General features: G+C 63.0%; 59 protein-coding genes and 4 pseudogenes (2 of these 63 cut by a window edge). 44 read left to right on the plus strand and 19 right to left on the minus strand.

Features of this window, described 5'->3' with window-relative positions; all coding sequences use genetic code 11:
* On the minus strand, positions 1-104 hold the 5' end (the start) of the coding sequence (locus tag NKK50_RS20335) for a lytic transglycosylase domain-containing protein (RefSeq protein WP_023743757.1). The gene continues 1,930 nt to the left of window position 1, outside the view; only the first 104 of its 2,034 coding nucleotides appear in the window; the start codon lies at positions 102-104; the stop codon falls past the left edge of the window.
* A gap of 278 nt (positions 105-382) precedes the next feature.
* Here NKK50_RS20335 and dapA point away from each other — a divergent pair, with 278 nt between their 5' ends.
* From dapA to NKK50_RS20350, 3 genes are all read left to right on the plus strand, one after another.
* Positions 383-1,264, plus strand: a complete 882-nt coding sequence (dapA, locus tag NKK50_RS20340) for a 4-hydroxy-tetrahydrodipicolinate synthase (RefSeq protein WP_023727558.1) — start codon at positions 383-385, stop codon at positions 1,262-1,264.
* 25 nt (positions 1,265-1,289) lie between these two features.
* The gene (gene smpB, locus NKK50_RS20345; RefSeq protein ID WP_023687280.1) at positions 1,290-1,769 is read left to right on the plus strand and encodes an SsrA-binding protein SmpB; all 480 of its coding nucleotides are present in this window, start codon (positions 1,290-1,292) and stop codon (positions 1,767-1,769) included.
* A gap of 72 nt (positions 1,770-1,841) precedes the next feature.
* On the plus strand, positions 1,842-2,582 hold the full coding sequence (locus NKK50_RS20350) for a glycoside hydrolase family 25 protein (protein ID WP_023743758.1): 741 nt from the start codon (positions 1,842-1,844) through the stop codon (positions 2,580-2,582).
* Between the two features lie 36 nt (positions 2,583-2,618).
* On the opposite strand, the gene NKK50_RS20355 is transcribed toward NKK50_RS20350, so the two are convergent.
* On the minus strand, positions 2,619-3,518 hold the full coding sequence (locus tag NKK50_RS20355; protein WP_245274224.1) for a DMT family transporter: 900 nt from the start codon (positions 3,516-3,518) through the stop codon (positions 2,619-2,621).
* A 146-nt stretch (positions 3,519-3,664) separates the two neighbouring features.
* Here NKK50_RS20355 and NKK50_RS20360 point away from each other — a divergent pair, with 146 nt between their 5' ends.
* The gene (locus NKK50_RS20360; RefSeq protein WP_023835282.1) at positions 3,665-4,144 is read left to right on the plus strand and encodes an Lrp/AsnC family transcriptional regulator; all 480 of its coding nucleotides are present in this window, start codon (positions 3,665-3,667) and stop codon (positions 4,142-4,144) included.
* Positions 4,145-4,183: 39 nt separating this feature from the next.
* On the opposite strand, the pseudogene NKK50_RS20365 reads toward NKK50_RS20360, so the two are convergent.
* Positions 4,184-4,339 (minus strand): annotated as a pseudogene (locus NKK50_RS20365) (winged helix-turn-helix transcriptional regulator); the annotation flags it as partial.
* Positions 4,340-4,347: 8 nt separating this feature from the next.
* Here NKK50_RS20365 and NKK50_RS20370 point away from each other — a divergent pair.
* A pseudogene (locus tag NKK50_RS20370) lies at positions 4,348-4,808 on the plus strand (zinc-binding dehydrogenase); the annotation flags it as partial.
* A gap of 12 nt (positions 4,809-4,820) precedes the next feature.
* On the opposite strand, the gene NKK50_RS20375 reads toward NKK50_RS20370, so the two are convergent.
* A complete protein-coding gene (locus tag NKK50_RS20375) occupies positions 4,821-5,486 on the minus strand; it encodes a uracil-DNA glycosylase (protein WP_023743762.1) in 666 nt (221 codons plus the stop codon).
* Entirely contained in the window at positions 5,483-6,064 is a 582-nt protein-coding gene (locus NKK50_RS20380) for a LabA-like NYN domain-containing protein (RefSeq protein WP_023670234.1), read from the minus strand. The genes NKK50_RS20375 and NKK50_RS20380 overlap by 4 nt, the downstream gene beginning before the upstream one ends.
* A 330-nt stretch (positions 6,065-6,394) precedes the next feature.
* Here NKK50_RS20380 and rpoZ point away from each other — a divergent pair, with 330 nt between their 5' ends.
* From rpoZ to recO, 11 genes are all read left to right on the plus strand, one after another.
* The gene (gene rpoZ / locus NKK50_RS20385; RefSeq protein WP_023670235.1) at positions 6,395-6,796 is read left to right on the plus strand and encodes a DNA-directed RNA polymerase subunit omega; all 402 of its coding nucleotides are present in this window, start codon (positions 6,395-6,397) and stop codon (positions 6,794-6,796) included.
* Positions 6,797-6,923: 127 nt separating this feature from the next.
* The gene (locus NKK50_RS20390) at positions 6,924-9,155 is read left to right on the plus strand and encodes a RelA/SpoT family protein (protein ID WP_023670236.1); all 2,232 of its coding nucleotides are present in this window, start codon (positions 6,924-6,926) and stop codon (positions 9,153-9,155) included.
* A gap of 101 nt (positions 9,156-9,256) precedes the next feature.
* Positions 9,257-9,835 (plus strand): orotate phosphoribosyltransferase, encoded by a 579-nt coding sequence (gene pyrE, locus NKK50_RS20395; RefSeq protein ID WP_023835279.1) that lies wholly within the window; start codon positions 9,257-9,259, stop codon positions 9,833-9,835.
* Between the two features lie 11 nt (positions 9,836-9,846).
* Entirely contained in the window at positions 9,847-10,227 is a 381-nt protein-coding gene (locus NKK50_RS20400; RefSeq protein ID WP_023835278.1) for a VOC family protein, read from the plus strand.
* A 274-nt stretch (positions 10,228-10,501) separates the two neighbouring features.
* Positions 10,502-11,086, plus strand: coding sequence for a DUF2062 domain-containing protein (locus tag NKK50_RS20405; protein ID WP_023709783.1), 585 nt, complete (start codon positions 10,502-10,504; stop codon positions 11,084-11,086).
* The gene (gene acpS / locus NKK50_RS20410; RefSeq protein WP_023670240.1) at positions 11,083-11,496 is read left to right on the plus strand and encodes a holo-ACP synthase; all 414 of its coding nucleotides are present in this window, start codon (positions 11,083-11,085) and stop codon (positions 11,494-11,496) included. The genes NKK50_RS20405 and acpS overlap by 4 nt, the downstream gene beginning before the upstream one ends.
* Before the next feature lie 90 nt (positions 11,497-11,586).
* A complete protein-coding gene (gene lepB, locus NKK50_RS20415; protein WP_023670241.1) occupies positions 11,587-12,336 on the plus strand; it encodes a signal peptidase I in 750 nt (249 codons plus the stop codon).
* The gene (gene rnc / locus NKK50_RS20420) at positions 12,336-13,052 is read left to right on the plus strand and encodes a ribonuclease III (protein ID WP_023670242.1); all 717 of its coding nucleotides are present in this window, start codon (positions 12,336-12,338) and stop codon (positions 13,050-13,052) included. Before lepB ends, rnc begins: the two co-directional genes overlap by 1 nt.
* Positions 13,049-13,975: a GTPase Era gene (gene era, locus NKK50_RS20425; RefSeq protein WP_023747463.1), complete on the plus strand. Its 927-nt coding sequence runs from the start codon at positions 13,049-13,051 to the stop codon at positions 13,973-13,975. The genes rnc and era overlap by 4 nt, the downstream gene beginning before the upstream one ends.
* A 44-nt stretch (positions 13,976-14,019) precedes the next feature.
* A complete protein-coding gene (locus tag NKK50_RS20430; protein ID WP_023835277.1) occupies positions 14,020-14,913 on the plus strand; it encodes an aminoglycoside phosphotransferase family protein in 894 nt (297 codons plus the stop codon).
* 102 nt (positions 14,914-15,015) lie between these two features.
* The gene (gene recO / locus NKK50_RS20435; protein ID WP_023692858.1) at positions 15,016-15,807 is read left to right on the plus strand and encodes a DNA repair protein RecO; all 792 of its coding nucleotides are present in this window, start codon (positions 15,016-15,018) and stop codon (positions 15,805-15,807) included.
* A gap of 99 nt (positions 15,808-15,906) precedes the next feature.
* On the opposite strand, the gene NKK50_RS20440 is transcribed toward recO, so the two are convergent.
* Complete coding sequence (locus tag NKK50_RS20440) at positions 15,907-16,371, minus strand: NUDIX hydrolase (RefSeq protein WP_023687287.1); 465 nt, start codon at positions 16,369-16,371, stop codon at positions 15,907-15,909.
* 247 nt (positions 16,372-16,618) lie between these two features.
* Between NKK50_RS20440 and NKK50_RS20445 the strand changes: the two genes are divergently transcribed.
* The 8 genes from NKK50_RS20445 to NKK50_RS20480 all read left to right on the plus strand — a co-directional run bounded on the left by NKK50_RS20445 (position 16,619) and on the right by NKK50_RS20480 (position 24,605).
* Positions 16,619-19,393 carry a DUF2339 domain-containing protein gene (locus NKK50_RS20445; protein WP_023835276.1) on the plus strand — a complete coding sequence of 925 codons (2,775 nt, stop codon included), beginning with the start codon at positions 16,619-16,621 and terminating at the stop codon, positions 19,391-19,393.
* A 47-nt stretch (positions 19,394-19,440) separates the two neighbouring features.
* Positions 19,441-19,683, plus strand: a complete 243-nt coding sequence (locus tag NKK50_RS20450; RefSeq protein WP_023670248.1) for a type II toxin-antitoxin system VapB family antitoxin — start codon at positions 19,441-19,443, stop codon at positions 19,681-19,683.
* The gene (locus NKK50_RS20455) at positions 19,683-20,099 is read left to right on the plus strand and encodes a type II toxin-antitoxin system VapC family toxin (protein ID WP_023692861.1); all 417 of its coding nucleotides are present in this window, start codon (positions 19,683-19,685) and stop codon (positions 20,097-20,099) included. The genes NKK50_RS20450 and NKK50_RS20455 overlap by 1 nt, the downstream gene beginning before the upstream one ends.
* Before the next feature lie 162 nt (positions 20,100-20,261).
* On the plus strand, positions 20,262-20,780 hold the full coding sequence (locus NKK50_RS20460; RefSeq protein WP_023743769.1) for a sigma-70 family RNA polymerase sigma factor: 519 nt from the start codon (positions 20,262-20,264) through the stop codon (positions 20,778-20,780).
* Positions 20,777-21,568 carry an anti-sigma factor family protein gene (locus NKK50_RS20465; RefSeq protein ID WP_023687291.1) on the plus strand — a complete coding sequence of 264 codons (792 nt, stop codon included), beginning with the start codon at positions 20,777-20,779 and terminating at the stop codon, positions 21,566-21,568. The genes NKK50_RS20460 and NKK50_RS20465 overlap by 4 nt, the downstream gene beginning before the upstream one ends.
* Positions 21,569-21,727: 159 nt before the next feature.
* Complete coding sequence (locus NKK50_RS20470; RefSeq protein WP_023692865.1) at positions 21,728-22,825, plus strand: peptidase C39 family protein; 1,098 nt, start codon at positions 21,728-21,730, stop codon at positions 22,823-22,825.
* Between the two features lie 5 nt (positions 22,826-22,830).
* A complete protein-coding gene (locus NKK50_RS20475; protein WP_023692866.1) occupies positions 22,831-24,294 on the plus strand; it encodes a RimK family ATP-grasp domain-containing protein in 1,464 nt (487 codons plus the stop codon).
* Positions 24,295-24,332: 38 nt separating this feature from the next.
* Positions 24,333-24,605, plus strand: a complete 273-nt coding sequence (locus NKK50_RS20480; RefSeq protein WP_023670254.1) for a DUF3303 domain-containing protein — start codon at positions 24,333-24,335, stop codon at positions 24,603-24,605.
* Positions 24,606-24,618: 13 nt separating this feature from the next.
* Here NKK50_RS20480 and NKK50_RS20485 read toward each other — a convergent pair whose 3' ends face one another.
* The gene (locus NKK50_RS20485) at positions 24,619-25,518 is read right to left on the minus strand and encodes a LysR substrate-binding domain-containing protein (RefSeq protein WP_352543809.1); all 900 of its coding nucleotides are present in this window, start codon (positions 25,516-25,518) and stop codon (positions 24,619-24,621) included.
* An 87-nt stretch (positions 25,519-25,605) separates the two neighbouring features.
* Here NKK50_RS20485 and NKK50_RS20490 point away from each other — a divergent pair, with 87 nt between their 5' ends.
* Positions 25,606-26,523, plus strand: a complete 918-nt coding sequence (locus NKK50_RS20490) for a fatty acid desaturase family protein (protein ID WP_023743772.1) — start codon at positions 25,606-25,608, stop codon at positions 26,521-26,523.
* Between the two features lie 12 nt (positions 26,524-26,535).
* Here NKK50_RS20490 and NKK50_RS20495 read toward each other — a convergent pair whose 3' ends face one another.
* The gene (locus NKK50_RS20495; RefSeq protein WP_023743773.1) at positions 26,536-27,702 is read right to left on the minus strand and encodes an amidohydrolase; all 1,167 of its coding nucleotides are present in this window, start codon (positions 27,700-27,702) and stop codon (positions 26,536-26,538) included.
* Positions 27,703-27,793: 91 nt separating this feature from the next.
* Between NKK50_RS20495 and NKK50_RS20500 the strand changes: the two genes are divergently transcribed.
* Positions 27,794-28,642 carry an AraC family transcriptional regulator gene (locus NKK50_RS20500; protein ID WP_031194164.1) on the plus strand — a complete coding sequence of 283 codons (849 nt, stop codon included), beginning with the start codon at positions 27,794-27,796 and terminating at the stop codon, positions 28,640-28,642.
* On the opposite strand, the gene NKK50_RS20505 is transcribed toward NKK50_RS20500, so the two are convergent.
* From NKK50_RS20505 to ygfZ, 3 genes are all read right to left on the minus strand, one after another.
* Complete coding sequence (locus tag NKK50_RS20505) at positions 28,611-30,743, minus strand: putative bifunctional diguanylate cyclase/phosphodiesterase (RefSeq protein WP_023743774.1); 2,133 nt, start codon at positions 30,741-30,743, stop codon at positions 28,611-28,613. The genes NKK50_RS20500 and NKK50_RS20505 overlap by 32 nt on opposite strands.
* Before the next feature lie 67 nt (positions 30,744-30,810).
* Entirely contained in the window at positions 30,811-31,449 is a 639-nt protein-coding gene (locus NKK50_RS20510; protein ID WP_023670260.1) for an HD domain-containing protein, read from the minus strand.
* Positions 31,449-32,309 carry a CAF17-like 4Fe-4S cluster assembly/insertion protein YgfZ gene (gene ygfZ, locus NKK50_RS20515; RefSeq protein WP_023743775.1) on the minus strand — a complete coding sequence of 287 codons (861 nt, stop codon included), beginning with the start codon at positions 32,307-32,309 and terminating at the stop codon, positions 31,449-31,451. Before ygfZ ends, NKK50_RS20510 begins: the two co-directional genes overlap by 1 nt.
* Positions 32,310-32,391: 82 nt before the next feature.
* On the opposite strand from ygfZ, the gene NKK50_RS20520 reads away from it, so the two are divergent.
* The 3 genes and pseudogenes from NKK50_RS20520 to NKK50_RS20530 all read left to right on the plus strand — a co-directional run bounded on the left by NKK50_RS20520 (position 32,392) and on the right by NKK50_RS20530 (position 34,795).
* Positions 32,392-33,723 carry a dihydroorotase gene (locus tag NKK50_RS20520; RefSeq protein ID WP_023743776.1) on the plus strand — a complete coding sequence of 444 codons (1,332 nt, stop codon included), beginning with the start codon at positions 32,392-32,394 and terminating at the stop codon, positions 33,721-33,723.
* Between the two features lie 54 nt (positions 33,724-33,777).
* Entirely contained in the window at positions 33,778-34,005 is a 228-nt protein-coding gene (locus NKK50_RS20525; protein ID WP_352499557.1) for a hypothetical protein, read from the plus strand.
* A gap of 62 nt (positions 34,006-34,067) precedes the next feature.
* A pseudogene (locus NKK50_RS20530) lies at positions 34,068-34,795 on the plus strand (nucleotidyl transferase AbiEii/AbiGii toxin family protein).
* Between the two features lie 21 nt (positions 34,796-34,816).
* Here the strand turns inward: NKK50_RS20530 and NKK50_RS20535 are convergent.
* From NKK50_RS20535 to NKK50_RS20550, 4 genes are all read right to left on the minus strand, one after another.
* Entirely contained in the window at positions 34,817-35,620 is an 804-nt protein-coding gene (locus NKK50_RS20535; protein ID WP_023743778.1) for a hypothetical protein, read from the minus strand.
* A gap of 106 nt (positions 35,621-35,726) precedes the next feature.
* A complete protein-coding gene (locus NKK50_RS20540; protein WP_023673564.1) occupies positions 35,727-35,984 on the minus strand; it encodes a hypothetical protein in 258 nt (85 codons plus the stop codon).
* A gap of 328 nt (positions 35,985-36,312) precedes the next feature.
* The gene (locus NKK50_RS20545; RefSeq protein WP_023698666.1) at positions 36,313-36,690 is read right to left on the minus strand and encodes a TIGR02301 family protein; all 378 of its coding nucleotides are present in this window, start codon (positions 36,688-36,690) and stop codon (positions 36,313-36,315) included.
* A gap of 67 nt (positions 36,691-36,757) precedes the next feature.
* Positions 36,758-37,165, minus strand: coding sequence for an NUDIX hydrolase (locus NKK50_RS20550; protein WP_031246861.1), 408 nt, complete (start codon positions 37,163-37,165; stop codon positions 36,758-36,760).
* 123 nt (positions 37,166-37,288) lie between these two features.
* Here NKK50_RS20550 and NKK50_RS20555 point away from each other — a divergent pair.
* Positions 37,289-38,048, plus strand: a pseudogene (locus NKK50_RS20555) (SOS response-associated peptidase).
* Positions 38,049-38,186: 138 nt separating this feature from the next.
* Here NKK50_RS20555 and NKK50_RS20560 read toward each other — a convergent pair.
* Entirely contained in the window at positions 38,187-38,342 is a 156-nt protein-coding gene (locus NKK50_RS20560; protein WP_023673568.1) for a hypothetical protein, read from the minus strand.
* A gap of 390 nt (positions 38,343-38,732) precedes the next feature.
* Between NKK50_RS20560 and cysS the strand changes: the two genes are divergently transcribed.
* From cysS to NKK50_RS20605, 9 genes are all read left to right on the plus strand, one after another.
* On the plus strand, positions 38,733-40,166 hold the full coding sequence (cysS, locus tag NKK50_RS20565) for a cysteine--tRNA ligase (RefSeq protein ID WP_352543810.1): 1,434 nt from the start codon (positions 38,733-38,735) through the stop codon (positions 40,164-40,166).
* Positions 40,167-40,344: 178 nt separating this feature from the next.
* The gene (locus NKK50_RS20570) at positions 40,345-40,749 is read left to right on the plus strand and encodes an endonuclease domain-containing protein (RefSeq protein WP_023709770.1); all 405 of its coding nucleotides are present in this window, start codon (positions 40,345-40,347) and stop codon (positions 40,747-40,749) included.
* Entirely contained in the window at positions 40,746-41,132 is a 387-nt protein-coding gene (locus NKK50_RS20575) for a VOC family protein (protein ID WP_023673572.1), read from the plus strand. The genes NKK50_RS20570 and NKK50_RS20575 overlap by 4 nt, the downstream gene beginning before the upstream one ends.
* Before the next feature lie 22 nt (positions 41,133-41,154).
* Positions 41,155-41,661, plus strand: coding sequence for a GFA family protein (locus NKK50_RS20580; RefSeq protein ID WP_023687308.1), 507 nt, complete (start codon positions 41,155-41,157; stop codon positions 41,659-41,661).
* Positions 41,658-42,134, plus strand: coding sequence for a GFA family protein (locus NKK50_RS20585; protein ID WP_023687309.1), 477 nt, complete (start codon positions 41,658-41,660; stop codon positions 42,132-42,134). Before NKK50_RS20580 ends, NKK50_RS20585 begins: the two co-directional genes overlap by 4 nt.
* 8 nt (positions 42,135-42,142) lie before the next feature.
* Positions 42,143-43,099, plus strand: a complete 957-nt coding sequence (gene pip, locus NKK50_RS20590) for a prolyl aminopeptidase (RefSeq protein WP_023735501.1) — start codon at positions 42,143-42,145, stop codon at positions 43,097-43,099.
* Positions 43,100-43,286: 187 nt separating this feature from the next.
* A complete protein-coding gene (cimA, locus tag NKK50_RS20595; RefSeq protein ID WP_023684468.1) occupies positions 43,287-44,903 on the plus strand; it encodes a citramalate synthase in 1,617 nt (538 codons plus the stop codon).
* Positions 44,904-45,041: 138 nt separating this feature from the next.
* The gene (rarD, locus tag NKK50_RS20600; RefSeq protein ID WP_023673577.1) at positions 45,042-45,971 is read left to right on the plus strand and encodes an EamA family transporter RarD; all 930 of its coding nucleotides are present in this window, start codon (positions 45,042-45,044) and stop codon (positions 45,969-45,971) included.
* A gap of 11 nt (positions 45,972-45,982) precedes the next feature.
* Complete coding sequence (locus tag NKK50_RS20605; RefSeq protein WP_023816820.1) at positions 45,983-46,669, plus strand: glutathione S-transferase family protein; 687 nt, start codon at positions 45,983-45,985, stop codon at positions 46,667-46,669.
* Positions 46,670-46,700: 31 nt separating this feature from the next.
* On the opposite strand, the gene NKK50_RS20610 is transcribed toward NKK50_RS20605, so the two are convergent.
* Entirely contained in the window at positions 46,701-47,312 is a 612-nt protein-coding gene (locus NKK50_RS20610) for an LOG family protein (protein ID WP_023673582.1), read from the minus strand.
* Positions 47,313-47,436: 124 nt separating this feature from the next.
* Between NKK50_RS20610 and NKK50_RS20615 the strand changes: the two genes are divergently transcribed.
* From NKK50_RS20615 to NKK50_RS20630, 4 genes are all read left to right on the plus strand, one after another.
* Positions 47,437-49,122: a LysM peptidoglycan-binding domain-containing protein gene (locus NKK50_RS20615; protein ID WP_352521089.1), complete on the plus strand. Its 1,686-nt coding sequence runs from the start codon at positions 47,437-47,439 to the stop codon at positions 49,120-49,122.
* A 229-nt stretch (positions 49,123-49,351) separates the two neighbouring features.
* Complete coding sequence (locus tag NKK50_RS20620; RefSeq protein WP_023672695.1) at positions 49,352-49,687, plus strand: ArsR/SmtB family transcription factor; 336 nt, start codon at positions 49,352-49,354, stop codon at positions 49,685-49,687.
* Positions 49,688-49,711: 24 nt separating this feature from the next.
* Positions 49,712-51,592, plus strand: coding sequence for an ABCB family ABC transporter ATP-binding protein/permease (locus tag NKK50_RS20625; protein WP_023743787.1), 1,881 nt, complete (start codon positions 49,712-49,714; stop codon positions 51,590-51,592).
* Between the two features lie 278 nt (positions 51,593-51,870).
* Positions 51,871-52,206 (plus strand): antibiotic biosynthesis monooxygenase, encoded by a 336-nt coding sequence (locus NKK50_RS20630; protein ID WP_023685667.1) that lies wholly within the window; start codon positions 51,871-51,873, stop codon positions 52,204-52,206.
* Here NKK50_RS20630 and NKK50_RS20635 read toward each other — a convergent pair.
* Positions 52,185-53,075: an SMP-30/gluconolactonase/LRE family protein gene (locus NKK50_RS20635; protein WP_031204535.1), complete on the minus strand. Its 891-nt coding sequence runs from the start codon at positions 53,073-53,075 to the stop codon at positions 52,185-52,187. The genes NKK50_RS20630 and NKK50_RS20635 overlap by 22 nt on opposite strands.
* A gap of 226 nt (positions 53,076-53,301) precedes the next feature.
* On the opposite strand from NKK50_RS20635, the gene NKK50_RS20640 reads away from it, so the two are divergent.
* On the plus strand, positions 53,302-54,063 hold the full coding sequence (locus NKK50_RS20640; RefSeq protein ID WP_023743789.1) for a DMP19 family protein: 762 nt from the start codon (positions 53,302-53,304) through the stop codon (positions 54,061-54,063).
* A gap of 504 nt (positions 54,064-54,567) precedes the next feature.
* On the opposite strand, the gene NKK50_RS20645 is transcribed toward NKK50_RS20640, so the two are convergent.
* Positions 54,568-54,694 carry the final stretch of a lysozyme inhibitor LprI family protein gene (locus NKK50_RS20645; protein WP_196815013.1) on the minus strand. It continues 548 nt past the right edge of the window, so the window shows 127 of its 675 coding nt (coding positions 549-675); its start codon lies beyond the right edge, outside the window — the gene reads right to left on this strand; the stop codon is at positions 54,568-54,570.

The raw sequence follows: 54,694 nt of genomic DNA on the forward strand, positions 1-54,694 counted from the left end.
GATGAGGTCGTCTGCTCGTCGACGCTCTCGTTTGCCGCCGTTCCCACTATCAGCAGGGCAACGGCGCCAAGCAATATGAAGCGGAGTGGCCGACTGGCCGGCATGATCCTGATCTTTCCCTGTTGCGGCACTTTAGATGGCAAGCCCAGGTGCCCGAGAGCCTAGACTTAGGTCGTGAAGAGCTCGTAAACAAAGGGTTATCGAGGCCGTTCGAATTGCGCTTGCTGGCACCATCGGCATGCTTGCCGCGCAACAGTGTCGAGACTATGGTGCGCGGCTTCGCTTTCGGCTAGAAGGCGCCCGATGCATGTCGCCCAAAAGCGGGAACCGGTTTTGGGACGATGACACGCATAAACAAACAAGTTCCAAGGAGTTGGACGACATGCTGAGAGGCTCGCTTACTGCGCTCGTGACGCCGTTCGAAAAGAGCGGACGTTTCGACGAGAAAGCCTTTCGCGCTTTCGTCGAATGGCAACTTGGCGAGGGCACGACGGGCCTCGTCCCGGTCGGCACCACCGGTGAGTCGCCGACGCTGTCGCATGACGAGCATCGCCATGTCGTCAAGGTCTGCATCGATGTGGCCAAGGGCCGCGCTCCGGTCGTCGCCGGCGCCGGCTCCAACAACACCGCTGAAGCGGTCGGTCTGGTGCAGTATGCCGAGCAGGCGGGCGCCGACGCCGCTCTGGTCGTCACGCCTTATTACAACAAGCCAACACAGCGCGGCTTGTACGAGCATTTCGCTGCCGTCGCCAGGGCGACCAAGCTGCCGATCATCATTTACAACATCCCGCCGCGCTCGGTGATCGACATGATGCCGGAGACGATGGGCAGGCTGGCGCACGACTTCAAGAACATCGTCGGCGTCAAGGATGCCACCGGCAAGGTCGAGCGCGTGTCCGAACAGCGCGCCACCTGCGGCAAGGAGTTCATCCAGCTTTCAGGTGAGGATGCCTCTGCCCTCGGCTTCAACGCTCATGGCGGTGTCGGCTGCATCTCGGTGACGTCGAATGTCGCGCCGCGGCTGTGCGCCGAATTCCAGGAAGCCACACTGTCCGGTGACAGCGCCAAGGCGCTGGAATTGCAGGACCGTCTGCTGCCGCTGCACAAGGCCATCTTCCTTGAGCCCGGCCTGTGCGGCGTCAAATACGCGCTGTCGAAGATTGGCAAGGTCGAGAACGTGGTGCGCTCGCCGCTGGTGACCATCGAGGCGTCGACCGCCGAGAAGATCGATGCGGCGATGAAGCACGCCGGCTTGATAAATTGAGGATGAGGCGCCACCTCTCCGCATCATGAACCAGGTCAGAAAAGCCGATCCAAACAACAAAACCGTTGCGGAAAACCGCAAGGCGCGGTTTTCCTATGAGGTGCTCGACACCGTCGAGGCCGGCCTGGTGCTGACCGGCACCGAGGTCAAGTCGCTGCGCCAGGGCCAGGCCAACATCCAGGACAGCTACGCCTCGGTCGAGGGTGGCGAGATCTGGCTGATCAATTCCTATCTGCCGGAATACCTGCAGGCCAACCGCTTCAACCACGAGCCCAGGCGGCGTCGCAAGCTGCTGCTCAACAAGCGCGAGATGGCAAAACTGGCGCAGAGCATCGACCGCGAAGGCATGACGCTGGTGCCGCTGAAAATCTACTTCAACGACCAGGGCCGTGCCAAGCTGCTGCTCGCCGTCGGCCGCGGCAAGAAACTGCACGACAAGCGCGAGAGCGAAAAGCAGCGCGACTGGTCGCGCGAAAAGGGCCGGCTCATGAAGGAACGGGGCTAAGAACCTCGAGCCACAGCCCCAGAAAAGCCACATCGGCTTTCAAGTTTCCAGCGACATACGATGGGGAAAGGCTTGAAGAACCGGATCATTCTCTGGGGTGCGGCCAGTCTGGTCTTCGCCGGCATCGTCGCCGCAGGTGGCATCTTCTATTTCCGGACGTTCTCGCCGGATCGTGACAGCTATCCGGTCAGGGGTATCGACGTTTCGCATCATCAGGGTGAGATCGACTGGCGGCGCGTTGCCGCCGACGATGTCGCCTTCGCGGTCATCAAGGCGACCGAGGGCGGCGACCATGTCGACGATGCCTTCGCCAAAAACCTGCGCGAGGCGCGCGCGGCCGGGCTTGCGGTCGGCGCCTATCACTTCTTCACCTTCTGCCGGCCGGGCGCCGACCAGGCGAAAAATTTCATCGCGGTGGTGCCGCACGACCAGCCGCTGCTGCCACCGGTCGTCGACATCGAATTCGGCGGCAGCTGCCCGCAACGCCCGTCGCCGGAGCAGCTGAGCGCGGAACTCCAGGCCTTCCTCGGACCGGTTGAAGCTGCGTTCGGCAAGCCGGCGATCATCTACCTGACCGACGAGGCCGAGGACGCCTATGCCGGGAAAATCGACGTTCGCCCGCTCTGGCGTCGCTCGTTGCTCCTGGAGCCAGGTCGCAACGACTGGATCTACTGGCAGTACCACAATATGGGCCGCGTCGACGGGATCGAGGGCGATGTCGATCTCAACGTCCTGCAGGGTGGGCAGCAAACGCTGGCCGAGCTATTTGCTGCACCCGCATCGCTCTCTTCGCAAAAGCCTCCATCGCCTTGAACGAATCAGCTGGCCTTGAGTTTGGCATCCGCAGTCTTACGCAGGCTTGGGAACAGGCCTGGAAAGAGCCGAAAAAGCCATCCCCGCGGCCATGATCAGTACGGCGGCGAACTGGGCGCCGGTCGGCGTCTCGCCGAGCACCGTCATCGCGATCAGCACGGTTGCGATCGGCACGCATGGCATGAACAGCGATGCCGCCTGCGACCCCAGCTGCCGGACGATATAGGTGTACAGGAACATGGCGGCCGCACCCGCCAAAAACCCTTGAATGACGATCTGGCTGGCAATCTCGGCCACTGATGCCGCGCGGAGGCCGCTTGGGGCAAAGAAATAGAGCAACGGCAGCGGCACGCATGACAGCAGCACCACCGTTGCGGTCGCCGCAACCGGATCGACGCGCCAGCGCCGCACGAGAACGGCATAGGCGGCAAACATCGCGCCGGATCCGACGAACAGAAGATCGCCGAAGAGGACATCCTTCATGCCGCCGCCAGTGCGCACGGGTGCAATGAACAGGATCAGCCCGGCGATGATGGCTGCGACGCCGATGGTTCGCTGGTGCGAGGTTTTCTCCCTCGTGGCGATGCGCGACAGCACGAATGAGAAGAACACGATCGAGGCAGGGCAAAGTGCGGCACCATGCGCTGCCGGCGCATAGGTCAGTCCCCAATTGATGATGATAGGGTAGGGCAGTCCGGCCAGTGCCGCCAGCGTCAAGGCACGCCGCCAGCCCAACGCTTTGCTGGCTGACAGGCCGCCGCGCCAGACAACCGGCAGCATGACCAGTCCGGCACCGACAAAGCGCAAGGTCGCGACATCCGTCGCCGTAAGATGCTCCCGCAGGCTAAAGCGGGCTGCGACGAACTGCACGGCGTAAATGCCGATCATGGCGAGGCCCGCAAGAATTGCCGGCTTTGTGTTTCGGTCCTCTGTCACGCGCATTCTTGTCCCGCTCGATTCTGCCAGCGGAGGATTCTTCCTCCAGACGGCTCTCGTTGAAAGCGCAGCCTATTGTTGAGAATGGTGCGACAAAATAGGCTGCTTTCGCGAGCTGGGCGTGAATCTCACACAATAGAGGAGCCATGAACGTGAATCATGAATCCGACCAACTTGATGCCATCGACCGCAGCCTGCTGCGGTTGTTGCAGGAGGATGGGCGTCGCACCACACTCGATCTCGCCGCCCGTGTCGGCCTGTCGCCGACCGGCACCAGCCAGCGCGTGAAGCGCCTTTTCCGTGAGGGTTTCATCACCGCGGTCCGGGCCGTGCTCAATCCGCAAAAGATCGGCCGCGGCACGCTCGTCTTCATCGAAGTCAGGCTCGACCAGGCGGCGCCGCATGTGTTCGACCGTTTCGCCGAAGCGGTAGCAAAGGCCTCCGAAGTGCTGGAGTGCCATATGGTCGTGGGCGGCTTCGACTATCTGGTGAAAGCGCGCATTTCGGAAATGGCCGCCTATCAGGATTTTTTGAAGCGCGTGATCCTGCCGCTGCCCGGTGTCAGGGAAACGCACACCTATACGTCGATATCGGATATAAAGCCGGACGCGCTGCTGCCGGTGTGAGACGGGCCGGACAACGCAAGCGGTTGCCACGCCTCCGCTTCAAGCGGCCTGGGAAACCTCCGGCGCCAGCGTCACATTCCCATCGCCCCAGACCTTCAGCGCGGTGATCACGGGCTCCAGGCTTCGGCCACGAGGCGTCAGGCTGTACTCGACCTTCGGCGGCATCTGCGCATAGACCTTGCGGGCGATGAGCCCAGTCTGGCTCGCTCGGCTATGCGCAGGCGGCAGCACTGCCGACGACGGCGATCACCGCCTTTGAGGCGCTGTTCGACCGCCTCGATGTGAAGAAGCTAGTCATCGGCGCCGCGAACACCATCCTGATCGTCGGCGGCGCCGGCGGCGTCGGGTCGATCGCGGTCCAGCTCGCGCGCCAGCTGACCGATCTGACGGTGATCGCCACCGCATCGCGGCCCGAAACCCGCGACTGGGTCGCAAGAGCGTTTCGGTCCACTGGGAGCCGATGTTCACCCGCTCGCTGTATGAAACGCCCGATATGGCCGCGCAGGGCGAACATCTCAACGAACTGGCGCGCCTTGTCGACGCCGGCACCATCCGCACCAGGCTGGGCGAGACGTTCGGCCCAATCAATGCCGCCAATCTGAAGCGCGCCCATGCGCTGATCGAGACCGGCAAGGCCAAGGGCAAGATCGTGCTCGAGGGATTTGAGAGGCAGCGTCTAGTTCCGCAGGAACGACGCGATCTCGCTGAATACCTTGACGAACATCGCTTCGGTCAGCACCCCAGTGTTGGTGTTGTAGCGCGAGCAATGATAGCTGGAAAACAGCGTGACGCCGCCGGCCGGCAACCGACCGCCGTGCTTGAACGGATAGGCAGCGACGCGCTGACCGAGCGCCCTGACGGTCGACTGGTGGGCGATCGAGCCCAGCGCCAGCACGGCGCGCAATTTTGGAAAGCGCGCGATCGTCGGCACCAGAAAGCTGCGGCAAGTGGAGATCTCGGCGCCGACCGGCTTGTTCTCCGGCGGCACGCAGCGCACCGCATTGGTGATCGCGGTGCCGATCAGTTCGAGCCCGTCATCCGGCCGCGCCTTGAACTCGCCGCGGGCAAAACCGTGAGCGATCATCGTTGAGTAGAGCAGGTCGCCGGCATAGTCGCCGGTGAACGGTCGCCCGGTGCGGTTGGCGCCGCGCAGGCCGGGCGCCAGCCCGACGATCAGCAGCTCGACGGCGTCCTCGCCATCAGGCGGCAGGAAGGTCGGCACCGGCGCGTTGAACCACGACGGCTCGCGCCGTCGCCAGTCTGAGATGAAATCATGCAGGCGTGGGCAGAGGGGGCAGTCGCGGTCGGGTTCGGGAGCGGCCTCCAAGGCCGCCGCCGTCAATAGTCTTCCTCTTCGACTTCGGCCGGCTCGGGCCTGCGCACCGGCCGTTCGGAGGGATCGCGGCCGACCTCGTTCTTCAGCGAGGTCAAATCGATGAAATGGTCGGCCTGGCGGCGCAGATCGTCCGAGATCATCGGCGGTTGCGAGGCCATGGTCGAGACGATCGAGACCTTGCGGCCGCGCCGCTGTAGCGCTTCGACCAGTGTGCGGAAATCGCCGTCGCCGGAGAAGATGACATAGTGGTCGACGACATCGGCAAGTTCGAGCGCATCGACGGTCAGTTCGATGTCCATATTGCCCTTGATCTTGCGGCGGCCGGTCGAGTCGGTGAACTCCTTGGCCGGCTTGGTCACCACCTTGAAGCCATTATAGTCGAGCCAGTCGATCAGGGGACGGATCGAAGAGTATTCCTGATCCTCGACCAGAGCGGTGTAGTAATAGGCCCGCAGCAAATAGCCGCGCTTCTGGAAGCTGGACAGCAGTTTGCGGTAGTCTATGTCGAAGCCGAGTGCGCGCGAGGTGGCGTAGAGATTGGCGCCGTCTATGAAAAGAGCGATTTTTTCACGGGGGTCGAACATGGCAATATTCCTTTTTCGAAATAGGTGGCGGACTAATCGAAATGGGTCGTTATATCGGTCGGCTCGTAAATAAACCGGCTGACCTTTCGTCAACCGAGATAGCGCCAGTTTTACGGCAATCCAAGGGTGCCGGGGCGCACTGCAAGCAATTGTGATCGGAGCCGTGTCGTCGCCGGTAGGCGGGCTTTGCCGGCAAGGCATTCACCGGCGCCAGAGACTGGCATTCGCCAGCCGATGGGGCCACGGCGCCATAATGCTTGTATTTTGGCGGCGTTCGGGTTATGGACCGCGCCTGTTTTCCATCAAATCCAGGCATGAAAGGGGCAATCAATGGCCCGCGTAACCGTTGAAGACTGCATCGACAAGGTCGACAACCGCTTCGAGCTCGTGCTGCTCGCCGGCCACCGTGCCCGCCAGATCAGCCAGGGCGCGCCGATCACCGTGCCCCGCGACAACGACAAGAACCCGGTCGTAGCGCTGCGCGAGATCGCCGACGAGACGCTGTCGCCCGACGACCTCAAGGAAGATCTGATCCACTCGCTGCAGAAGCATGTCGAGGTCGACGAGCCCGAGGCCGACGGCGAGGCGATCGCCGACCAGACCGGCAACGCAGTTGCAGCTACCGATGCCGACGACGCCGAAGAAAACGTCACCTTCGATCGCATGACCGAGGAAGACCTTTTGGCCGGCATCGAGGGCCTGGTTCCCCCGGAAAAGAGCGACGACTACTAATCGCTGCCCTGGACCTGCCGGGAATATGGTTCCGGCACTTCCGTCCCGTGAGTTTCGTGGCTATCTATGAGATGCGCCGTACATCAGTGCGGCGCATCAATCATTTCAGCACCGTGAGAACCCGCCCATGATGCGTCAGTATGAGCTTGTCGAGCGCGTTGCGCGCTACAAGCCTGACGTCAACGAGGCGTTGCTCAACAAGGCCTATGTCTACGCCATGCAGAAGCATGGCCACCAGAAGCGCGCTTCCGGCGATCCCTATTTCTCGCATCCGCTCGAAGTCGCCGCCATCCTCACCGAAATGCACATGGACGAGGCGACGATCGCCGTCGCCTTGCTGCATGACACGATCGAGGACACCACCGCGACGCGGGCCGAGATCGACGATCTGTTCGGCCCCGAAATGGGCAAGCTGGTCGAAGGCCTGACCAAGCTGAAGAAGCTCGATCTCGTCTCCAAGAAGGCCGAGCAGGCGGAAAACCTGCGCAAGCTGTTGCTGGCCATCTCGGAGGATGTCCGCGTTCTGCTGGTCAAGCTCGCCGACCGTCTGCACAACATGCGCACCCTCGACCACATGCCCGAGGCCAAGCGCCTGCGCATCGCCGAGGAGACGATGGACATCTATGCGCCGCTCGCCGGGCGCATGGGCATGCAAGGCATGCGCGAGGAACTGGAAGAGATCGCCTTCCGCTTCATCAATCCGGAAGCCTATCGCGCCGTCACCGCGCGGCTTGCCGAGATATTCGAGCGCAACAAGGGCGTGCTGACCGACATCGAAAAGGCGCTGTCGGCGCTGTTCGAAAAGCATGCCATCAACGCCGGCGTGAAGAGCCGGCAGAAGAAGCCGTGGTCGGTGTTCCGCAAGATGGAGGCCAAGGCGCTGTCCTTCGAGCAGCTCTCGGACATTTTCGGCTTCCGCGTCGTCGTCGACAGCGTCGAAGACTGCTACCGCGCGCTCGGCGCCATCCACACCACATGGTCGATGGTGCCTGGCCGCTTCAAGGATTACATTTCTACGCCCAAGCAGAACGACTACCGTTCGATCCACACCACCATTGTCGGCCCGTCGCGCCAGCGCGTCGAACTGCAGATCCGCACCCGCGAGATGAACAAGATCGCCGAATATGGCGTCGCCGCCCATTCGATCTACAAGGACACCGGCGGCAAGACGAACGGCGCCGCCCATGCGATCTCGAAGGAGACCAACGCCTATGCCTGGCTGCGGCGCACCATCGAGCAACTGGCAGAAGGCGACAACCCGGAAGACTTCCTCGAAAATACCAAGCTGGAGCTGTTCCAGGACCAGGTATTCTGCTTCACGCCGAAAGGCATGCTGATTGCGCTGCCGCGCGGCGCCACGCCCATCGACTTCGCCTATGCCGTGCACACCGATGTCGGCGACACCTGCGTCGGTGCCAAGGTCAACGGCCGCATCATGCCGCTAATGACGGAACTGAAGAACGGCGACGAGGTCGAGATCATCCGCTCCAAGGCGCAAGTGCCGCCGGCGGCGTGGGAGTCGGTGGTGGTCACCGGCAAGGCGCGCTCAGCCATCCGCCGCGCCACCAAGAACGCCATTCGCAAGCAATATTCAGGTCTTGGTGCCCGCATTCTCGAGCGCGCCTTCGAACGCGCCGGCAAGACCTTCACCAAGGAAAGCCTGAAGCCGGTGCTGCACCGGCTGGCGCGCAAGGACATCGAGGATGTGCTGGCCTCGGTCGGGCGCGGCGAACTTGCCTCGACCGACGTCATGAAGGCCGTCTTCCCAGACTACAAGGACGAGCGCGTCACCGTCAGCGCCCCCAAGCAGCGCGAGGAGGGCTGGTCGAAGATCCGCAACGCCGCCGGCATGCTGTTCCAGATGCCCGGCACACGAGCCGCGCGCAAGGACAAGGACCAGCCGCGCGATGGCGCGGTGCCGATCCGCGGCGTGCGCGGCGACCTGCCGGTGCGTTTCGCGCCGGAAGGGGCCGTGCCAGGCGACCGCATCGTCGGCATTGTCCAGCCGGGCACCGGCATCACCATCTATCCCATCCAGTCGCCGGCGCTGCAGGCCTTCGACGACCAGCCGGAGCGCTGGATCGACGTGCGCTGGGACATTGACGAGCAGACCAAGGAGCGCTTTCCGGCGCGCGTCTCGGTCACCGCCATCAACGCGCCGGGCTCGCTCGCCGATATCGCCCAGGTCGTTGCCTCCAACGACGCCAACATTCATACGCTGTCGATGGTGCGCACCGCGCCCGACTTCACCGAAATGCTGATCGATCTCGAAGTCTGGGATCTGAAGCACCTCAACCGGCTGCTGTCGCAGCTCAAGGATAATTCGAGCGTCAGCGATGCGCGGCGTGTGAATGGGTGAATAGTGAATAGTGAATAGTGAATAGTGAATAGTGAAAGAAGGCGCTCTCACTACCATTCACCATTCACCATTCACCATTCACCATGGACATGGGGCGAGTTATGAATACCGACGAGGTGCTGGGCATTTTCCGCGAGGCGGGCGCTGTTCTGGAGGGGCATTTCATCCTGACGTCCGGCCTGCGCAGCCCGGTCTTCTTGCAGAAGGCGCGCGTCTTCATGCATGCCGACAAGACCGAGCGGCTTTGCAAGGCGCTGGCCGAGAAGATTCAAAAGGCGGTGCCGGGCAAGATCGGCTACGTCGTCGGCCCGGCGATCGGCGGCCTGATCCCGGCCTATGAGACGTCGCGCCATCTCGGTGTGCCTGCAATCTGGGTGGAGCGCGAAGGCGGCGAGTTCAGGCTGCGCCGCTTTGAGATCGCTGCCGGCTCGCGCGTCGTCATCGTCGAGGACATCGTCACCACTGGTCTTTCGATCCGCGAAACCATCGACTGCCTGCGCGCGATTGGCGCCGAGGTCGTGGCGGCGGCCTGCATCATCGACCGCTCGGCCGGCAAGACCAATGTCGGCGTGCCGCTGATCGCGCTTGCCGAATACGAGGTCCCGGCCTATCCCGCCGACCGCCTGCCGCCGGAACTTGCCGCCATTCCCGCCGTTAAGCCAGGAAGCCGCAACATCTAGGGGACATCACAATGATCGCCGGCATCGATCATTTCGTGCTGACGGTCCGCTCGGTGGAGGACAGCTGCGCCTTCTACCAGCGGGTGCTTGGCCTGAAGCGCCTCGACGAGCCGGAGCGGCCGACGGCGTTGCTGTTCGGATCGCAGAAGATCAATCTGCATCAGGCAACGCACACTTTTGAACCGAAAGCCAAGACGCCGATGCCTGGCTCCGGCGATTTCTGCCTGGTCGCCGCAAGGCCGCTTGCCGAGATTTGCGCCAGTCTCGAAGCCAATGGCGTTGCCATCGAAGTCGGCCCGGTCGAGCGCACCGGCGCCCGCGGCACGATGATGTCGGTCTATTTCCGCGACCCGGACAGCAATTTGGTCGAAGTCAGCGAATATCGGGAATAGTCTATCCGCCTCGGCGTCGTCTTCCCGGGCAGGCCTGATCGTCGTCATGAAAGTCTCGCTTGGATGTTGTGTTGTCCTCAGTTTCGCCCCAATGGCGCTCTTGTTACCCGCCTGCGGCAGACCATCGCGGCGGCGTTTCATTGTTCCGCCGCAAGGCAGTCGCTATATCAAAGTCGTTGTTGCCTTTCTGCGCCCTCGAAGCGCAAGATGGAGCGACCGCGCCCGGCCAGGGATGGTTGCAATTTGGGCGTGACGAACCGGGAACTGGAACAGAGTGCTTTTTCGACGCCGAAAGCCTGATGGCATTCTGGAGCGGGTGCGTACCTATCTGTGGCCGCGCCGCTCGTTTTCGCGCTCGTTGCAATATTTCTCCAAGCGCATCCTGCGGCTGAAGGCGACACCGCATGCGGTCGCGGCCGGCGTCGCGGCCGGCGTTTTCGCCTCCTTCTTTCCGCTCGGCTTCCATTTCGCCGTCGCCGCCGTGCTCTGCTGGGTGGTCGCCGGCAATCTGGTGGCCGCCGCCCTCGGCGCGGTATTCTTCGGCAATCCGCTGACTTTCCCGCTGCTGTGGGGAGCGTCCTGGGAAGTCGGCAAGCTGATCCTGCATGAACGCCTGCCCAAGAACGGACCGCCTGCGCATCTTGGTGAGATGATGCACACGCTGTCGTTTGCAAAACTGTGGCATCCGGTGCTCGAGCCGATGCTGATCGGCGCTGTGCCGCTCGGCCTGATCTTCGGGCTGATCTTCTACGGTATCACCCGCTGGGGGATGACAGCCTTTCGCGAGCAGCGCAGGAAGCGCATGGCAGAGCGGGCGCATAAGGCCGAGCACCGCGGACGGGAAGTTCCGGCGGAATGATCATCGGCATCGGCAGCGACCTGATCGACATCAGACGCATCGAAAAGTCGCTGGAACGGCATGGTCAGCGCTTCATCCAGCGCATCTACACCGAGGTCGAACAGGTCCGCTCGGAAGGCCGCAAGGGCCGCGCAGCCTCCTATGCCAAGCGCTTCGCCGCCAAGGAGGCCTGCGCCAAGGCGCTTGGCACCGGCCTGGCGCAGGGCGTGTTCTGGCGCGACATGGGGGTCGCCAACCTGCCCAGCGGCGCGCCGACGATGGCGCTGACCGGGGGAGCGGCGGCACGGCTGGCCAAAATCCTGCCACAGGGGCACAGAGCGGCGATCCACCTCACAATCACCGATGATTTCCCGCTTGCTCAAGCCTTTGTGATCATCGAGGCGTTGCCCGCCGAACAAGCGCCACATTGATTGCATCAGACGACCGCTATCTAAAGCCGACTTGACGTTGCCCAGCGCGCGCCGAGACTCTATACCATCCAACGCACAATCGAGGACGACATGAGCGTGGCTGAAAAATCCGAGAAGAAATCCGGCGGGCTTGGCGAAATCGTCAGCGTCATCATCCAGGCTTTGCTGCTGGCGATGGTCATCCGCACCTTGCTGTTCCAGCCCTTCTCGATCCCGTCCGGCTCTATGCGGCCGACCTTGCTCGAAGGCGACTATCTGTTCGTCACCAAATGGTCCTATGGCTTCTCGCGTTATTCGCTGCCATTCGGCCCCGACATCTTTTCCGGCCGCATCTGGGGTTCCGATCCGAAGCGCGGCGACGTGGTGGTCTTCAAGTTCCCGCCGGATCCGTCGCTCGACTACATCAAGCGCGTCGTCGGCCTGCCCGGCGACAAGATCCAGATGAAGGACGGCCAATTGTTCATCAACGGCCAGGGCGTGCCTCGTGTGAAAACCGGCCAGATCCAAAATCCTGATATCACGGAAGTGCCTGAGCCGGTCGACGTCTATCGCGAGACCCTGCCCAACGGCGTCAGCTACGACACGCTCGACCTGACACCGAATTCGATCACCGACAACACCCGCGAGTTCGTCGTGCCCCCCGGCAACTATTTCATGATGGGCGACAACCGCGACAACTCCTCCGACAGCCGCCTCAGCGTCGGCTACGTGCCGGCGGAGAACCTTGTCGGCCGCGCCAACATCGTCTTCTTCTCGATCGCCGGGAAGGCGAGCCCGCTCGAGATCTGGAAATGGCCGTCGCTGGTGCGCCTGTCGCGCCTGTTCCATTTCGTGAATTGATGGCTTTGAAGCGCCCGACGGGTGAAACTCTGGCCGATTTGGTGACAGCCAAAACCGGCCATTCCTTCCGGGATGTCCGTTTGCTCGAGACCGCGCTGACCCATTCCAGTGCGGTCAAGGCAAGCAGCAACAACCAGCGCCTCGAATTCCTTGGCGACCGCGTGCTCGGCCTGATCGTTGCCGACCTGCTTTTCGAAAAGTTTCCTGAAGCGCCGGAAGGTGAAATCGCCCCGCGCTTCAATGCCCTGGTCGATGCGCGGACATGCTCCGAGATCGGCATTGAAATGCAGCTCGAAGATCTGGTTCGGGCCGACGCTGCCTTGAAGGCGCGCTCGCGTGGCTCGGGCGGAAACTATCTGGCGGATGCGGTCGAGGCGCTGATCGCGGCGGTCTATATCGACGGCGGCCTCGATGCCGCAAGGCAATTCGTCCTGCGCTACTGGGAGCCGCGCTCGCAAAAGGTGGTGGCCAAGCCGCCCAATCCGAAATCCGACCTGCAGGAATGGCTCGCCAAGACCAGCGATGTCAGGCCCGAATACGCGATCGAGAAACGCGAGGGACCTGAACATCAACCGGTTTTCACGGTGTCCGTGAAGGTCGGCGGGTTTGCGCCGGCAAGCGGCACGGGCGGCTCTCGCCGCGCAGCCGAAGAAGCGGCGGCATCGGCGTTTCTTATGCGCGAGGGCATCTGGGCCAACCAAGGGAGTGCGGCATGACCGGCAGCGAAGATCTCCCTCCGGCAGCGGAGCCCACGCATTCCGGCTTCGTTGCCCTGATTGGGGCGCCCAATGCCGGCAAGTCGACGCTGGTCAACCAACTGGTCGGCGCCAAGGTGTCGATCGTCACCCACAAGGTGCAGACCACCCGCGCCATCGTGCGCGGCATCGCCACGCATGACAACGCGCAGATCGTCTTTGTCGATACGCCCGGCATCTTCAAGCCGAAGCGCCGGCTCGACACCGCGATGGTGACCACCGCCTGGGGTGGCGCCAAGGACGCCGATATCGTGCTGCTGCTGATCGATGCCGAGCGCGGCATCAGGGGTGACGCCGACGCCATCCTCGAGCGGCTGAAGGACGTCCGCCAGCCGATGGTGCTGATCCTCAACAAGGTCGACCGGGTCAAGCACGAGGCGCTGCTGGCCCTGGCTGCGGCAGCAAACGAAAAGGTGCCGTTCAAGCGCACCTTCATGGTCTCGGCGCTGACCGGCTCCGGCTGCAAGGATTTGCTCGACTATCTCGCGCAAGCTCTGCCGGTCGGCCCCTGGTACTATCCGGAAGACCAGATCTCGGACCTGCCGATGCGCCAGCTGGCCGCCGAGATCACCCGCGAGAAGCTGTATCTGCGGCTGCATCAGGAGTTGCCCTATTCCTCGCATATCGAGACCGAGAAATGGGAAGAGAAACCGGACGGCTCGGTGCGCATCGACCAGACCATCTATGTCGAGCGCGACAGCCAGAAGAAGATCGTGCTCGGCCACAAGGGCGAGACCATCCGTGCCATCGGCCAGTCGGCGCGCATGGAAATAGCTGGCATTCTCGAGCAGAAAGTGCACCTGTTCTTGTTCGTCAAAGTGCGTGAAAACTGGGGCGACGACCCCGAGCGCTACCGCGAGATGGGGCTTGAGTTTCCCCATTGAGCTTCATCGTCTGGAAATGCCGCCCGGCAGTTTGAGACGATGACATGCCTGATCCAAAACCGACCATCCATACCGATCTCGTGCGCCGGTTGATCGCCGCGCAATTTCCGCAATGGCGGCATCTGCCGGTGAGGCCGGTGGCGTTTGGCGGCTGGGACAACCGAACCTTCCACCTCGGCAATGATATGACTGTGCGGCTGCCGAGTGCCGCACCATATGCCTTGCAGGTCGAAAAAGAGCACCGCTGGCTGCCCAGGCTGGCGCCGCTTCTGCCGCTGCCGATCCCGGTTCCACTGGCGATGGGCGAGCCTGGGGAGGACTACCCCTGGCAATGGTCCGTCTACCGCTGGATCGACGGCGAAACAGCCAAGACCGCCGAAATCGCCGATCGCCGACAGTTCGCGGTCGATCTGGCCAAGTTCCTCATTGCGCTCCGGCGGATCGATCCGGCGGGCGGGCCGCCCGCGGGCCAGCACAATTTCTTCCGCGGCGGATCGCCAAGCGTGTATGACAACCAGACAAGGGAAGCACTCCAGGCGCTGGAGGGGCAGATCGACACCCAGGCGGCCACCGCTGTCTGGTATGCGGCCCTTGCCGCCACCTGGCAAGGGTCGCCCGTCTGGTTCCACGGAGACGTCGCTTGGGGCAACCTTCTGGTCCAAAACGGCCGTTTGAGCGCCGTCATCGACTTCGGCACCTCCGGGATCGGCGATCCCTCTTGCGACCTGGCGATCGCCTGGACGTTCTTCCAGGGCGAGAGCCGGGAGGCGTTCCGTGCCGCCATCGACGTCGATGAAGCGACCTGGGCGCGCGGCCGCGGCTGGACGCTGTGGAAGGCGCTGATCACCGTTGCCGGACACGACGCCAACCAAGCCGAAGCCGAGCGATCGCGCCGCGTCATCGACGACGTCCTGGCCGATCACCGGAAATTCGCGTGATCGGAGCCTTTTGACGATGTGCGGAGATCCAATGTCAGCACAGATCGCACGCGGTGCGCCAAAATCTTGATTTCGCCATGCAACCGGTGACAAGCTCCTGCCATGGAATGGCGCGACGAGGGAATCATACTCGGCACCCGGAAGCATGGCGAAACCAGCGCCATTCTCGAGGTAATGACGCGTGCGCATGGCCGCCATCTCGGCCTGGTGCGCGGCGGGCGCTCGCGCAAGCAGCAGCCGGTGCTGCAGCCCGGCAACCGGGTCGACCTTTTGTGGCGGGCACGCCTCGACGAGCATCTCGGCACCTTCCAGGCCGAGGCGATCGAGATGAATGCCGCCCGGTTGATGGACAGCGCAGTCGCCGTCTACGGCCTGCAGACCATGGCCGCGCATCTCAGACTCCTGCCCGAGCGCGACGCCCATGGCGGCCTGTATGAGACGCTTGCCGTGATGATCGCCCATCTGGACGATTCGGATGCCGCCGGCGAACTGGTGGCGCGCTTCGAACTGCTCATCCTCGACGAACTCGGCTTCGGCCTCGATCTCAGCCAGTGCGCGGCGACCGGCGCCAGGCAGGATCTGGCCTATGTCTCGCCGAAATCCGGCCGTGCGGTGTCGCGAGCCGCCGGTGCGCCGTGGCGCGACAAGATGCTGGCGCTGCCGGCCTTCCTGCAGCGCGGCTCCGGCTTGCGGGCGGACCACGCGGCACTCGAGGACGCCTTCCATCTGACCGGTTTCTTTTTCACCCGCCATGTCTACGAGCCGCGCGGCATCGAACAGCCCGATGCCCGTGCCGGCTTCCTCGCCGCCTTGCGCAAGCATCATTCGGGCGGCAATGCCGCCACTACGGCAGACGCTGCGCCAGAAAGGGGAGGGAGACTCGGTGGGTGCTGACCTCCGCAACCGTCCAGGTTCACAGCAAAAGCTGCATGCGGCAGCATTCCCTCCCCCTTGTGGGGAGGGTTAGGGTGGGGTACTCGTAGGGCAAGAGCCTCAGCCGGCCTTGCGATGCTCCATGAAATCATCGAGGATGGCGCGCTGACCGCCGAGGATCTTGAGGCTGGCCTCCGCGAAGGAAAACCAGCCGGCCCTGTCGATTTCGGGAAATTCCCTCGTCACGCCTGACCTGGGCGGCCATTCCATCGTGAACATGTTGCTTTTAACGGCATCGGGATCGAAATCGGCTTCGACACTCCAGGCGATGACGATCTTGCCGCCGGCTTGCCGATAGCTGCCGACAGGCTCGAAATCACCCTCGATGCTGACTCCGAGTTCTTCCCCAGCCTCGCGCCGGGCGGCGGCCAACTCATCTTCATTGTCCTCGACGAGGCCCTTGGGGATCGACCAAGCGCCTTCATCCTTCCTTGCCCAGAACGGGCCGCCGGGATGGACGAGCAGAAATTCGAGAATGCCGGCCCTTGTCCGGTGGATCAGCAGCCCTGCACTTCGTTTCGGCATTCGATTTCCCCACAGTTCATCCGAGGATAGCATGGCTCCTGGGCAAGTGGCGGCGGCATGCCATTCCTGGCTATCTCAGATGATGGGTGAGGATAAAGACCGTAGGCCGCTGGAATTTGCCGACGAAACATGCTCGATAACTTCTTTTCGGCCACCATTGCGGTGGCGTGACTTGAATAGCCGTCTGGGGTGGCCGTGTGGCCGCCGCAATTGTCAGTGAAAACTGGCCTGGTTTGGGGGAACCGCGATGTTTGAAAGCCTGATTGGCGCCGTCGTCGTTATCGTGCTTTTTGTCCTCGTCTTGCGCCAGCAGGGCCGCGTCAGTCTGATCGAGCGCGAGCTCGGAGCGCTGCGCAGCCTGGTTCTGTCCGGCGTGCATGCGACACCGCCCGTTGCCAAACCGGTCGAGCAGGCTGCAAGCGCACCGGCGGATGCCGCTCAGGCCACCGCACCAGTTGCCGACATAGCTTCGCCAACAACAGCCGACGCGGCACATGCCCAGGCACCGGCCGCCGAAGCCGATGCGGCCACCAGCGAGGCCGTGCCAGAACTGTCGGCCGCGGCCAGGGCGGCATTCACCGGATCCGCGCCTGCCGCCACGGCGAAGGCAGCCCGCCAGTCAGAGGTCGAAACGGCGCTCGGCACCCGTTGGGCGGTCTGGGTCGGCGGCGTCGCGCTGGCCCTGGGCGGCCTGTTCCTGATCCGCTACACCATCGAGGCCGGCATTTTCGGCCCTGAAGTGCGGCTGTCCCTGGCGGCGCTGCTCGGCCTGGTGCTGATCGGCGGCGGCGAGTTCATCCGCCGCACCGGCTTCAAGGTGCCGGTGCAAGGGGCTGCAGGCGCCTATATTCCGGCGATCCTGACGGCTGCCGGCGCCTTCATCCTGTTCGGTACGGTCTATGCCGCGCATGCCATTTACGGTTTCGTCGGGCCGGCCTTCGCCTTCACCGTGCTCGGCGCCATCGGCGTGGCGACCATTGTCGCCGCCCTCGTCCACGGCCAGGCCCTGGCCGGCATCGGTCTCGTCGGCTCGATGGCGACGCCGGCGCTTGTGTCCTCGCAGGCGCCCAACCCATGGGCGCTGTTCGTCTACCTGGCGATCGTGCTTGCCGCCACAGCCGTGATCGCCCGCATTCGCGACTGGAAATTCCTGATTGCGGCGGCCTTCTTCGGCACCGGCGCCTGGACCATCGTCTACATGATGAGCACGCTAGTCGCCGACCTTGCCGTCATCCTGTTCATCGACGCGGTGACGCTGGCGGTGCTTGCCTTTGTCTGGCTGGGCACACGTGACAGCGAAGCGGAGACGGCGAAGACCGGCTTCGACTGGCCCTCTATCGTGCCAGGCGTTTTCGTTGCGTTTTCAGCGCTAGGCCTGTCCGTCGACACGACGCTGGTCGCCGCCGGTGGCGCCTTGCCGGGCGCCTTCGTCCTCGTCGCCCTTGTCGCCACCGCACTCTACCGGCCGCGCGCGCTGCCGCTGCTGCATGCCGCCGGCGTGGTGAGCGTGATGATCCATCTCGGCATCATTCCGCCCACCACCATCGGCTCCGACATAACCCAGGGGAATATCGGCTTTGACGGCATGCCGGTGGCGGCCGGAAATCCGTTGACGCTGCGCATCGGCATTGCCCTCGGCCTGGTTTTCATCGGCGCCGGCTTCTGGGCCGCACGCCGCTTCGCCGCCTCAGCACGGGTCCGCGCGGCATGCTGGGCGGCATGGGGCGTCGCTGCGCCGCTCCTTATTCTGCTGACGCTGTGGCTCGCCTACGGCAATCTCGACCGCGACCTTGTCTACGCAGCGATAGCTGCCCTTCTGGTTGTTGTCTTCGCTGCCGGTGGCGAATGGATCGCGCGCGCCGAACAGCCGCCGCTCAAGGGCGACATTGCCGTCTCCTTCGCGCTTTGCGGCTCGGCTCTGGCCGGCCTGCTGATGCTGCACATGGCCTTCGGATCCGGCTGGACGACCATTCTTGCCGGCGTTGCCGCCATCGTGCCGGCGCTGGCGACGCGTTGGCGTTCTTATCCCGTGCTGGGCTGGATTTCGGTCGGCGCGGTCGTCGCCGTGCTCGGCCGCGTCGCCTTCGATCCGACCATCGTCGGCGCCGAGTTCCTGACGACGACGCCGGTGTTCAACTGGCTGCTGCCGGGATACGGCGTGCCGGCGCTGGCCTTCGGCTTTGCCGCCTGGCAACTCGCGCGTACCACCCCCGCACTACCAACAACTGGCAATGGCCGGCCGCGCCTAGCGATGGAGGCGGGTGCAGCCCTGTTTGCGCTGCTCACCGTCGCCATGCTGGTGCGCCACGCCATGCATGGCGGCGTCATCGACACCGGCCCGGTGACGCTCGCCGAACAGGCGATCTATACGCTGATCGCCATCGGTGCCGGCGCGATACTGGTGGCCATCGACATGCGCTCGCCAAGCTCTCTGCTGCGCTACGGCTCGATGGCCGCCGGCGTGCTCTCGGTCGCCTTCATCGTCCTCCAGCATTTCCTGGTGCTCAATCCGCTGTTCACCGACGAATCGACCGGCCAGATCCCGGTGTTCAACCTCTTGTTCCTGGCTTACCTGTTGCCGGCCATAGCCGCCGGCGGGCTGGCGCTCTATGCCAGGGACAAGCGGCCGCCATGGTATGCGCAGATGCTGGCGGTAGTGGCGGCATTGCTTGTCTTCGCCTACGCCACACTGTCGGTCAGGCGCGTGTTCAAGGGCGAGTTCATCGGCCTGTGGAGCGGCCTCGGGCAGCTTGAGACCTACACCTATTCGGCGCTCTGGCTGATCATCGGCGTCGTGCTGCTGACCGCCGGCGTCTGGCTGAAGTCGCAGGTGCTGCGCATTGCCTCGGCGGCGCTGATCGCGATTGCCGTGGTAAAAGTCTTCCTGTTCGACATGTCGGAACTGGAAGGCGTGCTCAGGGCGCTGTCCTTCATCGGTCTTGGCGCCGTGCTGATCGGCATCGGCCTGTTCTACCAGCGGCTGCTGACGCGGGCGGCGAGGGAGGCCAACGCTGCAACTTGAAGTGATATACGAGATGGAATATATGAATATCCAACGGAGGATATTCGATGCCGCTCTATATCCGCGACGACGAAGTGGATGCGCTGGCCAGCAGATTGCAACGCGAGACGAACGCTCCGAGCAAAACGGAGGCGGTGCGGGTCGCGCTCGTACACGAACTTGAGCGCAATCGGGCGAAGGTGCCGCTGCGCGATCGGATCGCCAGTCTTCAGGACAGGGCCAGGAAGCTTGGCCTGCCCAATCCCGATTTCGATATGAAGAAGTTCACCGACGAGATGTGGGAAGACTGATGTTTGTCGACGCGTCGGTGATCGTCGCCATTCTCAACCAGGAACCTGGGTGGGAGGAATTGCTGAAGCAGCTATCCGGTTTTTCCGGGCAGGTCTGGGTTTCTCCGTTGGTTCACTTCGAAGCAACACAGGCATTGGCAAGGGCCGGCGCCGGCCCGCGCAGACCCAGCGCTGAAGCCCTTCTCCATGCCCGCGATCTGATCGATGAGTTCATTGTGGAGATCATGGGAGAGAGTCTGGCCATTGACGACAACATCGGCTCTCGGGCCATTGACGCGAGCGCCCGTTACGGCAAAGCCGTTGGCCACAAGGCGGATCTGAATCTCGGGGACTGTTTTGCTTACGCCTGCGCGAAAAGCCGCGATCTTCCACTGCTGTACAAAGGCCATGATTTCGCACTGACCGATTTAGGATAATTCGGCCCTTTTGTTGATTGCGGGGAATAATTTAGCCGATCAACTCGTTATCTCACTGCTTGGGTTACCGGGGCGGCAGACCGCTTCGCGCTGGCCGCTTGCGCCGCGCCGGGAAGGCGCGTTCAATCGGGTTAAACAAGGGCGACCTCAGAACCAGCGGTCATGGACGAAAAGAAGGCAGCAATCCTTGGCGAAATACCGCGCCTGCGCCGCTACGCACGCTCGCTTCTGCGCGACCGCGAATCCGCTGACGATCTCGTCCAGGATTGCCTCGAACGAGCGCTCTTGCGGCTTGAAAGCTGGCAGACGGGAGAAAGCCCCCGGAGGTGGCTGTTTACGATCATGCATCATTTGTTCATCGATCAGATGCGCAAGGTGAACCGGCGCGGTGAGGCAGCGATCCTGCCGCTTGACGCAAACGAGGCGCAGGCAGTCCCCGCCGAACAGGCGGAGAACGCCGCCTCGCGCGAGATCATCGACGCATTGCACGCGATCAGCCCCGACCGTCGCGCCGCTCTCGTCATGGTCGCCATCGAAGGGTTTTCCTATGCCGAAGCCGCCAACATTCTCGGCGTGCCCGCCGGCACGCTGATGTCGCGCATAGCGCGCGGACGCGAGGAGCTGCGCAGCCTGCTCGATGACACGGCGCGCCGCCGCTCGATAAGGATCGTCGAGAAATGACCCGCCGCGATTTTTCCGAACGCGATATCCACATGGCTCTCGACGGCGAGCTGCCGGGCGACGAGCGCGCCGCCTACGACGCCTGGATCGACGCCAATCCCGAAATGAAGGCGAAAAGCGCCCGCTACACCGCCGACCGCGCCGCGTTGCGCGCCGCCTTTGCCGGTGTGCTCGACGAGCCCGTGCCGGTGCTGTTCAAGCAGATCGTTAGCGGTGAAGGCGCGACCAAAGCGGCGGCGCGGCAGTCGCGCTGGTGGCTTGCGGCCGCGGCGGCCGCAGTGCTCGTCATCGGCGGTCTTGGCGGCTATTTTGCCGGCATCGACGGCATCGGCAGGGAAGATGGCGCCGATGACCAACTGGCCGAAGAGGCGATCGCCGCCCATGTCATCTATGCCGCCGAACAGCGCCATGCGGTGGAAGTGCCGGCAAGCGACAAGGATCACCTGCAGACCTGGCTGTCCAACCGCGTCGGCCTGAAACTGGTGGCGCCGGATCTGGTGGCGGAAGGCTTCCAGCTGGTTGGCGGCCGGCTGCTGCCCGCCGGCCAGGGCAAGGCAGCGATGCTGCTTTACGAGGACGCCAAGGGTCAGCGCATCTCCTTGTTCGTTACCGCTGATTCCTCAGCCAAGTCCAAGGGCACCTACATGGCGGACGCCGACGGCCCCGAGGCGGTCTACTGGCTGGACAAGGGCTATGCCTGCGCCGTCGTCGGCTCGCTGCCGCGCGAGCAACTGGCTGCGGTCGCCAAGCGGGCCTACGGTCAGCTTCTGGCTGGTATCGCCAGTTAAGCGCATTCCGTTTCGGGAATGCGCCGGGGTAGAAAGTGTCACAATTCGGCCCTATTCGAAGTGCGATAGCGCTTGATGGATATCGGCGTTTCGGCTGATGTTTGCGACGTTTTTGACTGCGGTCTTTTCCTCCACCCAATCGAGGTTTTCCAAACCCGCATGCCTGCCGAGATTCGCAAGGCCCGCGCGTCCGACGTCGATGACCTCGCCGCCATCGAGAAGGCGGTCTTTTCCAGTGACCGCATTTCCCGGCGCTCCTTCCGCTTGTTGATCGAACGCGAGACAGCCGAGATGCTGGTCGCCGAAAGCGATGGTCGTGTCGCCGGCTACGCCATCGTGCTGTTTCGCAAGGGCAGCGGCGTCGCCCGGCTCTATTCGCTTGCCACCAGCCCGTTTTTCAGCGGCCGCGGCATTGGCCGCATGCTGCTTGCAGCGGCCGAAGAAGCTGCCTTCGAGCACGACCGCATGATGTTGCGTCTCGAAGTGCGCGAGGACAATCTTCGCGCCATTGGCATCTATGAGCAGAGCGGCTACCGCAAGATCGGTCGCGAGCCTCACTATTACGAGGATGGCGCCACCGCGCTGCGCTACGAAAAGACCTTGCGCGGCGATATTCCGGTCGCCACCAAAGTCCCATTCTACCAGCAGACCTGCGAGTTCACCTGCGGTCCATGCTGCCTGATGATGGCGATGGCCAATTTCGATTCCGGCTTCGTGCCCGATCCGGTCATGGAAATCCGCCTATGGCGCGAGGCAACGACCGTGTTCATGATGTCCGGCCCAGGCGGCTGCGAGCCCTTCGGCCTTGCGGTTTCCGGCTACGAAAGCGGGCTTGCGGCGGAAATCTTCGTGTCCTTCTATGGCGCGCTGTTCTTGCAATCGGTGCGCAGCGACGACAAGCGCCGGGTGATGGAACTTGCCCAGGTGGACTTTCGCCGCCGCGCGGAACTTTACGGCATCCCGGTGAATTACCGTCCATTCACCATCGACGATATCCGCGGCGCCCTGGCTCAGGGAAAACTGGTGCTGGTGCTGATCAGCGGCTTCCTGATGTTCGGCAAGAAGGTGCCGCATTGGGTGCTGGCTATCGGCGACGATGGCGACCACATCCTGATCCACGATCCCTGGGTCGAGGACGAAAGACAGGAGACCATCCTCGATGCCGCCAACATTCCCGTGCCGCACGGCATCTTCATGAACATGGCGCAATTCGGCCGCGACGGACTGCGTGCTGCCATCACTCTTGGGAAACGCTGATAACAATGACCTGGGTCATCCTCACCGGCCGTCAGAACGATCTCGACCCGGCGGCGACGCCGCACAAGATCATCACCAACCGTGACTATCTTGCGCATCCGGCGCTGTTTCGCGGCCAGCAGCCGAAGGTCATCAACCTGTCGAACAATTACGCCTACCAGAGCCGCGGCTATTATGCCTCTCTGCTCGCCGGTTCGCGCGGCCACAAGGTCATCCCGACGGTCGAGACGATGATCGACCTGTCCGAGCGCAAGCTCTACGAGCACGCGCTGCCGGAACTGGAGCTGGCGCTCAACAAATGTCGCAAGGATCTCGGTGGCGTATTCCCGCAAAAAATCTGCATCTTCTTCGGCATCGGACCGTCGAAGGTCTGGGACCGCTTCGCCAAGCTGTTGTTCGACTGGTTCCGCGCTCCGGCGCTTGAGGTTCACATCAAGGACAGCGCCGAATGGGCTTCGATCCGCAAGATCGGCTTCCTGCCGCTGGCCAGGATGGCCGAGGAGGAAGAAGCCCTCTTCGTGCAGGCGCTCGAGACGTACACCAACCGCGAGTGGCGCGACACCAAGGGCCGCACGCCGGCACGCTACACCTTCGCCACGCTGGTCGATCCGCATGAGGAACTGCCGCCGTCGGAGATTTCCTCGCTGCGTTACTGGGCCAAGATCGCCGAAAAGATGGGCGTCGAAATCGAGCCGATCACCAGGAAGGACCTGGCCAAGCTCGCCAATTACGACGCGCTGTTCATCCGCGAGACCACCTCGATCTCAAACCACACCTACCGCTTCGCGCGCCGCGCCCAGCAGGAAGGCATGCCGGTGATAGACGACCCGCTGTCGATGATCCGCTGCACCAACAAAGTCTATCTCAACGAACTGATGGCCTACAACAAGGTGCCGGTGCCGCCGACGGTGATGATAGCCGGCACCTCGGACCTCGAACTGGCGGCGCAGACGCTGGGCTTTCCGCTGGTGCTGAAGATCCCGGATTCATCGTTCTCGCGCGGCGTCAAGAAATGCGGCAACTTCGAAGAACTGAAGACGCTCGCCACCGAGTGGCTGGAGGATTCCGATCTCCTGATCGCGCAGAAATTCATCCCGACCGAATATGACTGGCGCGTCGGCGTGCTCGGCGGGCAGCCGCTGTTTGCCGTGCATTATCTGATGGCGAAAAAACACTGGCAGATCGTCAACCACAAGGCCAGCGGCAAGCCCGACCAGGGCGGCATCAAGACCTTCACGCTGAAAGAGACGCCGCCGCATGTCGTCGACACCGCGGTGAAGGCGGCGCGCTGCATCGGCGACGGGCTTTACGGCGTCGATCTCAAGGAAACCAAGGATGGCGTCTTCGTCATCGAGGTCAACGACAACCCGAACCTCGACCATGGCTGGGAGGATTCCGGCGAAAAGGACGAAGTCTGGGTGCGGCTGACGCAATGGTTCCTGGAGCGGCTGGACCGTCCCGGGCGTTAGTTTGCCGTCCCGGGCGGCAATTCAACCGAGGGGGAAAAATGCAGTTCATCGTCATCGAGGATTTCACCGGCTGCGACCGCAAGGAGATCTACCGCCGTTTCGGCGAGCGCGGCAGATTGAAGCCGGACGCGCTCGTCGTGCACCACTCCTGGATCGCGGCTGATATGAGCCGCTGCTTCCTGCTGGTCGAGGCCGATGACGTCACGCTGCTGCAGCGCTGGGTCATCGAATGGTCTGACCTGGTGGAGTTCGAGATCATTCCCGTGGCGACGAACAAGGACATGGTCGCCGCACTGGCCGGCCATCTCTGAGCAGCTCGGGCCATCAGCCGAGCACCGGCGAACCCACCGACCGCCGGCATTCCTCAATCAGCCAATTGCGAAACGTCGCCACCAGGTCGCGCCTTGCACTGCGTTCCGGGATCGTCAGGCAATATGGCTGACGCAGCGCGATCGATAGGGCATTAGCCCGGACCAAACGGCCCTCTTCCAGCGCCCAGGCGCAATAAATGCCTTGCGCCAGCGCCGCGCCCAGCCCTGAAATGGCAAGGTCGAGCGCTGCCCGCGACGAGTTCGCCGACAGTCCGCGCTGCACTGCGCGGCCGGGCTCTATGCCCGCCGCCTCGAACCAGGTGCGCCAAGACGGAAACGACGCGCCGGTCGGTCCCCAGTCGGTGTGAATCAGTGGCAGGCCGGCGAGGCTGTCGGTTTTGGCGGTGAGTTCTGGCGCGCAGACGGGGTAGACGGCGTCCCTGACGATCTCCTCGCTCGGGTGTTCACGATAGTGCGGGCCGAAGGACAGCCGGATGTCGATCAGTTCGCGGTCGAACGGCACCGGATCGTCATCGCCGCGCAGGGATATGTCGACGGCGCCGTGGCTGGCGACAAAGCCGGCGAGGCGTTCGGAAAGCCAGCCCATCGCCATGGACGGCGGCACCGATACGACAAGCCGCGGGCGGAAGGCATCGCTGCCACGCGCGATGCTGCCGATCTCCCGAAAAGCCAGGGTCAGCCGGGGCAGCATCTCGACGCCGGCTTCCGTCAGCACCACGCGGCGGTTGACGCGATGGAACAGTTTTCGACCCATCTGCTCCTCGACGGTGCGAATGAGCTGGCTGACCGCAGCCGCCGAGATCGAGAGCTCATCCGCCGCTGCGGCGAAACTCCCCGAGCGCGCCGCCGCCTCGAAGGCTTGAAGTCCTCTCAGGGAAGGAAGCGCGGTCATTGGGTGATCCGATAGGTAAGGTCAGCTTATCTGTGTCGCAGAAATCCTCGTCTTTCGAAAGCTTTCTTATTCGAGTAGCTTGGCGCCATGACCGTATCGGCCCAGTTTGAACCCAGAGACCATCGCGACGTCATCGCGTTCCTGACCAATGAGCAGCGCAGCCGCCTGACCGGCAAGTCGGACGGGCCGGGTCTGGTCCAACTCGCCTTCCATCTCGGCGCGATTGTGGCTATCGGCGGGCTGATTGCGGCCAAGGTGTCGTACTGGCCGCTGTTGATGTTGCCGCAAGGCATTCTTATCGTCTTCCTGTTCACGCTGCTGCATGAGACGGTGCACAGGACGGCGTTCGAGACGCAGTGGCTCAACGATGCCGCCGCAAGGGTCTGCAGCCTGGCGATCGCGCTGCCCGCCGACTGGTTTCGCTATTTCCACTTCGCCCATCACCGTTTCACCCAGGATCCCGAGAACGATCCGGAACTCGCCTTCCCGAAACCGGAGACGATGCGGCAATACATCGTCCACGTCTCGGGCCTGCCGGTGTGGTGGGGGCATTTGCAGACACTCTACACCAACGCGATTGGAGGCTGCCACGACAGCTACGTGCCGCCGAAAGGCCTGCCCAAGGTGCGCACTGAAGCCCGCGCCATGATCGCTTTCTATGTCGTGGTCGCCGCGCTAGCCCTGTGGTTCGAGGCAAGTGTACTGCTCTATGTCTGGATCGTGCCGGCGCTGCTCGGCCAGCCCTTCCTCAGGCTCTATCTGCTGGCCGAGCATGGCCGCTGCCCGCTTGTCGCCAACATGCTGGAAAACACCCGCACCACGCTGACCAACTGGCTGGTGCGCAAAGTCGCCTGGAACATGCCGTATCACGCCGAGCACCACGCCAATCCCGGCGTGCCCTTCCATCAGCTGCCGGCCTTCCACCAGCTGATCGAGCGCCATCTCAAAGTCGTCGAACCCGGCTATGTCAGCTTCCACGAGAAATACGTCGAGACCTTGCGCTGAGGCGCTCGGCCGTCAGCGTAGCGTCTGCTCAGCGAGCGTGACGAAATAGCGGAGCACGGTGGGGACGATGGCGTCGTTGAAGACATAGCGATCGCCGTGCAGCCCTTCGCCCAGTCTGACCGCTCCTGCGCCGACCCAGGCATAGCAGCCGCCGGCTTCGCGGACCATGTAGGCAAAATCCTCGCAGCCGAGGCTCGGGTTGAATGCGGTCTCGACCTGCTCGCGGCCGACAACCGCGGTTGCCGCCTGGACGGCCCGGTCAGTGGCAGCCGACGTGTTGACCAGCGGCGGGTAGCCTTTCTTGTAGGCGAGCTTGGCGGTGAGTGCATGCGCCGAGGCAATGCCTTGCGCGATGTCGCCGATCAGCCTTTCGCAATGGTCCGACAAAGTTGGCTCGAAGAAGCGGCAGGTTCCCTGCAGCCAGACCTTGCCCGGCACGATGTTGCCGACATTGCCGCCATGGATCTGGGTGATCGAAACGACCAGCGCCATTTGCGGGTCGACCGAACGGCTGACGATGCGCTGCACGGCTTGAACGAAGGCGCCGGCCGCGAGCACGGGATCGTCGCCTAGCTGCGGCATGGCGGCATGCGCGCCGGTCCCCTCAAAGTTCAGTTCGAAAGTGTCGACGGCCGCCATCATCGACCCGGCACGGGCCGCGATCTTTCCGAGCGGCAGCCCCGGCCAGTTGTGGACGGCGTAGACGGCTTCCACGGGGAAGCGCTCGAACAGTCCGTCCTCGATCATCCGCATGGCGCCGCCTTCATTTTCTTCCGCCGGCTGGAAGATGAAACAGACGGTGCCGTCGAAGGCTCTGTTGTCGGCGAGCAGCTTGGCGGCGCCGAGCAGCATCGCGATGTGCCCGTCGTGGCCGCAGGCATGCATCACGCCGTCTTTCTTCGACGCATATGGCAATCCTGTCTTCTCCAGCACGGGCAAGGCATCGAGTTCAGCCCGAAGCCCGATGGCGCGCACGCCTGGTCGTCCTCTGAGGACGCCAACCACGCCGGTGCCGCCTTTGCCTTCATGAACCTCGTCGAGCCCGAAGGTGCGCAGCTTGTCGGCGACGAAGCGCGCGGTCTCATACTCTTGGAAACCGAGTTCGGGGTTGGCGTGGATGTGACGCCGCCATTCCACCACCTGCGGGGTGAGGGCGGCGATGGGGTCGTTGTGCAGCATTGCGCTCTCCTTGCCGGCTATCGTAAATTCGGCCTTGTCGATGCCAGCACGTAAAGGATTTGCGCCGGCAGCGTCTTGAACAGGATTGACCGTGTCTGGAATTCAACAGCCTCAGGAGACGACGCAGTTCTGGCGTCATCCGCGCTTTCGCGATCTTGGCATGCTCAAGGCGCGCTTCACGCGGCATCGCTACCAGCTGCACACGCACCCGACCTATGTCGTCGCCCTGATCACGCAAGGGTGCGAGCGGGTCCGCATCGGCAACGAGACTGTCCTCGCGCGGTCGGGCACGGTTCTGCTCGTCAATCCGGAGATATGGCATGACGGCGAGGCGGGTGCCGACCAGGGTTGGGCTTACCGCACCTTCTATCCGTCGGCCTCGCTCATGGGTGCGATCGCGGACGAACTCGGGCAGGATCGCCCGCCGTTGTTTTCGCAAGCGATCGTCGATGATGCCGATCTCGTCCAGGCAGTAGGCGTCGCGCACTTGGCTTCGACATCGGGTGATGCCACGAGCGCCGAAACATCCATGCTGATCGCCTTGCGCAAGCTCATCCTGCGCCATGGCGATTGGGGCGGCCGGCGGCGCGAGGCGGTCGAAAGCTTCGGATCGAAAAGCCGGCTCCGGGTCTATGAACAGGTCATCGAAGACCATCTGAACTCGGACCTCGATTTGCAGCGGCTCGCTGAAGCCGCAGGCGTGACGCGCTTTCAAGTTATCCGCGATTTCAGGAAAGTGCTGGGTCTCACCCCTGCTGCCTTCATCCGTGACCGCAGGCTGCGCCGTGCCGATCTGCTGATCCGGCAAGGTTCAGATCTCGCCGGTGCCGCCTTTGCGGCCGGCTTCTCCGACCAAAGCCATCTCTCGCGCACCTTCCGCGCCGCGCATGGAATGACGCCGGGGATGTTCAGGCGCGCCGGGACGCTGCCCTCGTCTTGAGAAGTCGAGCCATGTCGGCGGCCTTTGACGGCATGCCGATCAGAAAGCCCTGCACCTCGACGCAGCCAGCCTTGCGCAATATGTCGAGCTGCGCTTCGGTCTCGACGCCTTCGGCGGTGACGGTGATGCCAAGTTCGGCACCAAGCCCGATGATCGTGCGCACGATCGCCGCCGTGTCCTTGTTGTCGATATCGTGGATGAAGGAGCGGTCGATCTTGATCTTGTCGACGGGAAAACGCCTGAGATAGCCGAGCGACGAATAGCCGGTGCCGAAATCGTCGAGCGCGATGCGGATACCGAGTTCGCGCAGCTGCCTCAGCGTCTTCAGCACCGTCTCGCTCTCATCCATCAGCACGGTCTCGGTGATTTCCAGTTCGAGCCGGCTGGCCGGCACGCCGGAAACGGCCAGCGCCGAAATCACGCTGCGGGCAAAGTCGGCGCTTCTGATCTGCACTGCCGAGACATTGACGGCGATGCGCATTCCAGGCGGCCAGCCGGCGGCCACGCTGCAGGCCTGTTTCAGCGCCCATTCGCCCAGCGGAACGATCAGCCCGCTGTCTTCGGCGGCTGCGATGAAATCGTCGGGCGCCACCAGGCCGCGCGTCGGTGAATTCCACCGCATCAACGCTTCGGCGCCGACGATCTTGCCCGACGCGATGTTGGTGATCGGCTGGAACTCCAGCACGAACTCCCGCCGCTTCAGTGCCGTCTCGAGATCGGTTTCGAGCGCCAGGCGCGCCCGCACCAAGGCATCCATGCCGGGCTCGAAAAAGCGGTAAACGTTGCGGCCTTCGCTCTTGCCGCTGTAAAGCGCCATGTCGGCGTTCTTCAAAAGCGTGTCGGCGTCCTTGCCGTCACCGGGATACAGCGCGATGCCAAGGCTGATGCCGACATGCATCTCGCGGCCCTTGTCGCGAAACGGCTGGCTGACGACAGCGACGATGCGTTTTGCCAGTTGTTCCGCATCGGTGGAGCCTTTGGGATTGAACTGCAGGATGGCGAACTCGTCGCCACCGAGGCGGGCGACCATATCGGTGTCGCTGCGCAGGCTGTGCCGCAACCGCTCAGCCACGCATTTCAGCAGCCAGTCGCCGGCAGGGTGTCCCCAGGTGTCGTTGACGGCCTTGAAGCGATCGAGGTCGAGCGAGAAGATCGCCAACGGTGTATCGCCGGCCATCGCCTGGTCGAGCCGTTCGCGAAACATCGAGCGGTTGGGCAGGTCGGTCAGCGTGTCGTAATGGGCAAGGTGGCTCATGCGCTCTTCGGCGCGCCGGCGCTCGGTGATGTCTTCGAAGGTCGCCACCCAGCCGCCACCGGTAAGCGGCCGGCGCGCAACCAGCAGCGTTCGGCCATCGGCAAGGCTGCGGTCGGTCGAACGCTCCTCACCGGCCTGCAGGCTGGCTCTGGTGTTGGCGATCTCGCCGTCGATGTCCATTGACGGATAGATGCGCAGTTGCACCATCTGTTCGAGCAGGGCGCGCTGGCTCATGCCGAGCGGGAAGTCGTCAGGCGTGACCTTGTAGAGGTCGAGGAAGCGCTGGTTGCGCACGATCAGCGTGCCTTCGGCGTCGTACATCAATAGGCCTTGCGACATGTTGGCGAGCGCCGCATCGAAGCGGCGGTGCTGCTCCTTCAGTTCCTGCTCGGCCCGCCTTTGCTCCGTAATGTCCTCATAGATCGACACCCAGCCGCCTGAGGCCAGCGGCCGGTGCGTGATGGAAACGATGCGTCCGTCCGACAGTATTTCTTCGTAGGTCGAGGCTTGCGCGCGCTCGATATAGGGCTTGCGGATGGCATACAGGTCTTCGGCGCTCTGTGAGGCGACACCGATGTCGACGCTGTGCTTTAGAATGTCCAGGAACGCGATGCCGGGCCGCACGATCTTCGCGTCGAGGGAGAAGATGCTGATATAGTTGCCGTTGCAGATGATCATCCGCTCGTCGGCGTCGAACATGCACAGCCCGTGCGACATATTCTCGACGGCCGCCGAAAAGCGCTCGTTCTGGTGGCGCAGTTCGTCGGCGATCTGCCGTGGCGCGGCGACGCCTCCGGCTCCCCGTCTGCGGACGGGCGAACCACCCTTGACGTGCGCAACGGACATGAGGCGTGCCTGCTGACCGTGATCGAAACCCGGTACTGTGGTTACCGCTGGTTAATTTAGCGTATGTTCACTGCGCCGAATGCACGGCAACCGTTGCCTGGCGTTGCTTTTCAAGCGTTGCGTAGCGTTTGAGGAAGGCAGCTTGCGCCGAGGTCACCGAGTGCGGCTTAAAGTCGAAGCGGTCGGCATTGAACCCGCGCGGCCGGCCGAAGAACTCGGTTGCTTCTGCGGTCGAGAAACCGGCAAGCAGCGTCGCCTCGTAATAGGCGGCGATCTGGTCGGCGCGCTTGATCTCCTTGCGCAAGCCGACGCCGAGTTCGGGCGGCAGCGAAAAGCGCTGATGGATGGCGCGCTGGAGACGCAGCTCACACTCCTTGTAGGAGCCGCCCATTACCGATTTGAACGGCGAGATCATGTCGCCGATGACATATTCCGGCGCGTCATGCAGCAGTGCTGCCAACTGAGCGTTGGCCGAGGCGTCCGGCTGCAACTCGCTGAACAGCGCCTCGACCAGCAGGGAATGCTGGGCGACCGAAAAGGCGTGATCGCCGCGGGTCTGCCCGTTCCAGCGGGCAACGCGGGCAAGCCCGTGGGCGATGTCTGAGATTTCGATGTCGAGCGGCGAGGGATCGAGCAGGTCGAGCCGCCGCCCCGACAGCATGCGCTGCCACGCGCGCGGTGGCGCTCCGACGCGATCGGCAGCCATCAGGCGTCCTCCGCGCCGATGGCTTCCCTGGGAAAGCTGAACTTCGCCCAGGACGGGATGGCGAGCGAGACGGTGACATCACCGGCCAGTACCGGCTGGCCAGCGTCGAGCGCCGCCTTGACCCGGTCGATGCGGGCAATGGCGAGTCCGGCCGTGCCCGCGCTGGAACCGAGCGTGCCGACCGGCCGCCCCGCAACCGTCAGCTCCGTGCCGGGCGCGGGTAAGGCGCGGTCGGCCGAAACGATCAGCACGCGGCGCCTGGCGGTGCCGCGATGCTGCATGCGCGAGACCACTTCCTGGCCGACATAGCAGCCTTTCTTGAAGCCGACGCCGCCGGTCTCGTCGAGCAGCACGTCGTGAGGGAAGGCATCGCCGAGCTGATAATCGGAACCGCTTTCGGCAATGCCGTTGGCGATGCGGAGCGCCTGCCACGCAGCCGGGTCGCCACCTACGGATGCGCCGCCATAGGAGCGGCTCACAGCCACCTCGCGGAAGCGGGCATCGGCAAGTACCGTTGAATCAGACTGTGAAGCGCTTGAATCATCGCCCCACCCAACCGTCACAAGCACTTGATCCTGCCTGGCAATCTCGGCCTTGGCGCGCAGCTTGTAAAGCATCAGCCGGCGCAGGAAATCGTCTGCGATGTCGGCACGGCAATCCAGCCGGAATGCGTTCTCGCCGCTACGCGAGATCAGGAAATCGAACAGGATCTTGCCTTGCGGCGAAAGCAGCGCACCTGGCTTTGCCGCGTCGACGGCCAGCGTGTCGAGGTCGGTGGTGAGGATATTCTGCAAAAAATGCTCGGCATCCGGGCCTGACACGGAAATGAGGGCGCGGTCTTTGAACAGGGCAAAAGGCATGGGCGGCAAAGAACCTGATCTTGCAAAACAGTCGGCCTTTACGTAAGCCGACGATACTCCCCCCGCAAGAGACCGAACGCCCATGGCCACCACCTACGACCTCATCCTGACAGGCGGCACTGTGGTCAACCATGATGGCGAAGCCGCGCTCGATGTCGGCGTCAAGGGTGGTCGCATCGTCGCAATAGGCGATCTTCGCCAAGCTTCGGCCGGCGAAGCGATCGACTGTCGCGGGCTGCACGTCCTGCCAGGCGTCGTCGACAGTCAGGTGCATTTTCGCGAGCCGGGGCTGGAGCACAAGGAAGATCTCGAGAGTGGATCTCGCGCGGCTGTGCTGGGCGGGGTCACCGCCGTCTTCGAAATGCCCAACACCAATCCGCTGACCACCAGCGAGGCGGCGCTTGCCGACAAGGTGCGCCGCGCCACCAGCCGGATGCATTGCGACTTCGCCTTCTGGGTTGGCGGCACGCGCGAGAATGCCGATGATGTCGGTGAGCTCGAGCGGCTGCCGGGTGCTGCCGGGATAAAGGTGTTCATGGGCTCGTCCACCGGCGACCTGCTAGTCGAGGACGACGAGGGTGTCGCATCGATCCTGCGCAACACCCGCCGCCGCGCCGCCTTTCACTCGGAGGACGAGTTCCGGCTGCGCGAGCGCCTCGGCTTGCGCGTCGAGGGCGACCCGTCATCGCATCCCGTCTGGCGCGACGAGATCGCGGCGCTTCGCTGCACCGAGCGGCTGGTGCGCATCGCGCGAAACACCCGCGCCCGCATCCATGTGCTGCATATCTCCACCGCCGAGGAAATCATCTTCCTCCAACAGCACAAGGATGTCGCCACCTGCGAGGGGACGCCGCACCATTTGACGCTCACCGCCGACGACTATGCGCGGCTGGGCACGCTGATCCAGATGAATCCGCCGGTTCGCGCGGCCCGCCATCGCGACGGCGTCTGGCACGGCATTGCGCAAGGCATTGTCGATGTGCTCGGCTCCGACCACGCCCCCCACACGCTGGCCGAAAAGGCAAAGCCCTATCCGGCCTCACCGTCTGGCATGACCGGGGTGCAGACGCTGGTGCCGATCATGCTCGACCATGTCAATTCAGGCCGGCTGACCCTGCAGCGCTTCGTCGACCTCTCCAGCCATGGCCCACAGCGCATCTTCGGCATGGCCCGGAAAGGCCGTATCGCCGCAGGCTATGACGCCGATTTCACCATTGTCGACCTCCAGCGGCGCGAGACCATCACCAATGCGCAAGCTGGCTCCAAGGCCGGCTGGACGCCCTATGACGGCAAGGAAGTCACCGGCTGGCCGATCGGCACCATCGTGCGCGGTCGTCGCGTGATGTGGGAAGGCGAGATCGTCACGCCAGGACAGGGCAGGCCGGTGGAGTTTTCCGAGGCGCTGCCGGCTTAGCGGTTTCTTGCTGCGTTGGATTTTTTAAGCGCTATCCACTACGTTAAGGGCATTATGAACGCAGATATCGCGCCCATGATTGTCCCTGCGGAGTTTCCGGAGCTCCAGGCGCTCGCCTGGAACCGCGATGCGGCACGCCCGATTCCGGCCAAAGAGGCATTTGCGCTGTATGAGCATAATTGGCGGTTTGTCGATCAAAAGCGTCTTACTATGCGTGAGAAGATGCTTATCCAAAGTTTGGCAGACAAATTCGGTCACGGCGTGCTCTTGACCGCCGGCTGATTTCCCTCACCTGATCGTTCCTCGCAGCCGGAATATCAACAGGACACACCGCGAGCGTCATGATGGAATTCAAGAGGCCCGAGCACCAGATCATTGCCGAAGCGCTCGATTGATGGATCGCCATTTCCTGACCGCAAACCAGTGCTGGTTCGGCGGTGGCACTGCGATCGTTATGAAATTCGGGGAATATCGCCGCTCACTGGATGTGGACTTCCTGTGTGCCGACAGCGATGGCTATCGCGAATTGCGGACCTCCGCAGCCGAACGTGGCATTAGAGCATTCTTTCCTGAGCCGGTTGAGGCTGTTCGGGACTTCCAGATCGATCAATATGGCTTGCGGACGATCGTGCGGTTGAAAGGCCAAACGATCAAGTTTGAAGTCATCCGCGAAGGCCGCATAAAACTGCGAGGCCATTTCGACGACGATCTGAATGTATCCGCCCTGGTCCCGGCGGATATGTTTGCCGAGAAGTTGCTGGCGAACGCGGATCGATGTCAGGACCGTGCAATTGCATATCGCGATGCCATCGATCTTGGAGTGCTGGTTGGCATCTATAAGGAAATCCCGAGCGACGCTGTTGGCAAGGCGAAGGCGGCCTATGGCGTGGATATCGAGCGCAAGGTGGCTTGGGTGGTAAACAGGCTGCGGGACAAGGAAGAATTGCGGCATGCCGCCGAGGTGCTGCAAATGGATCCCAACGCGGCGGTCGAAGCGATTTCGGCCCTTCGAAATGAAGGTATCCGCATATGGCCTGACACAGGCCTCGAGCTTTCTAGCCCTAGCCAGTAGCCATCCCAGGGGAATCGCCGTTCAATCCCCGGCGACGAAAAATGTCCACTGCCCGGCCGGCGTGATGCCGACGCGGTAGAAGATGTAGGCGCCGAACTGCTTCATGTCGTCATAGTCGCCGGCGGTGACGATCTTGAACAGTTCGACCCGCTGCCTGGCGTTGAGCTTGTCCAGCGGCAGGGCGAAGAAATATGGCCAGACATAGAGTTCCTGCGGTGTGCCGACGTCTACATGGACATAGCCGGCATTGAGCACCTCTTCCAGGATAGCGAGGATTTCCTGACCTTCCTTGTCGCCCGATAGCCCTTTCAGGAAGGCGATCGGGTCGCCCTCGATTTCGCCCAGCGACAATTGGGTCATGGTGTCGCCCTTGCCGATCAGCGGCCGCAGCTTCTCGATGTCGCCGCTTACGCAGGACTCGACCATCAGATCGCGCATGCGCCTGACGGGCTCGGGCAATTTGGAAAGGTCATAGACGACTTCGGGCACCGGCGCTTCTGGATCGGCACGCGGGTTGGCCACGCCGCCATCGTTGGCGGGGGCTTCCGGTTGGCTTTGTTCGGGCTCCGTGGGCGATTTCGGCTGGCTGGCGGCCGGTGGCGCCGTGCCGGGCAGATCGGGCATTGGCACTGAATTTTCAGACGGCGCCGTCTCACCATTGGCTGGTGGCCCGGCAGGAGCTGGAAGCTCCTCGCGCTTGATCTCGCTCAACGCGTAGGCAGGGTTGCTGGTCAGGACAAACGCCAGCGGACCCGCGGCGCAGGAAGCGGCAAGCCAGATGCTGAGGGCCACGCCGCGAGGCCGGCCTGACATCGAAAAATTCACCGCTTGCCTCTCCTTGGGCCTAGGCTCTTCAGGCATGATGCCCAAACGACTCGCCGTCGTCAAAGAACCGGTAAGCTGGCAGTGCACCCTCTGAGACGCGCGACGCCTAGTGCCGAAACCGCTCCGGCTCGAAGGCGCCGGCGATCACCTTTTCACGCATGCGATCGAGCAGGGCAAGGGCCGAGGTTTCGCCATTGGCTCGCAGCATCTCGCCGAACGCGGTTTCAAGCGCTGCCTCGGCGATGATTTCAGGTTCTATGCCGGCCGACAGACCTTCCGCCCAGGCCTCGCTATGGCTTTCCACCGCGGTCAGGCGCTTTTCTTCCCTGACCAGCGCGTCGATGTCGTTGACGCCATGTTCCATTTGCGATGTCCACCTTTTCAAGCGGCGGTCCGACGGGTCGGATCCGGCTTGGGCTGCCCCTATCTCACGCAGGCTAAGTAAGTATCTGTAAATACGACATTTTTTTGATCGTCTTTACAAACTTCGTCGCCTGCGTTCGGTCCGATTCAAACTTAGCCGATTAGACCGGTGAGCGGGATGAAAACCTTCAGTTTGAGTTAATTCCGCATTCGCGCGCTAACGTTTCGTTAATACTGTTGCGCAAGTGCAACACCAAGATTGCATCAACGTGCCGTGGATACAAGGCGGGTGCTCGAAAAGGCGTTAGCTAAACGCCGTCTGGCGCTCGTCAGTTGCCGTAACGCGAGGCGATGTCGCGCGACAGCGTCTCGCCTTCCTTCATGTAGCGGCTGATGGCTTCGGTCGCTGACGGCGTGCATTGGGTATAGGTGCCGCCGAAGGAACGGTAACCGCGGTTGAAGCTGGCGATGAAGCGGGCACGCCGCTCCGGATCGGGATTTTCCGAATCGATCAGCTTTTCCATCTCGGTGCGCCACTGGTCGCCCTTTTCGCCGCACAGATTGCGCAGGAAATGCAGCGACCCCAGCACCTCGGCCAGTCGCATCAGCCCGGGCTCGAACGGCGACTCGGCGGCCAGCGCCGGCTGCACGGCAAAAGCCGTGGCGGTGGCGATGCATGCGGCAAGGAACAGCGAGGCGCGGGTCATAAGTCTATCTGACGAAACATTTTGTCGCCTGCAAGGCGATTCTCGGAGCGGCAGATATGGGCCTGCTTCAGGCCAAAAGCTCTTCAGCCACCTCCATGACGTCACCCGCGAGCGGCAGCGTCGCCATTTCATCAAGACTATAGAAGACGGCGGTCTCGGCATCGTCGCTGGCCGTCGCTTCGCCGCCGGCATAAACGGCGCCGAACACGGTCAGCAGATAGTCGACCGGGTGATTCTCGCCGCTGCCGTCGATGTGGATGTCGCGAAGCGGACGATAGTCCTGCGCCCGCAGCCCGGTTTCCTCCAGCAATTCTCGCACTGCTGCTTCTTGCAGCGTCTCGCCGGGCTCGACCTTGCCGCCGGGAAAGGCATAAAGCCCCTGCGACGGCGGCCGCGCCCGTTTGACCAGCAGCACCGTCCTGCCGCGCACGACGGCGACCGAGACTGCGGGAAGTGTCTTGCGCTGTTCGTTCATCGATATCGATTCGCTTATGTGAGGCCCACCCTGTGGACCGGCTGGCAGCGAGCAGCTTTAGCGGTTGCGCAGCGCCGGTTCCATCGCCACGTTCGCGATCGGATCAATTCATCGAGCTTGCCAATGTGCGGACGCTTTGCCCTGACCGCGACGCCCGACCAGACCGCCGCCTTGCTCGGCCTGGCGGAGCTGGACGATTTTCCGGCCCGCTACAACATCGCGCCGACGCAGCCGGTGCTGATGGCGCTGTCGGGACCGCCGCGCATGCCGGGCTCGAATTTCCCGGATCGCCAGGCGATGCTGGTGCGCTGGGGGCTGATCCCCACCTGGGTCAAGGACACCAGGGAATTTCCGTTGCTCATCAACGCGCGTTCGGAAGGCGCTATTGAAAAAGCCTCGTTCAAAGCCGCCATGCGCCATCGCCGTGCCTTGGTGCCGGCCTCCGGCTTCTATGAGTGGCAGCAATCCGGCAGCGGCAAGAAGGGCCAGCCCTACTGGATACGGCCGAGGCATGGCGGGTTGATCGCCTTTGCCGGGCTGATCGAAACCTATGCCGAGCCGGGCGGTTCGGAAATGGACACCGGCGCTATTCTTACCGTCAACGCCAATGCCGGCATCGCCCATATCCATGACCGGATGCCGGTGGTGATCGCGCCTGAAGATTTTGCCCGGCTGGCTGGACTGCCGCACGCTCGAACCGCGCGATGTGGCCGACCTGCTCAAGCCCGCGCTGCCCGATTTCTTCGAGGCAATTCCGGTCTCCGACCTCGTCAACAAGGTCGCCAACATCGGGCCGGAGATACAGGACATGGGCATCGTCGAGCCCGGCAAGGTCAGGCGCCAGAAGCCCGGCGCGGACGACAGTCAGATGACGCTGTTTTAGAGCGCGCTCCCAAGAAGCCAGGTCCGGTCTTCGGGAAGAACCTGCTCAATAGGAAGAGCTGTTGTTTTCAGGCGCGCTATGGGCGCCTCAGCCTTCCGTTCCGGCGCACGCCTTGTCGGCGGCCGGCACGATGCCTGTTCAGGCAGCGCGGGGCGAAGTGATTTTCGGCGCCGGCTTTTTATTCTTCGCGGTATGGAGAAGGGCGGCGACGATCGCGGCCGGGCCGATCGCACGGTAGTGGTTGGCGAGCGCCGGTTGCTTGGCGCGGCTCGATTCCTGCTTGGTTCGTGACATCGATCTCTTCCCTGGTAACATTTCCGTGTCTGCGTTTGCCGGCCGAATCTGACCGAATCGTGACCTATGGTGGACTAGCCGGCGAATGTTTCATGACTGTGCCGACATGTTTAATAAAATGTTTCAGCGGCTCCTGACCTATGATCCAGCGACGCTTTTGCCGGAAGTTGCGACTTGACGGCAACACCGGCCAAGGCGATAAAGCCGCCGATGAAAACGTTTTTCGCCATTTGTGGCATTTGCATTATTGGCTAGCTTCGCGCTGGTCCGGACGTTTTCGCCTCATCTTTCCCCAGAGTGGACAAACGCCCCGGCCAGCAGGCTGGAGCCCGATTTGTGCCTTGGCACAGGTAGGCTCCATCCAGAACTTAACGGACCGGAAGGGCACGCATGTCTGACGCATCGAAGGGTCTCAGCCTCTACAACACGCTAACGCGGACGAAGGACGTGTTCGTCCCGATCGACCCGTCGAATGTGCGCATGTATGTCTGCGGTCCGACCGTCTACGACTTTGCCCATATCGGCAATGCGCGTCCGGCGATCGTCTTCGACGTGCTGTTCCGTTTGCTGCGTCACCTCTACGGCGAGGCTGGTGTCACGTATGTGCGCAACATCACAGATGTCGACGACAAGATTAACGCCCGCGCGCTGCGCGATTTCGGCGCCGAGATCGCGTCGGGAAACCTGACGCTCAACGAGGCGATCCGCCGCGTCACCGAAAAGACCGCCGACCAGTACCACAAGGATGTCGCCGCACTCGGTTGCTTGCCGCCTACGGTCGAGCCGCGCGCCACCGAGTTCGTTGCGCGCCGCGCCGACGGCAAGGTTGACATGATCACCCTCATCGAACGTTTGATCGAACGCGGCCACGCCTATGTCGCCGCCGGCGAAGTGCTGTTCGACACCGCCTCGATGCCGGATTATGGCGAGCTGTCGAAGCGCAATCTCGACGAACAGCAGGCCGGTGCGCGAATTGCCGTCGACGCTCACAAGAAGAACCCGGGCGATTTCGTGCTGTGGAAATTGTCGTCACCGGAAGAGCCCGGCTGGGACAGCCCGTGGGGCAGGGGCCGTCCGGGCTGGCACATCGAATGCTCGGCCATGTCGGCCGCCTATCTCGGCGATGTCTTCGACATTCATGGCGGCGGCCTCGATTTGATCTTCCCGCACCATGAGAACGAGATCGCCCAGTCGCGTTGCGCCCAAGGCACCGACGTCATGGCCAATGTCTGGATGCACAACGGCTTCCTGCAGGTCGAGGGCCAGAAAATGTCGAAGAGCGTCGGCAATTTCTACGCGATCGCCGAACTGCTGGAGACCGAAACTTTCGGCGGCCGCAAATGGCCGGGCGAGGTGCTGCGTCTGGCGATGCTGATGACGCATTACCGCGAGCCGATCGATTTCTCCGTGCGCAAGCTGGAGGAAGCCGAGAACACGCTGCGCAAATGGAAACGCGCGGCTGACCTGGCGCCGTCGGCAGGGCAAGTCCCGGCGGAGATTGTGGCGGCGCTGTCGGACGACCTCGCCACCTATGCCGCCTTCCAGCAGCTCACGCAGCTTGCCGGTGAGGCCGCGGAGGGCAACGAAGCGGCCGCATCGCTGAAGGCATCGCTGTTGTTCCTCGGCTTCGATATCGGCGCGGCCGCCGTGGATGAGGACAGCGTTGCCAAGTCGATCGCGCAGCGCCTGGAGTTCATCGCCGCCAAAAACTGGGCCGAAGCTGACCGCATCCGCGACGAGCTTCTGGAGCAAGGCGTGCAGCTGAAGGACGGCAAGGATCCTGTCACCAACGAACGCGTGACGACGTGGGAGGTGAAGCGGTGAGGGTGGCGCTAGGCACCCACCTCTGTCCTGCCGGACATCTCCCCCTCAAGGGGGGAGATTGGACGGCGCGTCGGCTTTCGCCAATCGCCGACGTTCAAGGGTTGGAGCCGTCATTGAAACTGCTGATCTCCCCCCCTGAGGGGGAGATGTCCGGTAGGACAGAGGGGGGTGCCTCGCGATGAACCATTATCGCGTATCTCCCATCAATCGCGGCAACGCGCGCAAGATGCGCAAAGCCATGACAGAGGCAGAACTAAAAATCTGGAATGAGATACGCGCCCACCGGCTCATGGGACTGGCCTTCCGGCGCCAGATGCCGATCGCCGGTTACATCGTCGATTTCGCCTGCCCTATCAAAAAGCTGATCGTCGAGTTGGACGGTTCTCAGCACGCTCAGGCCGAAGCATCAGCATCTGACGCCGCGCGAACCGCCAAGCTGGAAGCGCTGGGCTGGACCATCCTGCGCTTCTGGAAGGACGACGTCATCCGCGATATCGACAATGCCTGCCAGCACATCGTCATCGGGGCCGGCTTGGCCGGCGCCGACGTGCCGGCGCCAGCAAGGGAGGAGCTTGTTTCATGATCGACCATCTCGGCATCAATGTCGCCGACTTCGACGCGTCGAAAGCCTTTTATGACCAGGCGATAGCGCCGCTTGGCGCCTCGCTGATCTACATGGTGCCACTGGAATATACCGGCGGCGCCAAGGTCGGTGGCTATGGCCGCGACCGGCCGGTGTTCTGGCTGCAGGCCAGCGATGACAAGCCGAGGACCCATCAGCACGTCGCCTTCACCGCGCGCAGCCGCGCCGAGGTCGACGCCTTCCATGCCGCGGCGCTCGCCGCCGGCGGCAAGGACAATGGCGGGCCGGGGCTGCGCCCGCATTATCACCCGGACTATTACGGCGCCTTCGTCTTGGATCCCGACGGCAACAATGTCGAGGCCGTCTGCCATGCGCCCGAATGACTATGAAACGGAGGGAGACGCCATGAGCCTCGACAACCGGCCGATCTACACCGGTGGCTGCCAGTGCGGCGCGGTGCGCTTTCGCGTCGAGGGTGCGCTGGGTGACGCCTCGATCTGCCATTGCCGCATGTGCCAGAAGGCGTTCGGCTCATTTTACGCGCCCCTGGTCTCGGTGCGTGGCGCCAAACTCGACTGGACGCGCGGCGAACCGAAATATTTCGCCTCGTCCAGCCATGTCGATCGCGGCTTTTGCGCCAATTGCGGCACGCCGCTGACCTTTACCGCGCCCGACGGCATCGGCCTCGCCATCGGCGCCTTCGACAATCCGGCTGATATCGTGCCGCTGATCCAGTGGGGCACGGAGGCAAAACTTCCCTATGTCGATACCATCCCGCAATTGCCGGGCGAGGACACTATGGCCGACATGTCGTCGGCGCCTTATCTCGCCGAGCTCGTCTCCTACCAGCATCCCGACCATGACACCGAACAATGGGACACCGAACACCGGCCGCCAGAGGGAAAATCATGACTGATGAAGTTCGAACCGGCGGCTGCCAGTGCGGTGCCGTGCGTTTCCGCATCAAGGGCAAGCTCGGCCGGGCGTCCATCTGCCATTGCCGCATGTGCCAGAAACAGTTCGGTTCGTTTTTCGGCGCGCTGGTGACAGTGCCCAAGGATGGCGTCGAATGGATGCGCGAAGAGCCCACCTATTTCCAGTCGTCGGTCAACATCGATCGCGGCTTCTGTGCCCGCTGCGGTACACCGCTGACCTATCGCCAACCTGGCGCACTGGAGATCGCCATCGGCGCCTTCGACGACCGCTCCGATCTGGCGCCGCAGATCCAGGTCAACTACGCGGTCCGATTGCCTTGGGTGGAAACGATCTTTGACCAGCCCATGCATCAGGATCCGGATTTCTACTCCCGCCAGGAGCAGATCATCTCCTTCCAGCATCCCGACCACGAAACCACGGACTGGCCCGCGCACGGCCTGAAGATATGAGCAATGAAATGAACAGTGAACTTCGTACTCTTTATCCAGAGATCGAGGCGTACGAGTCCGGCATGCTCGATGTCGGCGACGGCCATCATATCTACTGGGAGCGCTCCGGAACCAGGGGCGCCAAGCCGGCCGTTTTCCTGCATGGCGGTCCCGGCGGCGGCTTCTCGCCAAAACATCGGCAATTGTTCGACCCGAAGCTTTACGACGTCATCCTGTTCGACCAGCGCGGCTGCGGGAAATCGACACCCAACGCCTCGCTCGAGGCCAACACCACCTGGCACCTGGTTGCCGACATCGAGCGGCTGCGTGAGATGTGCGGCTTCGAAAAATGGCTGGTGTTCGGCGGCTCGTGGGGCTCGACGCTGGCGCTGGCCTATGCCGAGACGCATCCTAATCGCGTCAGCGAGCTTGTCGTGCGCGGCATCTACACGCTGACCCGCGCCGAACTCGAATGGTACTATCAGTTCGGCGTCTCCGAGATGTTCCCCGACAAATGGGAGCGTTTCCTGGCGCCAATTCCTGAGGCCGAGCGCGGCGACATGATGGCCGCTTACCGCAGGCGGTTGGTCGGCGCCGATGGCAAGGCGCAGCTGGAAGCCGCCCTTGCCTGGAGCCTGTGGGAAGGTGAGACGATCACGCTGCTACCGGAGCCGGAGACCAGCGACAAGTTCGGCGAGGACGACTTCGCCATCGCCTTTGCCCGCATCGAGAACCACTATTTCGTCCACGCCGGCTGGCTGGAGGAGGGGCAGCTTCTGCGCGATGCCCATAAGCTCGCGGATATTCCCGGCACAATCGTCCACGGCCGCTACGACATGCCGTGCCCGGCGCGCTATGCCTGGGCCCTGCACAAGGCCTGGCCGAAGGCGGATTTCCACCTCATCGAAGGCGCCGGCCATTCCTATTCGGAGCCGGGGATTCTGGATCGGCTGATACGCGCGACGGATGGGTTTGCGGGGAAATGACAGCGCGTGGCACCCCCCTCTGTCCTGCCGGACATCTCCCCCTCAAGGGGGGAGATTGGCTGTCATCGGCGCTTTCGCAAATCTTCATCGCTGCAGGAAACGAACCGACGCTAAAGCTGCCGATCTTCCCCCTTGAGGGGGAGATGGCCGGCAGGCCAGAGGGGGGTGCTCGCGCGCCAACAGAACAATGACCAAACAACGCCTCTATCTCTTCGACACAACCCTCCGCGATGGCCAGCAGACGCCGGGCATCGACTTTTCCGTCGAGGACAAGATCGCGATTGCCAAGCTGCTCGACGAGTTCGGCATGGACTATGTCGAAGGCGGCTATCCCGGCGCCAATCCGACCGACACCGCCTTCTTCCAGCAGAAGCGCACGGCGAAGGCAAAGTTCGTCGCCTTCGGCATGACCAAGCGGGCAGGCGTGTCGGCATCCAACGACCCGGGCCTGGCAGCGCTCGTGCAGTCCAAGTCCGACGCCATCTGCTTCGTCGCCAAGAGCTGGGACTATCATGTCCGCGTCGCGCTCGGCTGCACCAATGAGGAAAACCTCGACTCGATCAACGCGTCGGTCGAAGCAGCTGTTGCCGCCGGCAAGGAAGCGATGGTCGATTGCGAGCATTTCTTCGACGGCTTCAAGGCCAATCCGGACTACGCACTGGCCTGCGCCAGGACCGCCTATGATGCCGGCGCGCGCTGGGTGGTGTTGTGCGACACCAATGGTGGCACGCAGCCCTCGGAAGTGCGCGCCATCGTCGACAAGGTCATTGTTTCAGGTATTCCGGGCGGCCATCTCGGCATCCATGCCCATGACGACACCGGCCAAGCGGTGGCCAATTCGCTCGCCGCCGTCGAGGCCGGCGTGCGCCAGATCCAAGGCACGCTGAACGGCATCGGCGAGCGCTGCGGCAACGCCAATCTGGTCTCGATCGTACCGACGCTGGCGCTGAAGCCGGCCTTCGCCGATCGGTTTGAAACCGGCATCTCGGCCGAGGCGCTGACCGGGATATCCCGGCTTTCCCGCGCCTTCGACGAATTGCTGAACCGTGCTCCGGAAGCGCAGGCGCCCTATGTTGGCGCCTCGGCCTTCGCCACCAAGGCCGGCATCCATGCCTCCGCACTGGCCAAGGAGCCGGCGACCTATGAACATGTGCCGCCCGAGGCGGTAGGCAACCGCCGCCGCGTTATGGTTTCGGACCAGGGCGGCAAGGCCAATTTCCTCGCCGAGCTGAAGCGGCGCGGCATCGATGTGCCCAGAGACGACCATCGTCTCGATGCGCTGATCTCGGTGGTCAAGGAGCGCGAGGCCGAGGGCTACGCCTATGAGGGCGCCGATGCCTCCTTCGAGCTGTTGGCGCGCAAAATGCTGCACGGCCTGCCGGAGTTCTTCAACGTCACTTCGTTCCGCTGCATGGTCGAGCGCCGCTTCGATGCCAACGGCCAGTTGAAGACGGTCTCCGAAGCCATCGTCAAGGTGATGGTCGAGGGCGAGGAGAAGATGTCGGTGGCCGAAGGCCACGGCCCGGTCAACGCGCTCGACATCGCGTTGCGCAAGGACCTCGGCAAATTCCAGAGCGAGATCGCCGACATGGAGCTCGCCGATTTCAAGGTGCGTATCCTCAATGGCGGCACCGAGGCGATCACTCGCGTCCTGATCGAATCGCATGACGGCACCGGCGCACGCTGGTGGACGGTCGGCGTGTCGGAAAACATAATCGACGCCTCTTTCCAGGCGCTGATGGATTCGATCGTCTACAAGCTGATGAAGAACCGCGACATGGCGGGATTGGTGGCGGCGGAGTAGGGTTGCAAGACGTGGGTTTCCTCGCCCCCGAAGTGGGGCGAGGAACTTGCGCCGCCCCTTGAGCCATCAGCGGAAGTCCATTGATCCATCATAATTTTGCGATGGTTTTGGATGGCCCACTGGGCCATAGCGGTTGCCATGGCCAGCGACACGATCCAGCCCGACGCCGACTCCAAAGCCCGCAGCGGCTTTCTCCTCGCGCTCGGCGCTTATCTGCTATGGGGCCTGTTGCCCTTCTACATGAAGGCGGTTGCGCATCTGCCGCTGATCGAGGTGATCGCCCACCGCATCGTCTGGTCGGTGCCGATTGCCGCCGCGGTGCTGGTCTGGGCCGGTCGGACCGCCGATTTCAAGGCGGCAATCCGCTCACCACGCAGCATCGCCATGGCGGCGTTGACGGCGACCCTGATCTCCGTCAATTGGGCCATCTATGTCTGGGCGATCTCGGTCGACCGCACCGTCGAGACGGCGCTCGGATACTACATCAACCCATTAGTTAGCATCGTCGTCGGCGCGTTGTTGCTCGGCGAGAAGCTCGACCGGCTGCAGATCGCGGCCGTGTTGCTGGCGGCGGTCGCAGTTGCCGTTCTGACCGTCGATGCCGGCAAATTGCCTTGGGTGTCGCTGGCGCTGGCCTTTTCCTTCGCTGCCTATGGGTTCTTCCGCAAGACGTTGCCGATCGGCCCGAGCCAGGGCTTTCTGCTCGAAGTGCTTTTGCTGTCGGTGCCGGCGCTTGCCTACATCGTCTTCCTGGTCGTCAACGGCCAGGACCATTTCATCTCCAGCAACGGCACCGATATGGCTTTGCTCATCGGCTGCGGCCCAGTCACCTCGGTGCCGCTGCTGCTGTTCGCCTTCGGCGCCAAGCTTCTGCGCCTCTCCACCATCGGCATCATGCAGTACATCGCACCGACCATGGTGTTCCTGATCGCCGTGCTGATTTTCGACGAGCCGTTCGGCACCACGCAAGCAATTGCCTTCGCGCTGATCTGGGCGGCATTGGCGATGTATTCCTGGTCGATGTTTCGTGGCCGTGAAATCCGCCCGGTGGCGTTGGCCCCGAAGTAGGGAGCCTTTCGATGTACGTGCTGCATATCGCCAACAAGAACTATTCGTCATGGTCGCTGCGGCCATGGGTGCTGATGCGCACCCTCGACATTCCGTTCGAGGAGCAATTGACGCCGTTTCCGACCGGGCCCAGTTTCGATCTCTACCGGGCGTTCTCGCCCAGCGGGCGCGTGCCTTGCCTGGTCGATGACGGCTGGGCCGTCTGGGATTCGCTCGCTATTGCCGAGTATCTCGCCGAGGGCCACCATGGTGTGTGGCCTGCCGAGGCCAAGGCGCGAGCCTGGGCGCGCTCGGCCGCCGCCGAAATGCATTCTGGTTTCACGGCCTTGCGCGGCGCATGCCCGATGAATTGCGGCTTGCGGGTAAAACCGTTGCCGATGTCGGACGCGCTGAAGCAGGATCTGTTCCGTTTGGGCGATCTCTGGAACGATGGCCTTGCCCGGTTCGGCGGGCCGTTCCTTGCCGGCGGCCATTTTACCGCCGTCGACGCCGTCTTTGCTCCGGTAGCGTTCCGTGTGCTATCCTATGGGCTGTCTTTCGAAGGGGCTGCTGCCGCCTATCCCGCGCAATTGCTTGGCCTGCCGGCCATGCAGGACTGGTATGCGGCGGGTCTCGCCGAGACCTGGCGGGAGCCGGACCATGAGGCGGAGGTCGCTGCCGCCGGCACCATCGTCGAGGATCTTCGCGCTACGGCGTGATGGGCAGCGGGGCCTCTCTCACTAGTCACTATCACATTTTATCAATCACCGACTGCACGCCTTCCGTCGGCGCATCGACCGACGACCCCGCCACCATGATGGCGGCGACGATGGCCTCGGGGTCTTCGACCACCAGCGGCTTGACCCGTTGCGCGGTGTGGATGAAGCCTTCGCTGGCCATATGGTCGAGCAGCGCCAGCATCGGATCCCAGAATCCTTGAACGTTGGCGAAGACGATCGGCTTGCGGTGATGGCCGAGCTGGCCCCAGGTCATGATCTCGACGATTTCCTCGACCGTGCCGATGCCGCCGGGCAGCGCCACAAAGGCGTCGGATTTCTCGAACATCTTGTGCTTGCGCTCGTGCATGTTGTCGGTGATCAGCAACTCGTCGAGCCGGTCAAGCGCGGTTTCGGTCGCCTCCTTGTTGATGAGGAAGCGCGGAATGATGCCCGTTACCTTGCCGCCGGCCTTGAGCGCGCCTTCGGCGACTGCGCCCATAATGCCTTTGGTGCCGCCGCCATAGACCAGCCGCAGGCCGGCTTTGGCGAGCGAGCGGCCAAGCAGGTGCCCGGCCTTGGCATAGATTTCATCGCGGCCCGGAGACGAGCCGCAATAGACGCAGACGGATCGAATCGTGTTCATTCGTGATTGGTGATTGGGTCTGAATGCGGGGTCAAGCCCCAAGGCTGACAAGCCCGGGCTTTTTCTTGTCGGTGCCGGCAAAACACGCTAGACCGGCTTCAGGTGGCTAAGGGGTAGGGGAAATATGGCTGTTAATCCATTGAAGGCGTTTCTGTTCGCGGCCGGTGGGACCGTCGCGGTCGTCGGAACCGCCTATGTATCGGGCGCACTCGACCCGTATCTGAATCCCACGCCGCCTGCGGCGATTGCATCGCTGACGCCGCCGGCTGAAAAGCTGGCCGATCCGGGGACCGAGGGAAGGCTGCCGCCGGCGCCCGCCGCGCCCACCGATGCCAAGGCTCCCGCAGCACCCGCGCCTGCCGACGCAACGGCTCCCGCGACCGAAGCTGCGGCTCCGGCGGCACCTGCCGCGCCCGCTGCTGCCCCAACAACCCCAGCGCCGGCCGCGGCCGGCCCGGTTGCGCCGAGCTTCGACGTCGTGCGCGTCGAAAGCAACGGCTCGATCGTCGTTGCCGGCAATGCTGCGCCCAATTCGAAGATCGAGATCCTCAACGGCTCCTCGGTGCTTGGCTCGACTGTCGCCGGTCCGGACGGCGCCTTCGTCATCGTTCTCGATGATCCGCTGAAGCCCGGCGACTATACGATTGCGTTGCGCGCGACGGCCGGCGATGTGGTTACCCCTTCCGTGCAGACCGCCGTCGTTTCGGTTCCCAAGGACGCCGCCGGCCAGGTGCTGGCGATGGTCGAGGAACCCGGCAAGCCGGCCGAGCTGCTTAGCGTCCCGGCGCCTGAGACCAAGCCCGCGGCACCGGCCGCCGGCGATCAGGCCGCTGCCCCAGCCTCTGAGGCGCCTGCTACGGCTGGGCCTGCCGTGGCCGCTGAAACAGCACCTGCTGCTCCGGCTGTGGAAGCCGCAACTGCCCCTGCAGCGCCAGCAGTACCTGCAGCGCCGCCGGCGGCAGGCGTGGCTGCACCCAAGATCGTCGTCGAGGCGGTCGAGATCGACGGCAACAAGATCTTCGTCGCCGGTCTGGCTGACGCCGGCCGCAAGGTGCGCGCTTATGCCAACGATATCCTGCTTGGTGATGCGGTGACCTCGCCCGACGGTCATTTCCTGGTCGAGGCGACGCGCGACATCCCGGTCGGCAGCTACACCATCCATGTCGACGGTCTCGACGCCGACGGCGTGAAGGTCGTGGCCCGCGCCGCCGTGCCGTTCGAGCGCGAACCCGGCGAAGCGATCGCCGCCGTGGCGCCCGCGGAGGCCAAGCCCACCGAGACCAAGCCCGCCGAAGCAAAGCCTGCTGAGCCGGCCGCACCGGCTGCTGCCGAAGCACCGGCCGCTCCGAAGCCTGCGGCGCCAGCCACTATCGCGGCTGCCCCTGCGAAGCCCGCACCAGCTGCTGCCGCATCCGCACCAGCCGCACCGGCGGCTGAAGCGCCGGCTCCGGCTGCCCCGGCGGTTGCCGGGGCACCTGCGGCACCGGCAGCGCCTGCCGCTGAGGTTCCAGCCGTCGTCGCGGCGGCAACGCCCGATGTGCCAGAGACGGTGGCGCCAAAGCTTGAACATGCCGACGGCGCGGTGATCATCCGCAGGCACGACACGCTGTGGCGGATCTCACGGCGCGTCTACGGTCACGGCGTGCGCTTCTCGACCATCTATCTCGCCAACCAGGACCAGATCAGCGATCCCGACCGCATCTGGCCGGGGCAGGTGTTCAAGGTTCCGGAAAAGTCCAAGGAAGGCGAAGCCGCCGACCTCAAGGCGATGGGCGAGCAGGTGACAACGGCGCCGGTGAAGACGCAGTAGCGGCCGAGCGCTTGATCTCCCCCCTTGAGGGGGAGATGGCCGGCAGGCCAGAGGGGGTCGCCGCGCATAGAACGCCGACCTTCTCTTTGCTGCAAACGACGTTGCGTCAGGACGTACCGACCCCCTCTGTCGCCTTCGGCGACATCTCCCCTCGAGGGGGGAGATTAGGTCGCTCTACCCATCGGGTTAGCTTGCCACGCACCCGTTCATCGTCTATCGCCGATGAACGATGGCAGACTCGCTCGCTGAACCAGACCACGCAAACTGCGCACCGCCCCAAAGCCGCGCCGTTGCCGCTCGCTTCGCCGCACTCTCGCACCCGGCGCGCATCGAGATCCTTAGACATCTGTCGGCCAGCCGCTCCTGCTGCTGCCGTGAGGTTGTCGACCATCTCGACCTCGCGCAGTCGACGGTCTCCCAGCATCTGAAAATCCTGGTCGAAGCAGGCTTGGTCCGCTTCGAGCCCGACCGCCAGCGCTCGCGCTATCAACTCGACCGCGCCGCGCTCGCCGACGTTTCCGCATCGCTGACCGCACTCGTCAATTCCTGCTGCTCCGGCCGCTGATTTCTCACCCAAAAGGCAAGACAAGTGGCAGAAAAAACCGTTTCCGATAGCTCGACCTTCAGCACCTTGCGCAATCTGTGGCCCTATATGTGGCCGGCCGACCGCGCCGATCTCAGGGCACGCGTCACTTGGGCAACGCTGCTTCTGGTCGTTGCCAAGCTGACACTGGTTGCCGGGCCGTACTTCTTCAAATGGGCGACCGATTCTCTGGCCGGTGACGCCAAATCGCCGCCGCCGCTGCCATCCTTCCTGCTGGCGCCGGTGATGCTGGTCGTCGCCTACAATGTCGTGCGGCTGGTGCAGCTTGGCTTCAACCAGCTGCGCGACGCGCTGTTTGCCCGCGTTGGCCAATATGCGGTGCGCCAGCTCGCGTTCCGCACCTTCGTTCACATGCACCAGCTGTCGCTGCGCTTTCACCTCGAGCGCCGCACCGGCGGCCTGTCGCGCATCATCGAGCGCGGCACCAAGGGCATCGAGACGATCGTGCGCTTCATCATGCTGAACACGGCGCCGACCATCCTCGAATTCGCGCTGACCACCGGTATCTTCGCCTACACTTATGGCTGGAAATATGTGGTCGTGGTGGCGGCCACGGTGTGGCTCTACGTCTGGTTCACGGTTCGCGCCAGCGACTGGCGGATCTCGATCCGCCGCGACATGAACGACAGCGACACCGACGCCAACACCAAGGCGATCGACTCCCTGCTCAACTACGAGACGGTCAAATACTTCAACAACGAGGGTATGGAGGCTGAGCGCTTCGACCGTTCGATGGCGCGCTATGAAATGGCGGCGACCAGGATATGGACCTCGCTCGGCTGGCTGAATTTCGGCCAGGGCATCATCTTCGGTCTCGGCACCGTCATCGTCATGTGCATGTCGGCGCTGGAGGTGCAGGCCGGCACGCAGACGGTCGGCGATTTCGTCTTCATCAATGCCATGCTGATGCAGCTTTCGGTGCCGCTCAATTTCATCGGCTTCATCTACCGCGAAATCCGCCAGGGGCTGACCGACATCGAGCAGATGTTCGACCTGCTCGATGTGCCGCAGGAAATCACCGACAAGCCGGATGCCAAGCCGCTCACTGTTAAAGCCGGCAAGGTCGAGTTCCGCGACGTGCACTTCGCCTACGACCCCAGCCGCAAGATTCTGAAGGGCGTCTCCTTCGAGGTTCCGGCCGGCAAGACGGTGGCCATCGTGGGCCCGTCCGGCGCCGGCAAGTCGACGATTTCGCGGCTCTTGTTCCGCTTCTACGACGTCCAGGGCGGTCAGGTGCTGATCGACGGCCAGGATGTCCGTGATGTGACGCAGGCGAGCCTGCGCGGCGCCATCGGCATGGTGCCGCAGGACACCGTGCTGTTCAACGACACCATCGCCTACAACATCCGTTACGGCCGCATCGGCGCCAGCGAGGAAGAAATGCAGAAAGCCGCCGAGCTTGCCCAGATCGGCCCGTTCATCGAACGACTGCCCGAAGGCTACCGCTCGATGGTCGGCGAGCGTGGGCTAAAACTGTCGGGCGGCGAAAAGCAGCGCGTGGCGATTGCCCGCACGATTTTGAAGGCGCCGCCGATCCTGATGCTCGACGAGGCGACCTCGGCGCTGGACAGCCACACCGAACAGGAAATCCAGGCCGCCCTCGACCTGGTCAGCAAGGGCCGCACCACCATCGTCATTGCGCATAGGTTGTCGACGGTGATCACCGCCGACGAGATCATCGTGCTCAAGGACGGCGAGATCGCCGAGCGCGGCACCCATGCCGAGCTGATGCAAAAGCATGGCCTCTACGCGTCGATGTGGGACCGCCAGCGCGAAGCGACAGAAGCCGAAGAGAGGCTTCGAGTTGCACGCGAGAGCGATGAGCTGGGTGTGGTTGTGCGCAGGCGGACTTCGGAGGTGAGCTAGGCGGCGGAGCGCCAATCTCCCCCCTTGAGGGTCGCCGAAGGCGACAGAGGGGGTCACCGCGCGTGGAGCGCTAACCTTCATCGGTCGCAAGGGGGGCGCATCCAGTCGAACCGACCCCCTCTGGCCTGCCGGCCATCTCCCCCTCAAGGGGGGAGATACGCAGCGTCGTCGCCATCATCACCACCGAAAATTTCCCCTTGACCTCAACCTAAGTTGAGATCGCAAACCCTTTCCTGAGCCACCGAACCCAAGTCGTTCAAGAACGGAGACAGATTCAAATGGATAAACTTGCCGAGGCAGCCGTGTTCAGGGTCGACAAATTCGTCGTTCCTGCCGAGGCCCGTGAAGAAATCCTTCGCAAGGTCAGGGCGACTCATGAATTGCTGCGTCTGCAGCAAGGCTTCGTCCAGGATTTCGTGCTCGAGCAATTTTCGGGTCCGGGTGAGTTCAACTTGGTCACCATTGTCGAATGGGAAAACCAGGCGGCCGTCGACAATGTCGTGCCGATCGTCAAGGCGGCCCACGAGCGGGCGGGCTTCAACCCGCAGGAGACCATTGCCCGGCTGGGTGTGAAGGCCGATATCGCCAACTATCAGCGTCTGCCTGAGATGTAGGAGGGCCAGCCCGTGCCAGGTGCTGGCGCCTCGACGCTCAGCACCTGGCCGGTGCGGGCATCGCTGATCATGTTCTCGAAACCACGCCATTGGGCGGCAACGATGAACAGCGTCTTGCCATCCAGGCCGCCGAGCATGCAGGCAAAGCAGCCGCGATCGGCATTGACGGACTGCAAGACCTCACCACCTTCGCGCACCCGCACACAGCGTTTGTTGGGAACATCCGCATACCAGGCAGTTCCTTCGGCATCGAGGCAGACGCCGTCGGGAAAGCCATCGAGATCGGCCCAGACGCAGCGGTTGGAAAGCCCGCCATCCTCCGCGATATCGAAGGCGGTCAGCCGGTTGGCATGCGACTCCGCCACGATCAGTGTCCTGTTGTCCGGCGTCACCGCCATGCCGTTGGCGAAAGCGATGTTCTCGGCCACTTGTCGAACCGAGCCGTCCGGCGTGATCAGCACGATGGTGCCGGGCCCGAAATGCTCGCCCGGTGCAGGCGCCGACCCGCCGCCATTGACATAGATGTTGCCGCGCCCGTCGACGACGATCTCGTTCCACGGGCTGTTTGACAGCGACCGAAGATCGGCATGGGTGGCCAGCGTTCCATCCGCCTCCTGCCGCAGCAACAAGCCATCCCGACCCGAGACGATCAGCAATCGGCCATCCGACAACCAGTCGATCGAATAAGGCAGGATGGCCGGCACGGTGAGCATCACCTGGTTCCCGCCGTCCTCATCCACCGCGACGATCTCTCCGGTTCCCCAGTTGCAGAGCCACAGGCGTCCGTCGTGCCAGCGGGGAGACTCTCCGAAAGCGAGGCCTTCTGTAATGACCTTGGCGTTCAGGGCGATTGATTTCGAGGATGGCATCTCTGACCCTGGTTTGTCGACTCGCCGCAATTCGGCATTGTCGCGAAGCGCTTTCCTGCCAAGGACGTGTGAATCTATGGCGCCCCGACATGACCGTCGACAATTTCGGCAAACCATCGTGCGAATGCCTCTGGATCAGAGTGCCTTTAATCCTTGAGGGCAGCTGATATTGTCGCGTCGGAAATAACCCGTTCGCGCAAGTTTTGCGACCAAGAGAGTATTTTCGATGTTCGGTTTCTTTTCCCGCAAATCCAAGAAAACGCCCGAGAAGTCGGCATCAAATTCTGGAAAGCAGTTGGAATTCGGCCTGCCGTTGCCAGTCGTCGTACTGCGTTCGAACGTCGAGGATCCTGATGAAGAGCCGTTTTTTCTCGTCTTCGCTGTCATGCAATTCGTCACAGCGATGGTTTCCAAAGGACTCTATCGTTATCCCGAAATCGACACCAAGGCGATGCAGGTCCTTCATGCCGACTCGTACTCTTCGGAGGTAAAGAACGGCGGCCATAGTCAATTCATCCACAATGCCGGGCAGGAAATCGGCGCCATGATTGCCAACGCACGAGCTGGACTCACTGCTTGTGGCGCAAAGGGCCAGCTTGCGACTTTGGAAAAGATGTCCAGCTGGATTGCAGACCATCCCAACGAAGCCGCCCAGCAGACGGGCTTCGAGGGCGGGCGGGATGATTTTCTCGATACACTTGATCATGCGTTCTACGTTGCGGATGAGGCCGCGCCCATGGAAAACCTTTTGGCGCGCTGGATCGCGTCATGGCCTGATCTGCAAGTTGTCGATAGTGACGATTACGACGACGTCATACACCGGCCGGTGATGGCCAATCCGAAGCGCGAAGGCAGGCTTCTTCATAAGTCCGTTGGCAACTTGGCAGGCCAGATGATCTTGAGCTGGCGCGATGTCGGGCCGGCCTTGCCTGCGCCAAGATCGCGCCGCCCGAGATCAAAATCGCGTTCGGCATGGCAAGGATGCTGAACATAGAAGGAGAGAAACAGCTGGTTTTTCAACTTCAGACCAGCGCGAAGAAGACCCGACTATGCAGTGCGACGGAGACACACGTCACGGTCTACGAGTACATCGCTCCAGAAGAGTTGCTTGTCATACCGCCAGGCGAGAGCCCGCTAGCGGCTAACGCCCCGAAAGTTGGCGCCAAGCTTGGCATTGCTGAAGAGCCCGAGATCACAGCGGTCATTGAGCTGGCGGAACAATACCATGCTCCCGCCGCCGTCGACCTCCTGCTCCGCAAGGCAGGCTTCGACCCGACGGATGCCATCGTTTCTGCGAATTCGGTGGTGCAGAAGGAGGAAGGAGCAATCGTGAATTGGGTGGTGCTGGCATCAGGCCAAGTCTTCCTTTTCCAATCGTTGCGGAACGGCGGTGTGCTCTTGCGCGGCAAGGATGATGAAAGCCTCGCTGAGGCCGCTATCGCCGAGCTCAATGCCCACTTTGATCGCTCCGCTGCGGCGGGTTACAGCAAGCCTACTTTTTCTCCGTCAGGAAGAACATGCCATCGGCATGGCCGTTGGCACCGCATGACAGGGGCTCCGATCTGCCATCCTTGCCGGCGCCGCTCTGCTCGACGACAAGCGCATCGCCGTCGCGTCGA

Origin of the sequence: Mesorhizobium sp. M0001 (assembly GCF_040324255.1) — a bacterium.
GTDB lineage: Bacteria > Pseudomonadota > Alphaproteobacteria > Rhizobiales > Rhizobiaceae > Mesorhizobium.

Bases quoted from the DNA above. Each gene is read 5' to 3' on its own strand.
- NKK50_RS20485 (WP_352543809.1), bottom strand. From the start codon at position 25,518: ATGACCGCGCTTCCTTCCCTGAGAGGACTTCAAGCCTTCGAGGCGGCG.
- NKK50_RS20460 (WP_023743769.1), top strand. From the start codon at position 20,262: ATGGACGAAAAGAAGGCAGCAATCCTTGGCGAAATACCGCGCCTGCGC.
- NKK50_RS20505 (WP_023743774.1), bottom strand. From the start codon at position 30,743: ATGTCCGTTGCGCACGTCAAGGGTGGTTCGCCCGTCCGCAGACGGGGA.
- NKK50_RS20540 (WP_023673564.1), bottom strand. From the start codon at position 35,984: ATGGAACATGGCGTCAACGACATCGACGCGCTGGTCAGGGAAGAAAAG.
- NKK50_RS20605 (WP_023816820.1), top strand. From the start codon at position 45,983: ATGTACGTGCTGCATATCGCCAACAAGAACTATTCGTCATGGTCGCTG.
- NKK50_RS20470 (WP_023692865.1), top strand. From the start codon at position 21,728: ATGCCTGCCGAGATTCGCAAGGCCCGCGCGTCCGACGTCGATGACCTC.
- rnc (WP_023670242.1), top strand. From the start codon at position 12,336: ATGGCTTTGAAGCGCCCGACGGGTGAAACTCTGGCCGATTTGGTGACA.
- rpoZ (WP_023670235.1), top strand. From the start codon at position 6,395: ATGGCCCGCGTAACCGTTGAAGACTGCATCGACAAGGTCGACAACCGC.
- NKK50_RS20580 (WP_023687308.1), top strand. From the start codon at position 41,155: ATGAGCCTCGACAACCGGCCGATCTACACCGGTGGCTGCCAGTGCGGC.
- NKK50_RS20630 (WP_023685667.1), top strand. From the start codon at position 51,871: ATGGATAAACTTGCCGAGGCAGCCGTGTTCAGGGTCGACAAATTCGTC.
- pyrE (WP_023835279.1), top strand. From the start codon at position 9,257: ATGAATACCGACGAGGTGCTGGGCATTTTCCGCGAGGCGGGCGCTGTT.
- NKK50_RS20450 (WP_023670248.1), top strand. From the start codon at position 19,441: ATGCCGCTCTATATCCGCGACGACGAAGTGGATGCGCTGGCCAGCAGA.
- NKK50_RS20510 (WP_023670260.1), bottom strand. From the start codon at position 31,449: ATGGCTGCCGATCGCGTCGGAGCGCCACCGCGCGCGTGGCAGCGCATG.
- NKK50_RS20440 (WP_023687287.1), bottom strand. From the start codon at position 16,371: ATGCCGAAACGAAGTGCAGGGCTGCTGATCCACCGGACAAGGGCCGGC.
- NKK50_RS20390 (WP_023670236.1), top strand. From the start codon at position 6,924: ATGATGCGTCAGTATGAGCTTGTCGAGCGCGTTGCGCGCTACAAGCCT.
- NKK50_RS20525 (WP_352499557.1), top strand. From the start codon at position 33,778: ATGAACGCAGATATCGCGCCCATGATTGTCCCTGCGGAGTTTCCGGAG.
- NKK50_RS20380 (WP_023670234.1), bottom strand. From the start codon at position 6,064: ATGTTCGACCCCCGTGAAAAAATCGCTCTTTTCATAGACGGCGCCAAT.
- NKK50_RS20490 (WP_023743772.1), top strand. From the start codon at position 25,606: ATGACCGTATCGGCCCAGTTTGAACCCAGAGACCATCGCGACGTCATC.
- NKK50_RS20455 (WP_023692861.1), top strand. From the start codon at position 19,683: ATGTTTGTCGACGCGTCGGTGATCGTCGCCATTCTCAACCAGGAACCT.
- cimA (WP_023684468.1), top strand. From the start codon at position 43,287: ATGACCAAACAACGCCTCTATCTCTTCGACACAACCCTCCGCGATGGC.
- recO (WP_023692858.1), top strand. From the start codon at position 15,016: ATGGAATGGCGCGACGAGGGAATCATACTCGGCACCCGGAAGCATGGC.
- NKK50_RS20550 (WP_031246861.1), bottom strand. From the start codon at position 37,165: ATGAACGAACAGCGCAAGACACTTCCCGCAGTCTCGGTCGCCGTCGTG.
- rarD (WP_023673577.1), top strand. From the start codon at position 45,042: ATGGCCAGCGACACGATCCAGCCCGACGCCGACTCCAAAGCCCGCAGC.
- era (WP_023747463.1), top strand. From the start codon at position 13,049: ATGACCGGCAGCGAAGATCTCCCTCCGGCAGCGGAGCCCACGCATTCC.
- NKK50_RS20570 (WP_023709770.1), top strand. From the start codon at position 40,345: ATGAACCATTATCGCGTATCTCCCATCAATCGCGGCAACGCGCGCAAG.
- NKK50_RS20400 (WP_023835278.1), top strand. From the start codon at position 9,847: ATGATCGCCGGCATCGATCATTTCGTGCTGACGGTCCGCTCGGTGGAG.
- pip (WP_023735501.1), top strand. From the start codon at position 42,143: ATGAACAGTGAACTTCGTACTCTTTATCCAGAGATCGAGGCGTACGAG.
- NKK50_RS20615 (WP_352521089.1), top strand. From the start codon at position 47,437: ATGGCTGTTAATCCATTGAAGGCGTTTCTGTTCGCGGCCGGTGGGACC.
- acpS (WP_023670240.1), top strand. From the start codon at position 11,083: ATGATCATCGGCATCGGCAGCGACCTGATCGACATCAGACGCATCGAA.
- NKK50_RS20585 (WP_023687309.1), top strand. From the start codon at position 41,658: ATGACTGATGAAGTTCGAACCGGCGGCTGCCAGTGCGGTGCCGTGCGT.
- NKK50_RS20575 (WP_023673572.1), top strand. From the start codon at position 40,746: ATGATCGACCATCTCGGCATCAATGTCGCCGACTTCGACGCGTCGAAA.
- NKK50_RS20560 (WP_023673568.1), bottom strand. From the start codon at position 38,342: ATGTCACGAACCAAGCAGGAATCGAGCCGCGCCAAGCAACCGGCGCTC.
- NKK50_RS20465 (WP_023687291.1), top strand. From the start codon at position 20,777: ATGACCCGCCGCGATTTTTCCGAACGCGATATCCACATGGCTCTCGAC.
- cysS (WP_352543810.1), top strand. From the start codon at position 38,733: ATGTCTGACGCATCGAAGGGTCTCAGCCTCTACAACACGCTAACGCGG.
- NKK50_RS20640 (WP_023743789.1), top strand. From the start codon at position 53,302: ATGTTCGGTTTCTTTTCCCGCAAATCCAAGAAAACGCCCGAGAAGTCG.
- dapA (WP_023727558.1), top strand. From the start codon at position 383: ATGCTGAGAGGCTCGCTTACTGCGCTCGTGACGCCGTTCGAAAAGAGC.
- NKK50_RS20635 (WP_031204535.1), bottom strand. From the start codon at position 53,075: ATGCCATCCTCGAAATCAATCGCCCTGAACGCCAAGGTCATTACAGAA.
- NKK50_RS20445 (WP_023835276.1), top strand. From the start codon at position 16,619: ATGTTTGAAAGCCTGATTGGCGCCGTCGTCGTTATCGTGCTTTTTGTC.
- NKK50_RS20430 (WP_023835277.1), top strand. From the start codon at position 14,020: ATGCCTGATCCAAAACCGACCATCCATACCGATCTCGTGCGCCGGTTG.
- NKK50_RS20480 (WP_023670254.1), top strand. From the start codon at position 24,333: ATGCAGTTCATCGTCATCGAGGATTTCACCGGCTGCGACCGCAAGGAG.
- NKK50_RS20610 (WP_023673582.1), bottom strand. From the start codon at position 47,312: ATGAACACGATTCGATCCGTCTGCGTCTATTGCGGCTCGTCTCCGGGC.
- smpB (WP_023687280.1), top strand. From the start codon at position 1,290: ATGAACCAGGTCAGAAAAGCCGATCCAAACAACAAAACCGTTGCGGAA.
- NKK50_RS20620 (WP_023672695.1), top strand. From the start codon at position 49,352: ATGGCAGACTCGCTCGCTGAACCAGACCACGCAAACTGCGCACCGCCC.
- NKK50_RS20520 (WP_023743776.1), top strand. From the start codon at position 32,392: ATGGCCACCACCTACGACCTCATCCTGACAGGCGGCACTGTGGTCAAC.
- NKK50_RS20360 (WP_023835282.1), top strand. From the start codon at position 3,665: ATGAACGTGAATCATGAATCCGACCAACTTGATGCCATCGACCGCAGC.
- lepB (WP_023670241.1), top strand. From the start codon at position 11,587: ATGAGCGTGGCTGAAAAATCCGAGAAGAAATCCGGCGGGCTTGGCGAA.
- NKK50_RS20495 (WP_023743773.1), bottom strand. From the start codon at position 27,702: ATGCTGCACAACGACCCCATCGCCGCCCTCACCCCGCAGGTGGTGGAA.
- NKK50_RS20475 (WP_023692866.1), top strand. From the start codon at position 22,831: ATGACCTGGGTCATCCTCACCGGCCGTCAGAACGATCTCGACCCGGCG.
- NKK50_RS20545 (WP_023698666.1), bottom strand. From the start codon at position 36,690: ATGACCCGCGCCTCGCTGTTCCTTGCCGCATGCATCGCCACCGCCACG.
- ygfZ (WP_023743775.1), bottom strand. From the start codon at position 32,309: ATGCCTTTTGCCCTGTTCAAAGACCGCGCCCTCATTTCCGTGTCAGGC.